At 63.9% G+C, this 57,671-nt stretch carries 47 protein-coding genes and 1 pseudogene (2 of these 48 cut by a window edge); 21 read left to right on the forward strand and 27 right to left on the reverse strand.

Annotated features, from left to right (window positions below; all coding sequences use genetic code 11):
* Together FQ746_RS27150 and FQ746_RS35645 are read right to left on the reverse strand one after the other, a co-directional pair.
* Positions 1-5,648, reverse strand: partial view of a YadA-like family protein gene (locus FQ746_RS27150; RefSeq protein WP_409932445.1) — the 5' portion only. It extends 3,172 nt beyond the left edge of the window; 5,648 of the gene's 8,820 nt are visible here — the first part of the coding sequence; it begins with the start codon at positions 5,646-5,648; its stop codon lies beyond the left edge, outside the window.
* Between the two features lie 150 nt (positions 5,649-5,798).
* Positions 5,799-5,891 (reverse strand): annotated as a pseudogene (locus FQ746_RS35645) (ESPR domain-containing protein); the annotation flags it as partial.
* 645 nt (positions 5,892-6,536) lie between these two features.
* Here FQ746_RS35645 and FQ746_RS27155 point away from each other — a divergent pair.
* From FQ746_RS27155 to FQ746_RS27215, 13 genes are all read left to right on the forward strand, one after another.
* Positions 6,537-6,815 carry a Flp family type IVb pilin gene (locus tag FQ746_RS27155; RefSeq protein WP_144112881.1) on the forward strand — a complete coding sequence of 93 codons (279 nt, stop codon included), beginning with the start codon at positions 6,537-6,539 and terminating at the stop codon, positions 6,813-6,815.
* Positions 6,816-6,840: 25 nt separating this feature from the next.
* Positions 6,841-8,373, forward strand: a complete 1,533-nt coding sequence (locus FQ746_RS27160) for a pilus assembly protein TadG-related protein (RefSeq protein WP_144112882.1) — start codon at positions 6,841-6,843, stop codon at positions 8,371-8,373.
* Positions 8,374-8,447: 74 nt separating this feature from the next.
* Positions 8,448-9,254: a hypothetical protein gene (locus tag FQ746_RS27165; RefSeq protein ID WP_260854175.1), complete on the forward strand. Its 807-nt coding sequence runs from the start codon at positions 8,448-8,450 to the stop codon at positions 9,252-9,254.
* Positions 9,251-9,994, forward strand: a complete 744-nt coding sequence (locus FQ746_RS27170; RefSeq protein WP_260854176.1) for a hypothetical protein — start codon at positions 9,251-9,253, stop codon at positions 9,992-9,994. Before FQ746_RS27165 ends, FQ746_RS27170 begins: the two co-directional genes overlap by 4 nt.
* Before the next feature lies 1 nt (position 9,995).
* Complete coding sequence (locus FQ746_RS27175) at positions 9,996-10,202, forward strand: hypothetical protein (protein ID WP_144112884.1); 207 nt, start codon at positions 9,996-9,998, stop codon at positions 10,200-10,202.
* Positions 10,203-10,223: 21 nt separating this feature from the next.
* On the forward strand, positions 10,224-11,354 hold the full coding sequence (gene cpaB, locus FQ746_RS27180) for a Flp pilus assembly protein CpaB (RefSeq protein ID WP_144112885.1): 1,131 nt from the start codon (positions 10,224-10,226) through the stop codon (positions 11,352-11,354).
* A 25-nt stretch (positions 11,355-11,379) separates the two neighbouring features.
* Positions 11,380-13,233 carry a type II and III secretion system protein family protein gene (locus FQ746_RS27185; RefSeq protein WP_144112886.1) on the forward strand — a complete coding sequence of 618 codons (1,854 nt, stop codon included), beginning with the start codon at positions 11,380-11,382 and terminating at the stop codon, positions 13,231-13,233.
* A gap of 22 nt (positions 13,234-13,255) precedes the next feature.
* A complete protein-coding gene (locus tag FQ746_RS27190) occupies positions 13,256-15,172 on the forward strand; it encodes an ATPase, T2SS/T4P/T4SS family (protein ID WP_144112887.1) in 1,917 nt (638 codons plus the stop codon).
* Between the two features lie 10 nt (positions 15,173-15,182).
* On the forward strand, positions 15,183-16,031 hold the full coding sequence (locus FQ746_RS27195) for a type II secretion system F family protein (RefSeq protein ID WP_144112888.1): 849 nt from the start codon (positions 15,183-15,185) through the stop codon (positions 16,029-16,031).
* 3 nt (positions 16,032-16,034) lie between these two features.
* Positions 16,035-16,916: a type II secretion system F family protein gene (locus tag FQ746_RS27200; RefSeq protein ID WP_144112889.1), complete on the forward strand. Its 882-nt coding sequence runs from the start codon at positions 16,035-16,037 to the stop codon at positions 16,914-16,916.
* The gene (locus tag FQ746_RS27205; RefSeq protein ID WP_144112890.1) at positions 16,913-17,263 is read left to right on the forward strand and encodes a DUF192 domain-containing protein; all 351 of its coding nucleotides are present in this window, start codon (positions 16,913-16,915) and stop codon (positions 17,261-17,263) included. The genes FQ746_RS27200 and FQ746_RS27205 overlap by 4 nt, the downstream gene beginning before the upstream one ends.
* Positions 17,264-17,334: 71 nt before the next feature.
* Positions 17,335-18,075, forward strand: coding sequence for a TadE family protein (locus FQ746_RS27210; protein WP_144113147.1), 741 nt, complete (start codon positions 17,335-17,337; stop codon positions 18,073-18,075).
* Between the two features lie 2 nt (positions 18,076-18,077).
* A complete protein-coding gene (locus FQ746_RS27215; protein WP_144112891.1) occupies positions 18,078-18,896 on the forward strand; it encodes a lytic transglycosylase domain-containing protein in 819 nt (272 codons plus the stop codon).
* Between the two features lie 35 nt (positions 18,897-18,931).
* Here the strand turns inward: FQ746_RS27215 and FQ746_RS27220 are convergent, their stop codons facing one another.
* The 5 genes from FQ746_RS27220 to FQ746_RS27245 all read right to left on the reverse strand — a co-directional run bounded on the left by FQ746_RS27220 (position 18,932) and on the right by FQ746_RS27245 (position 27,152).
* Positions 18,932-19,306: an Hpt domain-containing protein gene (locus FQ746_RS27220; protein WP_260854177.1), complete on the reverse strand. Its 375-nt coding sequence runs from the start codon at positions 19,304-19,306 to the stop codon at positions 18,932-18,934.
* Between the two features lie 17 nt (positions 19,307-19,323).
* Entirely contained in the window at positions 19,324-19,965 is a 642-nt protein-coding gene (locus FQ746_RS27225; protein WP_144112893.1) for a response regulator transcription factor, read from the reverse strand.
* A 226-nt stretch (positions 19,966-20,191) separates the two neighbouring features.
* A complete protein-coding gene (locus tag FQ746_RS27230) occupies positions 20,192-21,262 on the reverse strand; it encodes an OmpA family protein (RefSeq protein ID WP_144112894.1) in 1,071 nt (356 codons plus the stop codon).
* A gap of 149 nt (positions 21,263-21,411) precedes the next feature.
* Positions 21,412-25,209, reverse strand: a complete 3,798-nt coding sequence (locus FQ746_RS27235) for a DUF748 domain-containing protein (protein WP_144112895.1) — start codon at positions 25,207-25,209, stop codon at positions 21,412-21,414.
* A gap of 476 nt (positions 25,210-25,685) precedes the next feature.
* Positions 25,686-27,152 (reverse strand): DUF1254 domain-containing protein, encoded by a 1,467-nt coding sequence (locus FQ746_RS27245; RefSeq protein ID WP_144112897.1) that lies wholly within the window; start codon positions 27,150-27,152, stop codon positions 25,686-25,688.
* Positions 27,153-27,482: 330 nt separating this feature from the next.
* Between FQ746_RS27245 and FQ746_RS27250 the strand changes: the two genes are divergently transcribed.
* Entirely contained in the window at positions 27,483-30,221 is a 2,739-nt protein-coding gene (locus tag FQ746_RS27250) for a heavy metal translocating P-type ATPase (protein WP_144112898.1), read from the forward strand.
* Between the two features lie 77 nt (positions 30,222-30,298).
* Here the strand turns inward: FQ746_RS27250 and FQ746_RS27255 are convergent, their stop codons facing one another.
* Positions 30,299-30,952 (reverse strand): glutathione S-transferase family protein, encoded by a 654-nt coding sequence (locus FQ746_RS27255; protein WP_144112899.1) that lies wholly within the window; start codon positions 30,950-30,952, stop codon positions 30,299-30,301.
* Between the two features lie 277 nt (positions 30,953-31,229).
* On the opposite strand from FQ746_RS27255, the gene FQ746_RS27260 reads away from it, so the two are divergent.
* Positions 31,230-32,864, forward strand: coding sequence for a polyhydroxyalkanoate depolymerase (locus FQ746_RS27260; RefSeq protein WP_260854178.1), 1,635 nt, complete (start codon positions 31,230-31,232; stop codon positions 32,862-32,864).
* A 104-nt stretch (positions 32,865-32,968) separates the two neighbouring features.
* Here the strand turns inward: FQ746_RS27260 and FQ746_RS27265 are convergent, their stop codons facing one another.
* From FQ746_RS27265 to FQ746_RS27285, 6 genes are all read right to left on the reverse strand, one after another.
* On the reverse strand, positions 32,969-33,403 hold the full coding sequence (locus tag FQ746_RS27265; RefSeq protein ID WP_144112900.1) for a cupin domain-containing protein: 435 nt from the start codon (positions 33,401-33,403) through the stop codon (positions 32,969-32,971).
* Positions 33,404-33,513: 110 nt separating this feature from the next.
* Positions 33,514-34,125, reverse strand: coding sequence for a flavin reductase family protein (locus FQ746_RS27270; RefSeq protein WP_144112901.1), 612 nt, complete (start codon positions 34,123-34,125; stop codon positions 33,514-33,516).
* Between the two features lie 104 nt (positions 34,126-34,229).
* Positions 34,230-35,150: a 3-hydroxyacyl-CoA dehydrogenase family protein gene (locus FQ746_RS27275; RefSeq protein ID WP_186310852.1), complete on the reverse strand. Its 921-nt coding sequence runs from the start codon at positions 35,148-35,150 to the stop codon at positions 34,230-34,232.
* Positions 35,151-35,315: 165 nt separating this feature from the next.
* Positions 35,316-35,606, reverse strand: coding sequence for a hypothetical protein (locus tag FQ746_RS27280; RefSeq protein ID WP_144112903.1), 291 nt, complete (start codon positions 35,604-35,606; stop codon positions 35,316-35,318).
* A 460-nt stretch (positions 35,607-36,066) separates the two neighbouring features.
* The gene (locus FQ746_RS34910; protein WP_186310853.1) at positions 36,067-36,225 is read right to left on the reverse strand and encodes a hypothetical protein; all 159 of its coding nucleotides are present in this window, start codon (positions 36,223-36,225) and stop codon (positions 36,067-36,069) included.
* 169 nt (positions 36,226-36,394) lie between these two features.
* Positions 36,395-37,894: a hypothetical protein gene (locus FQ746_RS27285; RefSeq protein WP_144112904.1), complete on the reverse strand. Its 1,500-nt coding sequence runs from the start codon at positions 37,892-37,894 to the stop codon at positions 36,395-36,397.
* A gap of 367 nt (positions 37,895-38,261) precedes the next feature.
* Here FQ746_RS27285 and FQ746_RS27290 point away from each other — a divergent pair, with 367 nt between their 5' ends.
* Positions 38,262-39,401 carry an AGE family epimerase/isomerase gene (locus FQ746_RS27290; protein ID WP_144112905.1) on the forward strand — a complete coding sequence of 380 codons (1,140 nt, stop codon included), beginning with the start codon at positions 38,262-38,264 and terminating at the stop codon, positions 39,399-39,401.
* A 12-nt stretch (positions 39,402-39,413) separates the two neighbouring features.
* Here the strand turns inward: FQ746_RS27290 and FQ746_RS27295 are convergent, their stop codons facing one another.
* Positions 39,414-39,689: a hypothetical protein gene (locus FQ746_RS27295; RefSeq protein WP_144112906.1), complete on the reverse strand. Its 276-nt coding sequence runs from the start codon at positions 39,687-39,689 to the stop codon at positions 39,414-39,416.
* Positions 39,690-39,906: 217 nt separating this feature from the next.
* Between FQ746_RS27295 and FQ746_RS27300 the strand changes: the two genes are divergently transcribed.
* On the forward strand, positions 39,907-40,110 hold the full coding sequence (locus FQ746_RS27300; RefSeq protein ID WP_007178724.1) for a cold-shock protein: 204 nt from the start codon (positions 39,907-39,909) through the stop codon (positions 40,108-40,110).
* 314 nt (positions 40,111-40,424) lie between these two features.
* A complete protein-coding gene (locus FQ746_RS27305; protein ID WP_144112907.1) occupies positions 40,425-40,859 on the forward strand; it encodes a PaaI family thioesterase in 435 nt (144 codons plus the stop codon).
* Positions 40,860-41,019: 160 nt separating this feature from the next.
* On the opposite strand, the gene FQ746_RS27310 is transcribed toward FQ746_RS27305, so the two are convergent.
* The 9 genes from FQ746_RS27310 to FQ746_RS27350 all read right to left on the reverse strand — a co-directional run bounded on the left by FQ746_RS27310 (position 41,020) and on the right by FQ746_RS27350 (position 50,020).
* On the reverse strand, positions 41,020-41,868 hold the full coding sequence (locus FQ746_RS27310) for an ureidoglycolate lyase (RefSeq protein WP_144112908.1): 849 nt from the start codon (positions 41,866-41,868) through the stop codon (positions 41,020-41,022).
* Positions 41,869-41,916: 48 nt separating this feature from the next.
* Positions 41,917-42,660, reverse strand: coding sequence for an SDR family oxidoreductase (locus tag FQ746_RS27315; protein WP_144112909.1), 744 nt, complete (start codon positions 42,658-42,660; stop codon positions 41,917-41,919).
* Between the two features lie 36 nt (positions 42,661-42,696).
* On the reverse strand, positions 42,697-43,539 hold the full coding sequence (locus FQ746_RS27320; protein WP_144112910.1) for an amidohydrolase family protein: 843 nt from the start codon (positions 43,537-43,539) through the stop codon (positions 42,697-42,699).
* A gap of 1 nt (position 43,540) precedes the next feature.
* Positions 43,541-44,584: an aldo/keto reductase gene (locus FQ746_RS27325; RefSeq protein WP_144112911.1), complete on the reverse strand. Its 1,044-nt coding sequence runs from the start codon at positions 44,582-44,584 to the stop codon at positions 43,541-43,543.
* 86 nt (positions 44,585-44,670) lie between these two features.
* A complete protein-coding gene (locus FQ746_RS27330) occupies positions 44,671-45,984 on the reverse strand; it encodes a UxaA family hydrolase (RefSeq protein WP_144112912.1) in 1,314 nt (437 codons plus the stop codon).
* Positions 45,985-46,026: 42 nt separating this feature from the next.
* Positions 46,027-46,338, reverse strand: coding sequence for a UxaA family hydrolase (locus FQ746_RS27335; protein WP_144112913.1), 312 nt, complete (start codon positions 46,336-46,338; stop codon positions 46,027-46,029).
* Between the two features lie 40 nt (positions 46,339-46,378).
* Complete coding sequence (locus FQ746_RS27340; protein WP_144112914.1) at positions 46,379-47,449, reverse strand: ABC transporter permease; 1,071 nt, start codon at positions 47,447-47,449, stop codon at positions 46,379-46,381.
* Positions 47,439-48,968, reverse strand: coding sequence for a sugar ABC transporter ATP-binding protein (locus FQ746_RS27345; RefSeq protein ID WP_144112915.1), 1,530 nt, complete (start codon positions 48,966-48,968; stop codon positions 47,439-47,441). Before FQ746_RS27345 ends, FQ746_RS27340 begins: the two co-directional genes overlap by 11 nt.
* Positions 48,965-50,020, reverse strand: coding sequence for a sugar ABC transporter substrate-binding protein (locus FQ746_RS27350; protein ID WP_144112916.1), 1,056 nt, complete (start codon positions 50,018-50,020; stop codon positions 48,965-48,967). The genes FQ746_RS27345 and FQ746_RS27350 overlap by 4 nt, the downstream gene beginning before the upstream one ends.
* 301 nt (positions 50,021-50,321) lie before the next feature.
* Between FQ746_RS27350 and FQ746_RS27355 the strand changes: the two genes are divergently transcribed.
* A complete protein-coding gene (locus tag FQ746_RS27355; RefSeq protein ID WP_144112917.1) occupies positions 50,322-51,125 on the forward strand; it encodes an IclR family transcriptional regulator in 804 nt (267 codons plus the stop codon).
* A gap of 125 nt (positions 51,126-51,250) precedes the next feature.
* Complete coding sequence (locus FQ746_RS27360) at positions 51,251-51,796, forward strand: hypothetical protein (RefSeq protein ID WP_144112918.1); 546 nt, start codon at positions 51,251-51,253, stop codon at positions 51,794-51,796.
* Positions 51,797-51,869: 73 nt separating this feature from the next.
* On the opposite strand, the gene FQ746_RS27365 is transcribed toward FQ746_RS27360, so the two are convergent.
* Positions 51,870-54,245: a GNAT family N-acetyltransferase gene (locus tag FQ746_RS27365; RefSeq protein WP_144112919.1), complete on the reverse strand. Its 2,376-nt coding sequence runs from the start codon at positions 54,243-54,245 to the stop codon at positions 51,870-51,872.
* A 228-nt stretch (positions 54,246-54,473) separates the two neighbouring features.
* On the opposite strand from FQ746_RS27365, the gene FQ746_RS27370 reads away from it, so the two are divergent.
* Positions 54,474-55,457, forward strand: a complete 984-nt coding sequence (locus FQ746_RS27370) for a fimbrial protein (RefSeq protein ID WP_144112920.1) — start codon at positions 54,474-54,476, stop codon at positions 55,455-55,457.
* Positions 55,458-55,484: 27 nt separating this feature from the next.
* Here FQ746_RS27370 and FQ746_RS27375 read toward each other — a convergent pair whose 3' ends face one another.
* Entirely contained in the window at positions 55,485-57,086 is a 1,602-nt protein-coding gene (locus FQ746_RS27375) for a peptide chain release factor 3 (protein ID WP_144112921.1), read from the reverse strand.
* 263 nt (positions 57,087-57,349) lie between these two features.
* On the reverse strand, positions 57,350-57,671 hold the end of the coding sequence (locus tag FQ746_RS27380; RefSeq protein ID WP_144112922.1) for a fimbria/pilus outer membrane usher protein. Its footprint extends 2,339 nt past the window's final position; the window shows 322 of its 2,661 coding nt (coding positions 2,340-2,661); its start codon lies beyond the right edge, outside the window — the gene reads right to left on this strand; the stop codon is at positions 57,350-57,352.

The raw sequence follows: 57,671 nt of genomic DNA on the forward strand, positions 1-57,671 counted from the left end.
CCGCCGAGCGCTTCCGCGACGCTGCTGGCCGTCTTGTACAACTGCGAGCCGTTCACTGCATCGGTGCTCGATGCGTTGATCTTGGCGTCGGCGAGGTTAGTCAAGGTCACCGCGAGAGCCGATGAGCCGCCGCCCAACGTTACCTTGCCCTTGCTCGTATCGTCATAGGCCACGAAGCTGTTCGTCACGGCACCGCTCGTATCGACGCTTGCGCCCATCGCTTTCAGTTGCGAGAGATTCACTGCGTCCGTGCCGCTCGTACCGTTCGCGACGTTGATGATCTGACGCTCCGTTCCGGCCGCACCTACCGACACGGCGTTTGCGCGACCCGCAACCGAGTTCGCACCCAGTGCCACCGAGTTGACGCCCGAAGCGTTCGCCGCCCCCCCGATCGCCACGGAATTCGTGCCAGTTGCCGACGAATCGGCCAGCGTCGACTTCGCGTTGAAATACTTGATGCCGCCGCCGTTGGTGATGTTGTTGACCGTATTGGTCACGTTCGAAACATCGCCCGCGATGTTTGCGACGTTCGCATTGGTCTGGAACAACTGGCCACCGTTTACTGCGTCGAGACTTGCAGACGTCAATACGCCGGCCTTGACGTTCGTGAGCGTCGAGCCGCCCGTGCCTCGCAGCGAAACTTTACCGAGCGTCGTGTCGTCGTACGCGACGAAGCTGTTCGTCACATTACCGCTGGTGTCGACATTGACGCCCATTGCCTTGAGCTGGGCCATGTTCACGGCGTCCAGGTTCGACACGCCGGCGGCAACGTTCGTCAGCGTTACGGGTTTGGTCGAGCCCGTGCCGCCAAAGGTAACCTTGCCCTTGCTCGTATCGTCGTATGCAACGAAGCTATTCGTGACGACGCCGCTCGTGTCGACGCTTGCGCCCATCGCTTTCAGTTGCGAGAGGTTCACTGCATCGGTTGCGCTCGTACCATTGGCCACGTTGATGATCTGACGCTCGGTACCCACTGCGCCGACCGACACCGCATTGGCGCGGTTAGCCAGCGAGTTCGAACCCAGCGCGACCGAGTTGGTCGACGACGCGCTAGCTGCGCCACCGATCGCCACCGAATCCGTGCCGGTTGCCGACGAATCGGCCAGCGTCGACTTCGTGTGGAAATACTTGATGCCGCCACCGTTGGTGATGTTGTTCACCGTGTTGGTGACGTTCGATACGCTGCCTGCAACGTTCGTCACGTTCGCATTCGTCTGGAAGAGCTGGGTGCCGTTCACAGCGTCGGAGCTCGACGCCGACAGTGCGCCTGCCTTCACCTTCGTGATGGTCGTGCCACTCGCGCCCTTAAGCGAGATCGTGCCCGACGTCGTATCGTCGTACGCGACAAAGCTGTTGGTTACGTTACCGCTCGTGTCGACCGTGCCGCCCATGGCCTTCAGTTGCGCCATGTTGACCGCGTCGGCATTCGCCGCGCCGTTGGCCACGTTCGTCAGCGTTACTGCCTTCGTCGAACCTGCGCCGCCCAGCGTGACCTTACCCTTGGTCGTGTCGTCGTACGCCACGAATGCGTTGGTCACATTACCGCTCGTGTCGACCGTGCCGCCCATGGCCTTCAGTTGCGCCATGTTGACCGCGTCAGCGTTCGCCGCGCCGTTGGCCACGTTCGTCAGCGTTACTGTCTTCGTCGAACCCGAGCCGCCCAGCGTGACCTTACCCTTGGTCGTGTCGTCGTACGCCACGAATGCGTTGGTCACGTTGCCGCTCGTGTCGATCGTGCCGCCCATGGCCTTCAGTTGCGCCATGTTGACCGCGTCAGCGTTCGCCACGCCGTTCGCCACGTTTGTCAACGTCACTGCCTTCGTCGAGCCCACGCCGCCAAAAGTTACCTTGCCCTTGCTGGTGTCGTCGTACGCAACGAAGCTGTTCGTCACGACACCGCTCGTGTCGACGCTTGCACCCATCGCTTTTAGCTGCGAGAGGTTCACTGCATCGGTTGCGCTCGTACCGTTGGCCACGTTGATGATCTGACGCTCGGTACCCGCTGCGCCGACCGACACTGCATTGGCGCGGTTAGCCAGCGAGTTCGAACCCAGCGCGACCGAGTTGGTCGACGACGCGCTAGCTGCGCCACCGATCGCCACCGAATCCGTGCCGGTTGCCGACGAATCGGCCAGCGTCGACTTCGTGTGGAAATACTTGATGCCGCCGCCATTGGTGATGTTGTTCACCGTGTTGGTGACGTTCGATACGCTGCCTGCAACGTTCGTCACGTTCGCATTCGTCTGGAAGAGCTGGGTGCCGTTCACAGCGTCGGAGCTCGACGCCGACAGTGCGCCTGCCTTCACCTTCGTGATGGTCGTGCCACTCGCGCCCTTAAGCGAGATCGTGCCCGACGTCGTATCGTCGTACGCGACGAAACTGTTGGTCACTGCACCGCTGGTGCCGATGGTCGCGCCCATTGCCTGCAGTTGCGCTACGTTCACGGCATCATTGTTCGCAATGCCGTTCGAGACATTCGACAATGTCACCGGACTCGTCGAGCCTACGCCACCGAGGGTGACCTTGGTCTTGGACGTCGTGTCGTACACCACGCCATTAGCCGTACCGCCAGCCGCTACCGCCGAAATTGCCGCACCGACGTCGGTGAAGGTTTGACCGCCGACCGTGAAGTTCGGCTTCTTGATCGTGCCGTCCGAGTTCACGCCAGCGCCGCCGCCGATCATGGTCGTCACACCCGACAACTGGGTAACGTTGACCGCATCGGTACCGCTGGTACCGGCTGCCACATACGTGATCTGATTCTGCTTGCTGGAGCTACCGACCGACACAGCATTCACGCGGTCGGCGACCGAGTTGTAGCCAATCGCCACGCCATTGACCGCGCTGACAGACGCATTCAAACCGAGTGCCATGCCATTCGTGGCCGACGGGTTGATAAAGGCGTTATAGCCGATCACGACCGAACCCGTGCTCGTGGCGCTCGCATTGCCACCGAATGCCATGGAGTTCTTGGCTTGGGCGCGCGAGTTATAGCCAATCGCCACCGAGTTGTCTGAGTTGGCGCCGATCGAAGCGCTATAACCGATTGCAGTCGAACCCACCGACAGAGCGCCGGCACCCGTGCCGACCGCGGTAGATGCGTCGCTACCGGCGGACGAACCTGCGCCGACCGACAGTGCGCCGGCACCGGTTGCCGCTGCCACCGGACCGATTGCCATCGCGTTCAGGTCCGCCGACGCTGACGTGTTCGCACCGCTAGTGACCGTCGTGCTGACTGCAATGTAATTCGTGACCGGCACTGCCGCTGCCAGCAACAGGGATCTGACGCCGCCGCCCTGCTGCGAGGACTGCAGAAGTCGCGATTGCAATGCGTCGAGCTGCGCCACGGTTGCTGCATCCGTTTGATTCACGCCGTTCGCGACGTGGGTGATGCGCATTTCGGCGCCTCGACTACCGACAGATACCGTATTAGCTGCGTCCGTGGTCGCGTTCACGCCGATGGCGGTCGAGTTATCGTATCTGGCCATCGAACCTGCTCCGATAGCCAACGAGTTCGTGCCGGTCGCCATCGCGTTGCCACCGATTGCGACGGATTCGCTACCGCTTGCCGATGCCGCACCCGACACGGAAACGACCTTGACATACTTTGCTGCGCCAACGAGATCGCCTGCGGCCGAGTTGAGCGCATTGAGCGCGTCGCCGACGTTGCTGTAGGTCGCGCCGCTGATCGTGTAACCCGGTGCGGAAATCGTGCCGTCGGTATTGACCGTTGCGCCCGCACCAATGGCTGCCGCTACGCTGTTGACCGTGTTGTAGAACTGGCCGCCGTTCACGGCGGCCGTGCTACCCGAAGCGATTTCGCCAGCTGCCACGTTGGTCAGGGCGACCGGCGCTGCAGCGAGCAAGCCGCCGAGCGTCAGCGCATCGTGTGCCGACGAATCGTAGACGACCGAATTGGGTGAACCAGCACCGCCGCTGATCGACGCATTGGCGATAGCGGTATTCATCTGGCCCAGATTGACAGCGTCGCTGTTTGCGACACCGTTCGCCACGTTTGCCAGCGTCACTGCCTTCGTCGAGCCTACGCCGCCGAAGGTCACCTTGCCCTTGCTCGTGTCGTCGTACGCGACGAAGCTGTTCGTGACGACACCGCTGGTGTTGATGTTTGCGCCCATCGCCGTCAGTTGCGACAGGTTCACCGCATCGGTTGCGCTCGTGCCGTTGGCTACGTTGACGATCTGGCGCTCGGTGCCCGCTGCACCGACCGACACTGCGTTGGCACGGCTCGCTACCGAATTCGAACCCAGTGCCACCGAGTTGGTTGCCGATGCGTTTGCTGCGCCACCGATCGCAACCGAATCCGTGCCGGTTGCCGACGAATCGGCCAACGTCGACTTCGTGTGGAAGTATTTGATGCCACCACCGTTGGTGATGTTGTTCACCGTGTTAGTGACGATCGATATGTCGCGAGACAAGTTTGTCACGCCACCGGACAGGTCCACCAACCCACCGGTAACGTTCGCCACGTTCCGGTTAGTTTGATACAACTGAGCGCCGTTCACCGCATCAGTGCTGGAAGCGGACGAAATGTCGCCTGCGGCAACGTGTGTCAGCTTGACAGCAGACGTGCTATCGACGCCGCCGAGCGTCACACTGGTACGAGCCGACGAATCGTATGCGACCACGAGCGGATTTCCCGCAATGCCGTCGGTCACGATATTGTTGACCGTGTTGGTCACGTTGGCCAGGTTGCCGGCGATATTGGCAACATTACCTGCTACGTTCGCGACATTCTGGTTGGTCTGGAAAAGTTGCGAGCCGTTTACGGCATCTGTGCTCCAGGCCGAAGAGATATCACCCGCCGTCAGGTTGGTGATCTTCGTACCCGACGTTCCTTTGAGCGTAATCAATGCGCTGCCGGAATCGTCATAGGTGACCGCATTGGGCGTCGCCTCGCCACCGCCGCCGCCGTTAACGCTTGCGATTGCCGTGTTCAGCTGATCGAGGTTGACTGCGTCGGTGCCTGCGGAGCCCGCGGAGACGTTGGTGATTTGCCTTGTGTACTGGCTTTTGCCGTCTGCCGACAAGTAGCCAATCGATACGCTGTCGTTGCGGCTAGCGATCGAACTCGCACCCAATGCCACCGAGTTGGATACCAACGCAGCCGCTCCAGCGCCGTATGCGCTGGAATTCTTGCCGACTGCCATGGACGACGGGCCGGAAGCCACCGAATCGAGACCCGTTGCCCGCGCATCCGTCGACGCGTCGCTGGACGAGGATTTTGCGCTGAAGTAGCGCGTGCGTTGATACAGTTGCGCGCCGTTCACGCCGTCTGCACTCGCCGCTGAAACATCGCCGGCGCCAAGATTCTTGATCTGCTTTCCATACATCAACACATTGTCGAGCATGGAAATACCGTTCTTGCCATGAAGAACGAGATCGCCAGTTTTGGTGCCATACATGAACGCCGGCTGGCTCACTGCGCTAAAGCCATCGCCATAGCTCACGAACATACCGAAGCCATCTACCCCGGTATCGACATAAGGCGTCGTCGAGGTCTGCGCCTGCGTGATGGAGCCGGGAATACTGCACCCCGAAGTATTGGTGCCATACGCGACGCTGGAGGCGCAGAATTCGACACCAGCCTGGCCGGCCAGGGCGCTATAGGGGCCGGGGTTGACGGGCATCGCTGCAGCATGCGCAAGGCTGCTAAATGTAAGACCCGTTGCCGCAATGGCAAAGGCTCCGCCTGCCATGCCCGCGACCCTCAATGCGCCTGAACGGCTTTGCGATGCGTCATCACCCAGCGCGGTTTCCGTCAGCAATCGCTTGCCGCCGCGCGATTTTTTCCCGCTAGATTTGGTCGTTTCAGCTGCGGCCACATATGTACCGACATCCGCGTTCCAGACCGATTTGTATACCTTGTTCATTACCCTTGCATTCCTCTAAAACGGGCCAACCCCGCTTGCAGTTCAGTTGGTGAAATCGCAATCACACGACCTCCGCAGAAAACTGGTCGCGGACCATAAAGCTCGCTCCAGACTTTTCACGCCTCGCAAATCTAACTGCCCGCTCTATCCCTAAAAATCAGGAAAAGCGAAATCGACGTAGGAATTTTCTGAATGAACTCGGGAGAAATCGCGAATGGTCGAACAGCCGCATCCAGATGGGCTTTAACGTCTCACCAAGAAAGGCTTAAGGGCCCTCTCGAAATACTTCTCGTCGCGTTTTTACGACATGTTCGTATGCCGCAACACCGGAAGGTGATGCTGAAGATGACAGCGCTTGTAGTACTTCCGGGAGCTTGGGCCTGACTTGACAGTCGCAAACAGAGGTTCATCTTCAATCTGTCTTGCAGATCGCTGCATTTACCCACGCCAGTTTGAGAAATTTCGCAATCCTGTAAGACCTATCCCTTCCTATACTTTGCTTCGACACTGTTGCTCGAGCGCTTTGGACGGGACATTTCCCCAACCCTCGTCCCTATCCGATTCGAAAAGCCGCGCAAAGCCGTGTCCAGGCAACACTCACTCTTCGCATCAACTTTCGCATTAATCTTTTTTTAAATTGCACTCATGAAACTTTTAGCTATCCGTCGTAAAAACAAGCAACTCGGTCAGGGCATGACCGAATACATCATCATCGTCGCGCTCATCGCCGTGTCCGCCATCGGCGTGTACTCGCTGTTCGGTCAGACGCTGCGTAACCAGACCGCCGGTCTCGCCGTGGAAATGTCCGGCCAGAACGCCCAAACGAACATCTCGACGGCGCAGACCAACGCGAATACGGCTACCACGAACGCCAACAAGACCAAGAACATGGGCAAATATAACGACAGCAACAACACCAACTAATCTTCTTGAACTAGCGACATTCATCATGAAAAGCTCTGCCCGAAAGGGCAGGGCCAGGGTTGCCGGCGCCAGCGGGCAGGCGCTGGTCCCTGCTCTGATCTTCCTGCTCGCCGGTTGTATCGGCCTTTACGTGGCGTTCAACTCTTTCCAGTTGACGAGCGCGAGAATCAAACTTCAGAACACCGCCGACGCAGCCGCATACAGCGCCGCTGTATTGCAGGCGCGCGACTACAATTTTTCGGCCTACACGAACCGGGCGATGATCGCCAACCAGGTGAGCGCCGCGCAGGTCGTCGCCTTGAAATCCTGGATAGACGAACTCGACTCCACTTACTCGCAGTCCGACATCGACGAAATCGTCGGCCAACTCGCGGACCATCCGGCTCAGTGGAGCAGCCCGAAACAGATCGGCAAAAGCGCCATCGCGCCGGTACGCGCGACGCTGGACGCGTTGCTGCCCACAGTCGGCCGGAATATCGGCACGCTGAACCGTTCGCTGAGCACGGCGCAAGCCAACTATCACGCCGCCATCTTCAGCGCCGTACCCGATACGGCCGACGCCATCGCCCAGCAAAACCAGCCGGACACGCATGTCACGAGCGGCTATTTCGTCAGTCCGCGCAATGCTGCGCAGCTCGCGGCGTGGAAGTCCTATACGGCCACGATCACGCCCGCTGGCAAGATCGGCCCGGACGGTTTCGCGGACGTGGTTACGGACGCGAGCACTCTCGACGGCTTCGTCAAGAATCGCAGTTCCGTGCGCAGCGTCGCGCCCAATTTCCAGCAACTCAACGACACCGCCATCGGCATTTGCGGCAAAGCGAACAGCACCTTCACCATCAACGTCACCCACGATGGAGGCACCCAGTTACGCAGCGATAAGGCGGGCTGGCAGTCCATCGACGCGAGTACGGCTCACCTGCGGATCAGCTGCATTGGCGCGATCGAATCCGAAGCTGGGTTCGGTGGCAGCGCCAACGGCAATATCAAGAGCTTCATGACCAACCCACCGTTCGCCGCCTGGCAAGACTGGCAAGGTTATGGCGGCTATTTCAACTTCGGCTACACGGGCAGCACAACGCCCGGCTGGCAAGTGCCCGATGCAATGGCGGAGCAGTTCAGAACCGGACCCGGCACGTCCCTCGATCCGACCAACGGCGGCCTGCTTCCCTATCAGGACGTGAACGGTGTGGCGCTCGCCGGCCGGGCGCCCCGTATCACGATCGAAGTTTCCCGTAATAGCAGCACGCTCGTGAAGACCGTCGGTCTGCACGGCGGCGGACGCATGCAGGTCGACGACAACGCGGCGTCCGGTGCGCTGCACGCGCTTTCTAGTGCCAACGCGTATTTCGTGCGACCGGACGAGACAACGTCAGTTGGCTCGCTCATCGGCGGACTGACGAATGCCGATCAGTGGGCTCGCGCCGACAAAAAAACCGAGTACCCGAGTCTGTTCAGTCCGTATTGGCAAGCCGCGCTGGCCCCCGTCAGCGACAGCGAGCGCGCCGCGGCTCAGGCAAGCCAGATTTCAGCCGCCGCAAAGGTACCGAAGCCATGAAACGCATCCCTATTCGGCGCGCGCCGCAGGCTGGTCAGGCAATGGTGGAATTCATTCTGTCCATGACCATGGTCATGAGCGTGCTGCTGCTCGCCATCGCGATGCTCGGCAAGTTCAACGACGTCCGCAACCGGACCTTGATGAGCTCGCGCTACGTCGCATGGGAACGCACGGTGTGGACCGACAGTGATGCGAAGAAAAACCTCGTCGGGGATTCCGCCACCACGGAGGGCTGGTCCGGCACCTATGGCAGCCCGGCATTGGCTTCCAGCAAACTGGATACGGAGCTTAAAGCGGAAGTGATGCAGCGTCTCTTCGTGGGGAACAATGCGCCGGTTGCCGGCGCGGACCGTCAGCAGAACCGCCTGGCATCCTCGAAGCCGGCCATGTGGCAGGACTACGGTGGGAAGGCGTTCCTGGGTTCCGCCAACGCCGTGACCGTCGGCACCAATGTAAGTGCCGATCCAGCAACGAGCCGGACCGGCTCGGCGCTGGCGCATTGGCAGGTTCCCACCGCCGGCGGAGTGCCGTACGACGCCCAGTTGGCCCTCCCCACCCGAACACTGCAATCCGGCACGGTCAGCCTTTCCGTCGCGCAGGACAGCGACGTGCTCAAACGGCTCTGGCCGAAAAACGGACTGTTACCCGCGTTCACCGGTCTGACGTTTTCTGACACCAATGTCCTGATGACCAACACATGGGCGCCGAACGGCTCTGCGAGCAACAAGGCGCTGTTCAGCCGTGCCGTGCCGGCGGCGAATGTCGCGCTGGTGCCGTCCGCCGGATATCTGGGGCTGCAGAAGTACGCACCTGAAATCTCGTCGCTGCAATTCGGTCGCGTTCAGCAGGACGTCGTACCGTCGAATCGCCTGAGCCAATGAAGACCTCACATTCTTTCGCTGGCGCGCCTGACGTGGTTCGCGTGGCTCGCGTGGCAACCGTGTTGATCAGCATGCTGGCCAGTGCGCCCGCGCTGGCCAGCAACGCATGCAACAAAACCCCCGTGCCGCCGCAAAGCACGGAGGCCATCGGTCGCGACATGATCGTGAACGGCGTGCCCACGTCGGTCGTCGGTATGCAATTCGCCGGGAGCGTTCGTGATGTGTCCAGAGCGTTCCGCGAGTTCTGGGTCCGCGAGGACGTGCCCGCCAAAGGCCGCACCAGTCCCTCGGGCCTCCTTCTCAGCGCGCTGGACGATCAATGTCTGTACGTACTCAGCATTCCGCCGCAGCCGGACAGCACACGCACCCGCGGACTCATGAGCGTGATCCGGGTCGGCAGCGATCCGGTTCAGCATCGCATTCCCGACTCCGCGATTGCGCTACCGCAAGACAGCAAGGTCGTCTCGGACGTCGAAAGTCGCGATCCGGGACAGACCGGGCGTACGTGGCTGCTGGATCTGCCGGGCGAAGCGCGTTGGAACGCACAGCGCTATCGCAACGCGCTCGCCATGCAAGGGTGGGCGAGCGTGAGCCGTCAGGCGGATTACCCCTCCGCCGGCGTCCGGTCCGCCCAAGGTTCGGCCTTCGCCATGCAGCACGGTCCGGACAGCGTGGACGTGAGCTTTTCCGATCGCGACGGCCGCACCGTCGCAGTCGTCAACGTAATCAGGAGCCGTTGAAATGCAACATCCGCGACCTATCGAGTTTTCCGTTAAGCGGCGTCGCCGGCAGCGGGGACAAGCTTATGCGGAATACCTCGTCGTCACGACCGCGCTCGTGGGCATTCTGCTGCTGGCCGCGGGCGATACCGTTGCGCCTTTCACGGCGCTCATTTCAGGCTTCAAGTCGTTTTTTAGCGCTTATAGCTTCACCCTTTCGCTTCCCTGACCTGCCACGGTCGAATTCGTCATGCTTAAGAAAATCAAACTTCGCTCGCTTCTCGCGAACTCCTGGGTTCTGCTGTTCCTTGCCTTGCTGGTGGCAGGCGGACTCACGTTCCTCCTGTACAAATACCTGAACGATCGCGAGACCAAACTCAAAGCCGAGATGGACGCGCATAACGTGACCGCCAAGGTCGATGTCGTGGTGCCGGCGCGAGACGCCGATGTCGGAACGCCGTTGTCGAACGACGATTTCGTTTCGCGCGACATCGAAGCCGACCTGGTTTCCGACGACATGATTCGCGCCGATAACTTCGAGCAGTACCGCAAATCGCATCTGGTCAAGCCGGTGCGGCGCGGTCTGCCGCTGCGCGCCAGCGATATCGATGCGCTGCGCGGTCGCGACTTCTCCGACATCCTGCCGCCGGGACAGCGTGCGCTGACCGTGGAAATCGATACGGTCAACTCGACCGCGCTGATGTTGCGTCCGGGCAATCGCGTCGACGTGTATTGGGTCGGCACGGTCTTTCACGTGGACCACTCGTCGGACGACAAGAAGGTCGCGCAGTTGATGATGCCGGACGCACTGGTTCTGGCCACGGGCCAGGACGTGCGCCATCGCGACGCCGGCGAAGCGGACGACACCGCGCAGCAGGAGCAGGCAAACGCCAATAGCAGCGCCATGAGCCGGCAGCAGGGGATGGGGTACACCACGGTCACCCTCCAGGTCCCTATCGATCACGTTGCGCGAATCGCGCTGGCCCAAAAGATCGGCGGGCTGCGGCTCATCCTGCGTAACTCGGACGACAAGGGCCGTGACGGACCGTCGCTCGTGCAGGAAAGCGACGTCTTCATCGACCCCGCTCAGGGCACGGCCACCGTCGGCGGCGGCCCGGCTCGCCCGGTCGTGGAGTTGATCGCGGGTGGCGGCGCGGACAGCACGGCGCTCGTCCCGCAGGGCATGCCACCAGGCACGACCACGTCAACCTCAACGTCGGCGCCACGCCCGGGGAACGCAACGGCGCAAACCGCGCCCGCGCCCGCGTCATCGCAAACGCAATCGCAATCGCAGCGTCCGTCGAGCCTCTACGAGCAGGCCAACGCCATCGCCCAACAACTGCAGAAGGCCGTTGCTCCTGGCACGTCGAAGCAGAACTAAAAGTATCGAGCACAGGTTTCACACCATGAAAGTCAAACACAATGCGACGCGGTTGCGTCGCCGGGTTCTGCCGTCCGTCCTCATCGGCTTGCTGCTGTGCGAGGCTGCGCCGGCGGCGCTTGCCGACGTCGCCCATTCCGCGGCGAACGACAATGCTTCGGCCAGTACGCGCGTCCTCGAAATGTTTCGCGGCGAAGTGCGCATCCTTCATCTGCCGGGTGCGATCAAGCGCATCGCGATCGGCAACGGCAAGCTGCTCACCGCGAATGTGGTCGACGGCAGTCTGATGCTGCTGGGCGAACAGGACGGCATCACCTCGCTGGTGGTGTGGAACGAAAAGGGTATCGCGTTGCAAACCACCGTGCGCGTCGCCAAGGCAGAAGTGAATGCGTCGCTCGAACAGCTGCGCGAAGTGCTGAAATCGGTGAGCGGCCTGCGTATCGAAGCAATTGGTTCGAATATCGTCCTGTCCGGCGTGGTTCATCGCGACATGGCGGGTATCGTCAAAGCCGCCACGCAAGACATGACGAACGTGATCGACACCACCACCGTCGACGAAGGGGACGCGCTCAAGAAAACCGTGCACTTCAAGGTGCAGATCATGGAAGTCACCCGCAATGCGCAGCGCAATCTGGGTATTTCGTGGGACAGCGCATTCAAGGGCCCGCAGATCGGCGGCGCTGCGAGCGTGGCCACGGGTGCAGCCAAAGCGGTCACCGCGGGCACGAGCTACTTCCTGGCAGGGATTGCGTCGAACATCACCTCGCAGATCAACTTCGCGATCGACAACGGCGATGCCTTCATTCTGGCCGCGCCGGAACTGAACACGAAGAGCGGCGGCACGGCGAGCTTTCTCGCCGGTGGCGAAGTGCCGATTCCGCAGGCGGGCGCGCTCGGCACCACCAATGTCGAGTACAAGCAGTACGGCATCAAGCTCAGCATCATTCCGGTCGTGGATGCCAACAACATTATTTCGGCCCACCTGACCACGGAGATCAGCCAGATCGATCCGACCGTGACCTATGGCGGCATGCCGGGATTCTTGACCCGCAACACCAGCTCGGACATTTCGATGCGGGCAGGCGAGACGCTCGCCATCTCCGGTCTCGTCAGCGCGGATGCGGTGAACGATTCCAACGGCATGCCGTTCCTCGGCCAGTTGCCGATCATCGGGCAGTTGTTCCGCTCGGACAGCTTCCGCGCGAAGAAAAGCGATCTCGTCATTTTCGTGACGCCGGTTATCTCCGACCCGGAACTCGCGCCCAATACCGAATTACTCACGCGCGCGGACAAGATGGATCAGGGGTATCGCAATCGCTATGGCAACCCGGAACCTCTGCGCGACGACGAAGAGAAAGCCGCTCACAGCGTGCCGCCCCGTCAGCCGATCGAGCCGACACCGGCAGTCCTGCCCGCGCCGATTCGCAGCACGCCGGCGCGCTTTGTCGTCCCGGCGCCGATGCAGGCTCGCGCTCCGGCCCTGGCTTCCGTCCCGGCTGCGACTCAGCCTCCGGTCGCGATCGCTCCAGTCCAAGCCCCGGTCGTGATCGCTCCGGTCCAAGCCCCGGTCCAGCCTCCGGTCGCGCTCCAGGTGCCAGCCTCGGTCCCGGCCATCACGCCACCACAGGCAGACGCAGCACCTGCGCGACCGCCTGCACCATTGCCCGCGCAACAAACCGCGCAACAACCCGCCCAACGACCCGCGCCCCAATCCGCCCCCGCCAGCACTCCGCCGGCCGGCGTCGCCGACGCGCTTCGCATGCTGAGCGCAGCGCAGCAAGCGCCTGCCGCATCCCAGGCGCCGCAGGGTTCCCTACAACCGGCTTCGAACGGCAAGGTCGCTCCGCAAGTCGGCGCGCTCGGCGGCGCCGTCAACTAACCGGACTTCGGGACCAAGCCATATGCTCAACCTCCAGGTACACACGCGAAACGCGCCGGTGCGTGCGTTTCAGATCGAACACGGCTGCACGATCGGCAAGGACGCCAGTTGCGACCTGGTCGTCAAGGGAATGCTGATCGGCAAGCTGCAGGCGCGTATCGTCCGCGAACACAGCGCCTATTACATCGAAGATCAGGGCGGCATTGCGGCCACGCTCGTGAACGGCTCGCCGATCACCCGCTACGGCCCGCTGACCGAAGCGGACCAGATCGAGATCGGCATGACGACGATCAAGATCGTCCGTGGCGTCACCGTCGCGCAACCGCTGCAACCGCTGCAACACTCAGAACCGGCACCACAGGTTTTACACACGGCGCACGATTCACAGCAGCCGGCAGCGCCCGCAACGTCATGGCGAGAAAACCCGGCGCCGTCGGCGCAGAGAGAACCCACCGTCCCGGCGAGCGCGCCGCCGCTTTCCGGTTCCCCTGCCACGCTCACGCGAACCGGCGAGTCCAGCGAATCCTCGCTCACCCGCCCCGCGGCCGGTGCTCATCCACCCGGGGCGACCTCGGCTCGCACGCCGGCCGAGGCGCCGCTACGCATGCACACTGCCCACGCGCGGAACACCGCGGCGTCAGAACTGCCGGTAGCGCCGATCAACAGTGCAATCGGCATCGAACTGCGCAAGCAGGCGCACATGAAAGTGATTGCCGCACTCGACCTGCGGCGTCTGAACGTCGCGCGCATGGAAGAGGACGAGTTGCGCAAAACCGTCGGGGCGGCGCTGGACGATATTTTGAACAACGACCCCGCTTTTCGCACCGAGGACATCGCGCTCGATACGCTGAAAAAAAGCGTCTTCGACGAAATCATCGGTCTGGGTCCGCTCGAAGAGTTGATCGCCGACCCGACCGTGTCGGAAATCATGGTGAATTGCCACAACGAGATTTTCGTCGAGCAATCCGGCAAGCTGATGCGCTCGCCCGTTATTTTCACGGACGACCGTGCGGTGATCGGCGCGATCGAACGCATCGTCGCGCCAATCGGCCGCCGCATCGACGAAAGCTCGCCGATGGTCGACGCGCGCCTTGCCGACGGCTCGCGCGTGAACGCCGTGATTCCGCCGCTCGCGTTGAAGGGCCCCAGCATCACCATCCGTAAGTTTTCGAAACGCAAGCTGGTCGGCGAAGATCTGATCAAGTTCGGTTCGATGTCGCCGGACATGCTCGAGTTTCTCCATACCGCTGTCGAACAGGGCGCCAATATCATCATTTCCGGCGGCACCGGCTCGGGCAAAACCACCTTGCTGAACGTGCTGTCGAGCTACATTCCCGACGACGAACGCATCGTCACCGTGGAAGACGCCGCGGAACTGCAACTGTCGCAACCCAATCTCGTGTCGCTCGAAGCGCGCCCCGCGAACATGGAAGGCAAAGGCGCCGTCCACATTCGCGATCTGGTGAAAAACTGCTTGCGGATGCGTCCCGACCGCATCGTGATCGGCGAGTGCCGCGGCGGCGAAGCGCTGGACATGCTGCAGGCCATGAACACCGGCCACGACGGTTCGCTCACCACGGCGCACGCCAACACGCCGCGCGACTGCATCGCCCGCCTCGAAGTGATGACGCTGATGGCCGGTCTCGATCTGCCGATTCAGGCAATTCGCGAGCAGATCTGCTCGGCGGTCGACATCATCGTGCAGCAGTCGCGCTTCTCCTGCGGTTCGCGCCGTGTCACGCACGTGACCGAAGTGAGCGGCATGGAATCCGGCGTGATTACGCTGCAAGACGTGTTCGTGTTCCGCGAAGAAGGCTTTGGCGAGGACGGCAAGATCATGGGCAAGTTCGTCCCGACCGCCTACATTCCCGACTTCTATCAGGAATTGATCCGCCGGCGCATTCCGGTCAATACCGACATCTTCACCCAGCCCGAATGAGCGTCACGTCATGAGTCTTCCTCTCATTCTCGTGCTGGCGTTTGCCGGCATCGTGTTTCTGATCTTCACCGTGTCGCGCATGGGCACGTCCACGCTCAGGGCCGGATCGCGGCAGATGGCCGGCGAAATCGAGTCGTCGCTGGCCGATGCGTTCGTGTTCGTGAACCGGCAGAAAGCGGCCGCGTGGGGCATGGTCGTCATGATCGGCTTGCCGATCCTGGTGTTCCTGCTCAGCCACAGCCTGCTGATCGCGGCGGCGTCGCTGCCCATCGCGATGATGCTGCCGAAAAAGTACCTCAAGCGAATGCGCAAAAAGCGCATCGAGACGCTCGAAAAACAACTGCCCGACGCGCTGCTGATGATGTCCGGGGCGCTGCGCGCCGGCGCCAGTTTTCCGACCGCGCTCGAAGCCGTGGTGCACGAGACCGTTCCGCCGATTTCCCAGGAGTTCGATCTGTTGATGCGGGAAATCCGTTTGGGTATCGACCTCGACATCGCCATGCGCAACGTCGAGAAGCGCATTCCGATTCCCGACTTCATGATGATGACCGCCGCGGTCACCATCGCGCGCGAAGTGGGCGGCAATCTCGCCGAAGCGCTGGAGTCGGTCGCGCGCACGTTGCGCGAAAAACTCCAGATGGAAGGCAAGATCAAGGCCCTCACCTCGCAGGGCCGCATGCAGGGCATCGTGATGACCTGTCTGCCGCTTTTCCTGATGCTGGTGCTGCGTTTCATGGAGCCCAAGGCGATGGCGCCGCTATTCAACGAGCCGGTCGGATGGGCCACGCTGGCCGTGATCGGCGTGATGGAGTGTCTCGGCTACTTCTCCATCTCCAAGATTACCCATATCGACGTGTGACCTATGCTGCTACTCATTGCTCTTGGCGTCAGCGTCGGCGTGATCGCCGTCGTCGCGATCTTCTACAAATCGTTCAACGGTCTGGCCGGCGCGGTGCCGCCCGAAGACCGGGCGTTTCTCGACCCGCTGCCGAAATCGCTCAGGCCGTTATGGCCGATCGTCAACTTCGTCGTGCATCATTTCGGCGGCAAATTCAGTCCGAAGCTGGTCGCTAAAACCGATCTGCAACTGCGCCTCACGTCGCTCACGTTCCTGATGAACGCACGCCAGTTTATTGCGTTGTCGATCATTGCTTCGGTGCTGGCCTCGCTCGTCGCGCTGCTGCTGATGCTCGCGCTCGGCCTGTTCTCCATTCTCGTGCTGGCCGGCGTGGCCGTGCTCGGCTACTTCTATCCGCGCATCTGGACACGCGACGTGCGACGCCGGCGTATCGCGCAGATTCTCAAGCATCTGCCGATTTACCTCGACTTCCTGACGCTCGCCGTCGAAGCGGGCTTGAACATCAATGGCGCCATTCAGAAGGCCGTCGAAAAAGGGCCGCCGGGTCCGCTTCGCTGGGAGCTCGAACACGTATTGCGTGACCTGAAATCCGGGCTGAACCGCACGGAAGCACTGCGCCGTTTCGACGACCGTTTGCGGATCAAGGAAATCACGAATCTGGTGGGCACGGTGGTGCAAGCCGAGCGGATGGGTTCGGGGCTCGCTAAATCGCTGCGCTTCCAGTCCGAGCAACGCCGCTCGGAACGGTTCCAGCGCGCGGAAAAACAGGCGATGGAAGCGCCGGTCAAACTGGTTTTCCCACTGCTCATGTTCATTTTTCCCATCACGTTCATCGTGCTGGGATTCCCGATCGCGATGAAGTTCGTGCAGGAGGGTTTGCTGTGAAAAAAACCCGGCTTCATGTGGAGGGACGCGACCTCGGTATCGACGTCTTCGTCACGGAAACGGCGTGCGAACGCATGCGCGGTCTGCTCGGCCGCGACCGGCTGCCGCGCAACGAGGCACTGCTGCTGCAACGCTGCGGGTCGGTGCACACGTTCGGCATGCGCTTTTGCATCGACGTGTTGCTGCTCGACCGGGACGGCCGGATCGTGGCAATCCGTCACGATCTGCCCAGGCGACGCATGGCGTTCAGCCTGCGCGCGGTGCAGACGCTGGAAATGCCATCGGGTGCGGCGCGCGATCATGGGCTGAAACGCGGCGACACGCTGACCTTCGAGGCGACACCGTGAGCGCGCTCCAATCCTGGCGCTTCGGGCGCTTCTCGCGCCATGCACGCGTTGGCAAACAGGGCGGCCAGTCGATGACCGAGTTTCTCGTCATCGCGCCGCTGTTGCTGTTCGTCTGCTTCGGCACATTGCAATTCGTGTTGCTGTACCAGGCGAAATCCACGCTGGACGTCGCGGTGCTCGAGGCGGCCCGCGAAGGCGCGGTCAACAATGGTTCGATGCAAGCCATGCGCGCGGGACTCGCGCGCGGGCTCGCGCCGCTCTACGCGCGGCAGGCGAGCGCGGACGGGGTCTCCCAGGCGCTCGCGAAAGCCCGGACCGATGCGGCGCGTTTTAGCATCATCACGGTGCTCAACCCGACGCCCGCTGCAATCCAGGACTATGCACGGCCTCGCTACTATGCGGACCAGGCGGCAACCTATAGCGAAATTCCCAACGACTCGCTGATGTACCGCAGTTCGTCGACTGCCGGCGCCAGTTCCGGGATGAATATCCAGGACGCCAATCTGCTGAAAATTCACGTGCACTACTGCTACGACATGTACGTGCCGCTCGTGAACAAGGTCATCTATTACGCGACCAACGTGATCGGCACTATCGGCACGATGGGCATTCTGTCGCGCGAACCGGCCAACGTCGATCGGGACCCGTACGGCGCGCCGAAAAACGGCGACGTGCTCTGCAAAGTCAAACTGGCGGATGGGATGGCGACGGGTCGCTGGCCGATATCGCTGGATTCGGAAGCCATGGTGCGCATGCAGACGCCGCTGCGGGCGTCCGCGGTGAGCGATTCGCCCAACCCGTCGGGCAATTGACGATGACGCGAAAACAAAGCGGCGCGCTGCATCGCGCGTGGTCTCGCCGATTGCTGCTGCTCGGATTGGCAGCGAGCATGGCGACATTGTCGCTCGCCGTTCACGCCGCCGACGCAACCTTGACGCGCACGCATAGGAACGATGGCGTGATCATGATGATCGGCGGGATGGGGGGCGGTAAAGGTATCGCTGGCATGAGCGGCACGAATGTCACGACACCGGTTCGAAGCGTTTTCGCCGCCGCGGACACTTCGGACCGACGCTCCGTCGTGATCCAGCCGGGCGAACGACCACCCGCGTCTTCCGCAGCAGAAGCCTCCGGCACAGCCACGTCGCGAGTCATGGCACTGCTGCCCATCATTGCCGACGCCGCGCAAGCGGCAGAGGTCGACAGCGCGCTGCTGATGGCCGTGATCGATGTCGAATCCGGTGGCAACCCGCGCGCCATGTCGCCCAAAGGCGCAACGGGTCTGATGCAGCTGATGCCGGCCACTGGTGCACGGCAAGGCGCATCCGATTTACTGGATCCGCGCCAGAACATCGCGGCGGGGGCGCGTTATCTGAAAGCACTGATGCGCCAGTTCGGCGATTTGCCGCTGGCGCTAGCGGCTTATAACGCCGGTGAAGGTGCAGTACAGAAATATGGTGGGCAGATACCGCCGTACGCGGAGACGATGACCTACGTACCCAAGGTGATGGCGCGTTACAGCTGGTATCGTGACGCCACGGCTTCTACGGGAACGGGAACGATACGAACGGTATCGAGCAATGCGCGAAGTGAAGCCCGGGTATGGCGTATTGCGAGCGGGTCAGGAAACTGATGCGAGGGCAAAACCAACTTTCGCGCATGCACGACTCAAAGCCCGCCATCGAAGCCCAGAGTTTCCTCTATCGACCTGTCGAGATGCTCGATCGCATCGACCACGCGGGGCAGCACAATCGTCAGCAACGGAATGTCGCGCTGGCGCGCCGTCCCTTCCAGGTGGATCAGCGCGGCGAGCAAGCCGTAACGCCCGAGCATGCGCGCCGACCCGGCGATGTGATGCGCGGCGCTCCCCACTCCGGCCCAATCGTCGGCCGCGACACAGGCGCGCAAGGAATCGAGCGTGCTGCGATTGGTTTCGACGATCATGTGAAGCAGACGTCTTGCGAGCGCCTCGTCATCATTAGCGAGTTCGAGCGCCGTTTCGAAAAGAGGAGTGCAATCGGGGTTGCAAATGGACTCGAGCATCACGTCTTCCATCCGCATTATTGCGACGTCGCGATGCGGCAACGGCGCGCCAGATCGATCAGTTCGACCAGCGATTTCACACCTAGCTTCTGCATGATTCGCGTCTTGTGACTACTGACGGTTTTGTTGCTGATGAACAGCGCGTCCCCGACCGCCTTGTTCGACATCCCCTTGGAAAGCATCTGCAGAATGACGAGTTCCTTGTCCGATAACAACGTGATGCGATCCTCTTCCGCCGCCGTTCCGAAAGTCGGCGACATGCTCGTGCCATTCGCAGTCACCGGGAATACGGTGTAACCCGCCAGCACCGCCTCCACACCCCGCATGATCTCTTTCATTTCCTGCGACTTGCCGACGAAACCGTGCACCCCCGAGCGCATGGTCCGCGGCGCGAAGGTTGCCGGATCGTGTCCCGACAGCACCAGCACGCGAATGCCGGGATGCGCCAGCTTCAAACGCGGAATCACGTCGAGCCCGCTAATGCGCGGAATATCGAGGTCGAGAATCGCGAGCTTGGGACTGTGCAAGCGCGCCATTTCGACGGCGGTTTGCCCGTTGTCGGCCTCGATCACGTCTTCAACGCCGAGGAGTTGCATCAGTTGCATCTTGATGACCATACGAAACGCCGGATGATCGTCGATAACCAGAATAGTCGACATAATTTTCCTTCCACCTGAAACATCTGTTGCCAAACGCCTTCACGCTCGAACAACCGAAAAAACGCATGAAGCCGCGTGACGCACCGCGCCTTGTCGGCCCGGTCATACCCATGCGTCAGTGCCGCTGCCGGCACTCACACGCACGTAAGAAAGCAACCCCGCCTCGCGGCAGGACATTGCAGAGAATTGGATTGATTGCCAGCCTTCGAACGAAGAACAGTTTTGGCTAAGGTGCCGCCACGACCATTTCTATTTCGACGCGCCGGTTCGGTCCGAGGCATTGCCGTAGTGCTTCCCGCTGCGTTTGCCGGCACTCGACCAGCTGGTTCGCACTGCCCATGCCCCGCGCGGAGACCGGCACCGTCACGCCATGACTTCGCAGATAAAGTTCGACGGTGCGCGCCCGCTGTTGCGACAGCCGCAGGTTATAAGCCGCGGTGCCGAGCCGGTCGGTGTAGCCGGTGATCTTCAACTCATGCACGGCGGACGCTGTTTTCAGTCTGGCAGCGACGTCGTCGAGTTGACGCCTGCCGGCGGGCAAGATGGCGGCGACATCGCCGCCGTTGAAGCGGAACAGGGAGTCGGCCCGCAATGTAATCTTTCTCGGCAGTACAGTAGCTTGAGGTTCGATAACAGGCGCCGCCGTCGCCAGGTTCGCCTGACATTGCAGCGCGATTTGCGCGGACTGCCGCAGATCGTCCTGTATCTTCGGCAAGCGCCGTTCGGCGCGGGAGAAGCTGCGAATCCACGCATCGTGGCCGGCCTGCATTAACCCGACTTCGGCACAGGCGAGCAGCGGTTGCGCTTGATGACAACGGGCAATGACCGGGTCGGCCTTGATGGTATTGACGATCTTCCACAGGTCGGGCCTGACGGTCGAGACCGTGCGCAACGCAGGGTTCGCCGCGGATAAGACCGTGCCATTCTCGACGCCCAGGGTGAGTGCCGCGGCCTGGCCAATTGCTTCTTCGACGAAACCCCAGCGATCGTTATCGTCGCGTGCCTGCCGTGCGGTATCCAGCCAGCATTGCGCCTTCGCCTGAAAATAGCCGTGCCGGTCTGCCGGCAAGCGGTCGAGCCGCTGTTGAAGCGCCGCAATTGCCGTGCGGCTGTTGGAGATGGACGAATAGGTGTCGACCCACTGCGCGTTGACTGCGCCGGCCGCTTCGTCTTGCGAGGTTCCGATTCCCGACTTCAGCACGGTGGCATCTTCGATACCGAGCCGTGCACGCGCAGCGTGGTCCGCGCATCCTGCCAGAGCCAGCGCGCACACGAGCGCGAAAAGCTGAAGTTTCATTGACTGTCTGCGTCGAGCGCATCTTCCTAAAGAAGGCTCCGAGTATGAACAGACGCAGACTCAACGGGAATGGGAACAATCTTAGATTGGCGTCAGAAACGTGACCCCGATCGCCTGCGACAAATCGGCGCGGCGCGTCTCCTGTTCCGTTACTTGAGCCCGAAATCGACGCGTGTCGTCGCACCCTTGTCGTCGATGCCATCGGCATTCAACTTCGGCGCGACGATGAAAATCCGGCTGCTGTCGATCTTGCCATCAAGATATTGCTGCACGCTCTGCGCCCGCTGCTGCGCGAGCTGGCGCAGGCTACCGTCGTCGATCGGCGCATTGGCGGCGAGCGCGCTCTTCATCTCGTCGTCCGGCACGCTTTTGGTCAGGCCGACGAAGTTGCGCGGCTTCTTGAAGTCGGCTGATTTATACGCCCTGGTCAGATACCGGTCGTAATCCTTCGGGTCGACGGTGACCTCCGACAGATCGACGCTTGCGCCGTTACCCACGACGTCCTTGATCTTCTGCTGCTTGACGAGGTTATCGACGTAGTCCGTGCGCAGCGCCGGTTCGTCGACGGCCGGGTCGACCCGGCCGATCAGGTCGAGCCGGATCGACGCCTTGTCGGAGAGCGCCTTGACGATGGTGTCGAGCTTCTTGTTGTCGGCGTCCGTCAGTTTCGCCGAGCCCGGCGCGAATTCGACATAGCCGAGTTCCTCGCCATTGCCGCCAAACGCGTGCGCGATCAGCGAGAACGGCGCGGTCACGGCCTTCTGCAGCAGATTCAGCACCGCATGCCAGATCAATCCGCCGACGCTGAATTCCGGGTTCGACAACGACCCCGACACCGGCAGATTCACGTCGATTTCCCCGCGCGAATTTTTCAGCAACGAAATAGCGAGCCGGACTGGCAGTTTCGTCGCGGTCGTGTTGTCGACGTGATCGCCGAACGTAAGCTGGTCGATGAACAGGTGGTTGTCCGCATTCAGCTGATCGTTGTCGAGCCGGTAATGCAGATCGACGTTCAGCTTGCCCTTGGTGATCGGATAGCCCGCGTATTTCGCCGAATACGGCGTGAGATTGGTCAACTCGATGTCGTGCGCGCTCGCGGTCAGATCGAGCGCGGGTTTGGCGATGAGCGGATTCACCGTGCCGCGAATCGACAGCGGGCCGTTCGCGGCCACTTTCGCGGCGACGTCCACGGTCGCCGGGGTGGTGGATTGCGTACCGAACGCGCCGACCGTGCCCTGAATGTCGACCAGGTTCGCGCTGAAATTCGGCTTGATGAAGTTATCCGTGTAGGTCACGCGGCCCTGTTGCAGCACGAGCTGGCCGATGCGCAGTTTGAACGGACTCTGCGGCGGCGTCGCAGCGACGACCGTGGCAGGCGTGCCGGAGGCCGCGACCGCAGCCGAAGCCGGTGTCGACGCGGCGGCCACGGTCGAAGCCGACTGCGGCGTCAACTGGACGTGGTCGCCGCCGCTCTTGTCGCGCGTCAACGATTGCGGCGCGCCGCTTTCATGCGCCACCACATCCGACAGATTCAGCTTGCCCTGCGCGTCGAGCAACACGCGGCCATAAAACTTCGAGAACGTGACACGGCCCGCGTCCACCACCGTGCCGTGCTCGTCGTAGTCGGCCTTGAGGTTCGACAGCGCCAGCGAGCCCCATCCGGCGAAGGGGTCCGACGTCGCCTTGTCGAGCATGCGCACGTCGACGAGTGCGAGGTCGCCGCGATAACTTGCCTGCAAAGCCTTCGACTGCGTGAGCGCGAGATCGCCCTTCGCATCGAGCAGCGCGCTCGCGATCAACGCATTGAGCTTGCTGCCGAAGTACGGCTCGAACGCCGCCGCATCGAGGCGGTTGGCATCCACCTTGACGGCGAGCCTGAGCGGCGTCGCCGTGACCTGACCGGCGATGCCGAGCGTGCCTTTGCGATTCACGGTGGCCTGCAGTTCGACGGGCAACGGCCGGCTCAGGTCGTCGCTGATCTGCTGCACCTTCAGTTGCAGCGGCGTCACGCTCAGCTTGACCGGGCGTGGCGTGGTGTAGTCGGTGAAATCGGCGCTCGCGCCGTTCAGGCTCAGTTCGCCGATCGTGTAGTGCCAGGCAGGCCCGGCGGCCTGCGCCTCTTTCGCCGCATGGATCGCGGTGCGCTGCTGCTCGGCCTCATGCGGACCGGCGAGGGCGGCAAGGTTGATGCTGCCGTCTTTCAGGCGTTGCGCGTCGATCGCGAGCCCGGTCGTATCGACGGTGGCAATCGCGGCGGTGCGCGCCGCGAGGTCGATCTTTTTGACCATCACCTTGCCCTGCGCGAGCGCGATGACCGGGGCGTTGCCGCCGCGCAGCGCGACCTTCAACGATTGCAGGTCGAGTTGCGTATCGGCGAGCATCACTTCGACAGGCGTTTTGGCCCAGTTCGCGCCGAGGTTGACCGTTGCCGAGAGTATGCCGTCCGTCACTTGTGCAGCGGTGGCGGTGTCGAGGTACGGCTGCAGCAGCGGCAGCTTCAACGACTTCAGGTCGAGTTTTGCGCTGGCGGTCTTCGCCGCGAGTCCGAACGCGCCGGCCGCGCCGAGCGAGCCGCCGGCGTGATCGAAATCCGCGTTCAGCGTGTAGTGCGCGGGCGCGCTTGCCAGTGTGGAGAAGTCGGTCAGCGTGACGGCGAGTTTCTGCACGCCGATATCGACCGGGCGCGCGGCGGCTTCGTCGTGAACGGCAACGGCGCCGTCGGCGAGCACGAAACGTTTGATGGCCAGATCGAGCGGCGCGGGAGGCTTGGGTGGGGAGGCGGCCGATGCCGCCGAGCCAGCAGATGCAACCGAAGCGCCCGAAGCGACGACGGCGGCCGCAGGCGCGGCCGCCGCCACAGGCCCGGTCTTCGCCGGTGAAGCCGGCGCAAACATCCGCTCGACGCTCAGCACACCGTCCTTGTCGCGCGACAGAGCCGCGCTCGGCGCGTCGACGCGAATTTCATCGAAGCGATACAGGCTCTTCAACGGCTCGAGCGTCGCGGCCGCCACATGCACCGCGCGCGCCGCGAAGAACGGCGCCTTGGCCTGATCGCGCACGTCCACGTCGCTCAGATCGACGGTGCCGGCCACACGCAGCGACGGCGCGTCGTTGGAGATCACGAAGTTGAGCTTGAGGTCGGTCGACAGCTTGCCCGACTGCACGATCACCGGCAGTGGCGTCGGCACGTACGAGATAAGACGCGGCACGTCGAGCCCGTCGAATCGCAGCGACACTTCCGATTCGCGCGACGCCGCAAACGGCTTGGTCCTGCCGTCGATGGCGAGCGAACTGCCGTCGATGCGCGCGCGCAGCAGCGGCTCGACGAAGATATCGGTCTTCGACGGCAACGTGGCGATGAACGGAATGCCGAGCTTCCATTGGTCGATGACATGGGTCGCGCCGAGCAGCTTGTCGTCGAAGGTGATCTGGCCGTTCTCGACGCGAATGTTCGACACGGAGAACAGCGTCGGCTTGCTGTCGGGGCTGGCGGGCTGCTTTGAAAACTTCTCGATCAGGTCGGTGAAATTGAAGCGCTGCGCGTCGTAACGGACGATGTGAAAGCGCGGTGAATCGAGCTGCACTTCATCGACGATCGGCGCGCCGCGAAACAACGAACTCCACGAAGGCTGCACGATGATGCGCGAGATATCGACGAAATCGCCCGCGCCGCCGCGCTCTCCGATATGCACGCGGTCGGCTTCGAATCGGAGCGTGTAGGGATTGAGCGCGATGCGGCCGATCGTGGCGGGCCGCCCGAGTTGCTGACCGATCTGCTTTTCGGCGAGATGGCGAATGAGTGGCGGCGCTGCGAAGAACCCGAGCAGCCCGAACAGCACGATGAAGATCAGCAGGCCGATGAAGACATGCCGGGTACGGCGAGACTGCGCGACATCGCGCACAGTCTGCATGGAAGAGACGAATGATGCCTTGTTGATGCTTGCCATGCCCGGTCTTGAGTAGTGCGACGGCATGGCCGCCGCGAAAACGAAAATCCCGCAAGCGGCAGTATAAATTGGGAACCCGGCACCCGATCGAAATGTAAGCCGGCGATTACACAATCTTCCGCGCGACGGAGATCGCGCTTTGAGTAGGTTGGGTGTGGCGGGATGGTGGCGATGGTTGGCGAACGTGGCCGGCTTCGGCGTGTAGCGGCGTGTAGCGGCGTGCAACGGCGTGCCTGCGTGCGCGACACCGGCCGCCGGGATGCCGGCCACCGGGATGCCGGCCACCGGATCGCCGGCCACCGGATCGCCGGCCACCGGATTGCCGGCCACCGGATCGCCGGCCGCCGGATTGCCGGCCGCCGGATTGCCGGCCGCCGGATCGCCGGCCGCCGGATTGCCGGCCACCGGATCGCCGGCCACCGGATCGCCGGCCGCCGGATTGCCGGCCACCGGATCGCCGGCCGCCGGATCGCCGCTTACTGACGCACGACCGCCGGCGGTTGCCAGGTACCGTCGGTAGCTTGCGGTTTCGGTGCATACAGCCGCAGCACAAGCTGCAGATCGGCACGCGGGGCAGGCAACCAGTTACCGCTCGTCACCCCGCCCTTGCCGCTCTTCCCGCCCTTCGTGCGCACGGACGACACCGTCACGTCGAGCGAGCCGTCGCGATTGCGACGAGCGCCATTGCGATCGCCAACCGCCAGCCGCGCCGGCGCGCTTTCGCCCAGTGCGCCGTCTCTCGTGTACGCGGTGATCGACCAGAATCCGCGCACCGGCGGCAACTGGTTTGGCGCGAAATGGACGACATAGCGATTCGCGCCGTTCAGCGCGTGGCCGTCGCTGTCCTGCGTGACGACCGCGCGCACTTCGTCGTCCTTCGTGCCGATCCCCGGTTGCGCATAAGCGGCGTAGGCACGCAGCGCATAGTCGGGACCGTAGCTGCCGACGCCGTCGCCGAACCAGCTCCAGCCGTTGCCGTTCAGCAGATTCGACGGCGCCGTCACGACCCGCTCGTGGCCGTCGGCGAGACCCGCGGCAATCGCCTCGGGCGCATTCGGCAGCTTGACGGGAGCGTCGGACGTGACGCCGAGATCGGCGAGAAATTTCAGCGCATGCGGATCGGCGGGCGTCGGCGGATTCTCCGGCAACGCTTGCGCAAGGCGGTCGAAGAAACCGTTCGCATCGAGCGCGGCGACTTGCGAAGCCGGCGTGTTGGCGGCGCCGGTCGCGGCCGGGTCGGCGGCATTGGCGCGCGGCGGTGTGATGGAAGCAGTGCGTGAAGAAGCCGAACGAGCATCGGTCGTATAAGCGCTTAGCGGCGTCACACGAATGCCGCGCTGCAGCTTGCGAACCGCCGTCAGATCGCGCGCGGCGTTCGACTGGATGCGCACGCTCACCCATGCATTGCGGGTCGGCACGTCGATCCGCGTCATGCCTTGGGGCAACTCGCCCTGCCAGCCGGGGCCGACCAGCGCGATGGCCTGCGCCTTGATGCCCGCAGCCTTCACGGCGAATTGCGAAGCGGTCGACCAGACCACGTTGGTCCACATGTCGAGGACGCGCGCATCGACGTAATGGCCATGCGAATCGGGTAACGAGAGAATCACGGGTTCGGTGCCGACATCGAGCCAGCCGGTCGAATCGAGCGTGTCGAGACTGGGCCGCACCGGATACGCTGCGCCGATCGGCGGCAGCGCTTGCGCGTGGCGCAGCGTGTTGAGCGGCGCCTGGCCCGGGCCGGTACCGACCGCGGCGTCGCGCGCCACGCCCATCAGGACCAGCGGATAGCCAAACACATAAGAATCGGCGACTTCGTCCTTGATCCAGCCCGTGGTTTTTTGCGTGCTGGATGGCGTCGATGCGCAGCCCGCGAGGAAGGCAAGGCCTGCAATCGATGCGCAGGTCCAGTGAAACGAAAACGGTTCGTGGCGATTTTTTATCATTCGTGCGGAGGCGGATCGTGCGGTCCAGAGGGAGACATCGTCGATGCGGCGCGGCCTGGGTGGAGGATGTCCCGCCTGGTCTCCCAGCGCAGCTCTCCAGCTCTCCACGATTCGCGTTGCCGACAACATCGGGTTGTATCGTATCCTTTCCCGCCCGGCAAGCACAAAGGCCATGGCTGGGGCGAACAACGAGCCGGGAGCCGCCCGCTTGTCGAAGCGTTCAGCATGAGGTTTTTTCCCTGTCATTAGCCCGCTTCTTGACCTTCCCACAATGGGAAGGTCGATACTGGCTTCCTGACGCGGCCTCCAGCCGCACGAGCCTTGCCGACCATGACCGAACTTGCCCCCTCGCCACCCGCCACGGACGCAGCCGTGCACCCCCTGCAAACCGCCGAATTCGACGTCGGCGGGATGACTTGCGCCTCGTGCGCGTTGCGGGTCGAAAAAGCGCTTGCGAAAGTGCCGGGCGTCCAGACCGTGTCGGTGAATCTCGCGACCGAGCGCGCCCATGTCGAGAGTGAACCCGGCGTCGCGCCCGACACCCTTGCCGATGCCATTCGCAAAGCCGGCTACGACGCCACGCCGGCCAGCCTGCCGTTGGCTACTACCACGCTGCCGGAGACGGAACTGGCGATCGGCGGCATGACCTGCGCTTCCTGTGCGCTGCGGGTCGAGAAAGCGCTGACGAAGGTGCCGGGCGTCGCCCGCGCGTCGGTGAATCTGGCGACCGAAACCGCCAGCATCGACGTGAGCGACGCCGCGTTGGCCGCGGACACGCTTATCGCAGCGGTGACGAAGGCGGGCTACGAAGCGACCCTGCTCAAAGTCGATGCCACCGACAGCGCCGACCCCACCGACCCCGCCACCCCTTCCGCCGCAGACGAACGCGCCGCCCGCGACACCCGTCAGCGCGATCAGGCGCGCCACGAACTCACTGCTGTCCTCGTTTGCGCCGTGCTGGCGCTGCCGCTGGTCGCGCCGATGATCGGCGAATGGTTCGGCTTGCACGCGATGCTGCCGCCCTGGCTGCAACTCGGCCTCGCCACGATCGTGCAATTCGGCTTCGGCGCGCGCTTCTATCGCGCCGCGTTCCGCGCGGTGCGCGCGGGCGCCGGCAACATGGACCTGCTGGTGGCGCTCGGCACCTCCGCCGCGTATGGGATCAGCGTCTACGAACTCGTCAGTCATCCGGGCGACATGCAGCATCTGTATTTCGAAGCGTCGGCGGTGGTCATCACGCTGGTGCGCTTCGGCAAATGGCTCGAAGCGCGCGCTCGCCGTCACACCACCGACGCGATCCGCGCGCTCAACGCGCTGCGCCCCGAACGGGCGCGCGTGCGCGTCGGCGGCGAAGAGCGCGACGTGCCGCTCGCGCAGGTGCGGGTCGGGGCGGTCGTGATCGTGCTGCCCGGCGAACGTGTGCCGGTGGACGGCGCGGTGCTCGAAGGCCGCACGCATATCGACGAATCGCTGATCACCGGCGAAAGCCTGCCCGTCGCCAAGCAGCCCGCCGATCCGGTCACGGCCGGGTCGATCAACGGCGAAGGCGCGATTGCCGTGACGACGCTTGCCATCGGCGCGGAAACGACGCTCGCGCGCATCATCCGCCTCGTCGAAAGCGCGCAGGCCGGCAAGGCGCCGATCCAGCGTCTCGTGGATCGCGTCAGCGAGATTTTCGTCCCCGCGATACTGCTGCTCGCGGCCGTCACGCTGGCCGGCTGGCTGCTGGCCGGCGCGGGCGGCGAGACCGCGGTGCTGAATGCGGTGGCCGTGCTGGTGATCGCCTGTCCGTGTGCCCTCGGGCTCGCGACGCCCGCGGCCATCATGGCCGGCACCGGCGTAGCGGCGCGGCGCGGCGTGCTGATCAAGGACGCCGAGGCGCTCGAAACCGCGCATCGCGTGAGCATCGTCGCCTTCGACAAGACCGGCACGCTGACGCTCGGTCAGCCCTCGGTGACGGCGCTCGAACCGCTCGACGGACTCGACCGCCTCGCCGCACTCGAACTGGCCGCGACGATTCAGCGGCACAGCGATCATCCGTTGGCGCGCGCGGTGGTCAAGGCCTACGACGCGACGCGTGTCGGCGAGACGGCTGGCGGCGCTTCGGCTACCGCCTCGGCTACGACTACGACTACGACTACGGCTACGACTACAGCTGCGGCTACGACTACAGCTGCGGCTGCGGCTGCGGCTGCGGCTGCGGCTAAGGCTGCGGCTGCGACTACGGCTACGGCTACGGCTGCGGCCTCGCCCTCGCCCTCGCCTTCGCCCTCGACCGCGCGCGCGGTCGCGGGGCGCGGTGTGGAAGCGGAGATCGACGGCCGCAGGCTGGCGCTCGGCAGCACGCGCTGGCTAAGCGAACTCGGCCTCGCCGTGCCGCCCGCGCTAGCCGCGCGCGCTCGCGAACTCGAAAGCGCGGGCAATACGATCTCGTGGCTTATCCAGCGGACGCCGCAGCCGCTGGCGGTGCTCGCGTTGATCGCTTTCGGCGACACCGTCAAACCGGGCGCACGCGCCGCGATCGACCGGCTCAGGCAGATGGGTATCCGCAGCGTGCTGGTGACCGGGGACAACCGGGGCAGCGCGGCGCATGTCGCCGAAGCGCTCGGCATCGACGAGTTTCATGCCGAAGTGTTGCCCGACGACAAGGCACGTCTGATTCAAAGCCTGAAAACACGTGGCGCGGGCTCGAAGAAACACGACGACATCGTCGCGATGGTCGGCGACGGCATCAACGATGCGCCCGCGCTCGCCGCCGCCGACATCGGCATCGCGATGTCCACCGGCACCGACGTCGCGATGCAGGCCGCCGGCATCACGTTGATGCGCGGCGACCCGGCGCTGGTAGCCGACGCCATCGACATTTCGCGGCGCACCTGGCGCAAGATCCGGCAGAATCTGTTCTGGGCTTTCGTGTACAACCTGATCGGCATTCCGCTGGCCGCGTTCGGCTGGCTGAACCCGATGCTGGCCGGTGCGGCGATGGCTTTTTCGAGTGTCAGCGTCGTGACCAACGCGCTGCTGCTGCGCGGCTGGCGCGGCCGCGCGGCGGTGCGGGATCACGGCTGAAGGCTAATGGGTAACAGCTATTGGCCAAGGGCTAGCGGCTAGCGGCCAAGGGCTAGCGGCTAACGGCGCGGGCGGCGTCAGAACTCGACGTCCAGTTCGTCGATCTCCTCGACTTCCTGCTGCGCGCCCGCAATCCACTCCTGCATTTCCGGCAGCGCCATGATGCGCTGCCCATAGTCGACGATCTCGGGATCGAGCTTCACGTCGTAGGTGACGAAACGCGTCACGACCGGCGCGTACATCGCATCGGCCGCGGTGCGCTCGCCGAACAGAAACGGGCCGCCATACTGCTTCAGGCATTCGCCCCAGATCGCGACGATCCGGTCGATATCCGATTGCGCGCGCGCCCACACCTTGAAACCCGGAAAGTGCGCCTTGAGGTTCATCGGCAAGGCGGAGCGCAGCGAACTGAAGCCCGAATGCATCTCGCCGCAGATCGACCGGCAATGCGCACGCGCGCGCAGATCTTTCGGCAACAGACCCGCCGCGGGCTTGAGTTCGTTCAGATATTCCGCTATCGCCAGCGTGTCCCATACCTTGATGTCGTCGTGAACGAGGCGCGGCACCAGAATCGACGGCGACAGCAGCAGCAGTTCGGCGCGCGCCGCGGGGTCGTCGGTCGACATCAGGACTTCTTCGAACGGCAGGCCGCTGAACTTGACCAGCAGCCAGCCGCGTAGCGACCAGGACGAATAGTTCTTGCTGCTAATCGTAAGCGTGGTATTGGCCATACGTTTCTCCTCCAGATGAGACACTCGTCCGCCGCGTGACCTTGCGATGGGCGTCGGGCTCCGATGCATTGCTCGCCACTACGTGTGCACGCTGCCGTGCGCCGGCGCACCAAAGCGCGGCAATTCCGGGCCGTCCACGGGACTCGCGCAAATGCTATGCCAACGTACATCGGATGCGCATGCGCAGTTCAGCCTGCCGCTCGGGCTCGCATCGCCCGATTGGCACATGACTTGCCTCTATTCGGGCTCCTTCCCTTTCTGCATTCGTGCGAAGGTTATGAACCTGTTCGCATATCCCACATACCAGGCTTTCGCTGACATGATGTTGCCGATGCGGCACGGCGCGGCGCTGGTGAATCATTCGCTCGACGCATGGCCCGCCTTCGGCGACACGCCTCACGGCCGTTCGCTGCGCGCCGCCTGCGAACTGATGACGCTCGCCGGGCTCACTCCCGTGCGGCCGCCCTTCGGTATCGACAGCGTGGTGACGGAAGGCAAGCCGGTGGCGATCGTCGAAGAGGTGGTCGGCGGAACGCCATTCGGCTCGCTGCTGCACTTTCGCAAGGCGACGCCGCCGACGGTCGCGCAGCCGCGCGTGCTGGTGATCGCGCCGATGTCCGGCCACTTCGCGACGCTCCTGCGCGGCACCGTGCGCACCATGCTGGCCGAGCACGACGTCTACATCACGGATTGGCACAATCCACGCGATGTGCCGTTGAGCCAGGGCCGCTTCGGTTTCGACGAATACGTGCAGCACGTGATCGACTTCACCGCGACGATCGGGCCGGGCGCGCATCTGCTCGCGGTCTGCCAGCCGACCGTCGCCGCGCTGGCCGCCGTCTCGCTGATGGCCGCCGACGATCATCCCGCGCAGCCCGCCAGCATGACGCTGATGGCGGGACCGCTCGATACGCGCATCAACCCGACGCGCGTGAACGAGCTGGCGAAGAGCAAACCGATCGAGTGGTTCGAGAAAAACCTGATCAGCGCGGTGCCGGTCGGGTTCGCGGGCGCGCATCGCCGGGTGTACCCGGGATTCGTGCAGCTCACCGCATTCATGGCGATGAATCTGCAGCGCCACGTCGATTCATTCGAGACGATGTACTTCGAACGCGCAAAAGGCGATCCGGCGAAGGCGGACACGATTCACACGTTCTACGAAGAGTATTTCGCGACGATGGATCTGACCGCGGACTTTTATCTGGAAACGGTCGAGACGGTATTCCAGCAGCATGCGTTGCCGTTGCACGCGTTGCGGGTCGGCGGACGGCTGGTGCAGCCATCGAAGATCCGCCGGACTGCTTTGCTCACGGTGGAGGGCGAGAAGGACGATATCTGTGCGGTCGGCCAGACGCTCGCCGCGCAGGACATGTGCGACAAGCTCCGGCCGTATCTGAAGACGCATCACGTGCAGACCGGCGTCGGCCACTATGGCGTGTTCAACGGACGGCGCTGGGAGCGCCAGATTTATCCGCGGGTGCGAGCCGTGATTTACGACAACGAGCCGCGTGCGGTGCTGGTGGGAGCGAAGGCGCGCACGATCCAGCCGGTGCAGTTGCCGATGGCGGCCGCGAGCGCCGCGGAAGTGACCGCGGCGGCGCCGGCGATGGCGGCGGTGGTCGAGGCGGAGGTGAGTGTGGTGGAGGAAGTGGCTGAGGCCGAAGCCGGGGCCTCGTCCGGGTCCAAAGCCGACGCCGAGGCTCGAGTCGGATCCAAGGCCGATTCAAACGCCGAGGCCAAGCCCGATTCAAAGGCCGGTTCAAAGCCCGGTTCAAAGCCCGGGGCCAAAGTCGAAGCCGAGGTTACGGCGAGAAAAGTGTCGCCACGCAAGCGTGCGAGCGCTGCGCGAAGCAACGGCGCTGCGAAGCCGCAGGCGTCGCGGACGCCGCGACGGCGGCCGCCCGCGGCTTAGAGAGAAAGGCCGACGAGAAGTGCCGACCCGAAAGCAGGGTTTTGCGGGAGACGGCCGTGCTTACTGGCCTCTCCCGCACCGCGTGACGTGGACTCTCACGCGATTCACGCCGCCACGCCCTTCCACGGTTTCGCCGCCGGCACGGCGCACGGCCCATCGACTTCGATCGATTTGAAATCGGCCGGCGAGACGATCTCGATGTACTCCATGTCTTCCGAATAATCGAACAGATAGTGGACGATGCCCGGCGCCTGATGCACGCAGTCGCCGGCCGCGACGAGCGTCTCCTTGTCGCCGTACATGAAGCGCGCCCAGCCCTTCAGCATGATCACGATATGGAAATCGGCCTCATGACGGTGCCAACCCGTGCCTTCCTCTGGTGCCTGATTCGCCTTCACGAGTTGCGCAAGCACCTTCCCGCCGGTCGCCTGCGCAATGCCCAGATCGCGGTAGAGAAAAAAGTCGCGTAAGCCCTGATCCTCGTAGGACGTGTCTTGCGGACGGATATGACTGAATTGCGTGGCGAATTCGGTAGACATGATCGCGCTCCTGGAGAGTGAGCCGGCTTGGGGAAACGACGCGTGGAGCGTCGTTCGCAAGCATCAAGCGAGCCAGAGTGCGCGGAGACCGGGCGATCGTGCGCGGCGGATCAGGCGGTCGGGCGAAACATCTGGAACATCTCGCCGATTTCAGCGTAGTCGGCGCGATAACCGGCACGCATGATCGGCTGCGCGGCCTGCGTGTCGAACAGACCGTCTTTCAGATAAGCCTCGTTGATATGCACGCCCACGACCTGGCCAAGCGACAGATAGTTATCCATCGGCTCGCCGTCGATCGTATGCAGGCGAATCACCTGCAGCAGTTTGCATTCGAGCGCGGCCGGCGATTCGGCGACGTGCGGCACGTCGACGTTGCGTCCCGGCGCGGGAGTCAGCCCGGCCAGTTCGAATTCGTCGACGTGCGGGGGCACGGGCGCGGACGAGCGGTTCATCTGCTCGGCCAGCGTTCTGCTGGAGAGATTCCAGACGAATTCGCCGGTTGCTTCGATGTTGGAAACGCTGTCTTTGTGGCCTTCGCTGCTGAAACCGATGATCGGCGGAAAGGTTGCGAATGCGCCGAAGAAACTGTACGGCGCGAGGTTCAGCGTGCCGGCCTGATCGCGCGAGGAAATCCAGCCAATCAGCCGCGGCGCGACGATCGCCTTGAACGGGTCGTGCGGGAGACCGTGGCCGGCCTGGGGATCGTAGAAGTAGTGAGACATGGTGAGTGTGCCTGGGGAAGTGTGCGTTGCGGTTGGATGAGGCGCGGTTCGGTGCGCCTTGCTTAGTCCGGGTCTCATAGCAAAGGCAATGCCGCGACCGGCGTTCAGCCGCGGCTGATCACGCGCTTGCGGCCCGCCTTGACCTGCTCGAGGTGCGCGTCGTCCCAATCGTAAAAGCCGGCGCCGCTGCGCACGCCCACGCGTCCGGCCTCGACCTTTTCGCGCAGCAGGTCCAGCACGTCTTCGTCCTTGGCGAGTTCGGGCATCAGATGCGTCGAGATATCGAGGAACGTGTCGAGCCCGCCCATATCCGCGCCCTCCAACGGTCCGACGATCCCCCAGCGGCGTCCGAGCGACGCCTTCATCACGCGATCCACCACGTCGGGCGTCGCCGCACCGGAGCGCACGATGTTCAGCGCCTCGCGAAGCACCGCGAACTGCAGACGGTTGCCGACAAAACCCGGTATCGCCTTCGCAAGCACCACCGGTTCCATGCCGATGGCGCTCATCAGCGCAGCGGTTTGCTGCGTGACGTCGGGCGCGGTGGCCGTGCCAGGCACGACTTCGACGAGCGGAATCATGTGCGGCGGATTCCAGAAATGGGCGATTACGAATCGCTCAGGTGCACGCAGCGGAGAAACCAGTTGATCGGGCGGGAAACCGCTCGTGTTGCTGGCCAGAATGGCGTCGTCAGCCAGCAGCGGCGAGAGCGCGGCATACAGGCGATGCTTCAGCTCCAGTACCTCGGGGATGGCTTCGATCACGAATTGCGCGGCGGCCATCGCGTCGAGTTGCGCATGAGTTTCGATCCGGGCCAGCGCGGCCTGGGCCGCGGCCCGGTCGATACGGCCGGCGTCGATCAATTCGTCGAGCACCGCTTGCGCTTTGGGCGCGACGCTCGCGAGGCGGGCGGGATCGACATCGTGGACGATCGTCCTGTGTCCGTGCAACGCGCTCTGCGTCGCGATGCCAACGCCCATCAAACCCGTGCCCACTACGCCAATGACTGCCTTGTCCACGCTCATCTCCTGCTACTGTCGATCAAAGCACAGGAGCATAGCGCAGCGTGCCCGAGCGCCTGCCCAAACATGACAAAGCCGGTCTTCCGTGAGGAAAAGACCGGCTTCGAACCTGCGTTTGCAGGTTGCGACTTTAGCGGGCAGTAGCGCCGTCAGGCGCTAGTGCTGTGCTTAGCCGCGGTGATCCCAATGGTGATCGCGGTGCGGATCGTGGTCGTGCGGATGATTGCGCATCCACTCGTCGTGGCTCCAGTAGCGATGGCCGTCGTAGTAACGGTCGCCATGCCAGCCAAGGTTGATCGAGATGCCGACCGGCATCATGTGGGGCTGACCGTAGACGGCAGGACTGCCGTTTTCGACCAGCACCCGCTCCTGGGCGAAGGCGCTGCCGGCCGCGAGCAGCGCGCCACCAGCCAGAAGGGTTGCGATAAGCGAACGCGATGTCTTGTTAAAGGTTTTCATAGTGAGACCTCCCATCAAAGTGTGTGATCAAGCCAGCGTCCGTACTTAGTCGACCTGTAAGGAACTTCGGTTCGAACCAGACGCCGTACGCTTGAAATCACTCTAACTGCCGAAAGCGCTCCGGGAAGTGAACACTTGTAAGCACTCATTTCCGACAAAGGGCCGGATGAGTTCACGCAGGCCTGGCTGACGAGCCCCGTCTATAAAGGCATACGGGGCAACGCGCCGGATTCGGGCGTCGACGAAACGACAGGCCCGGTTACATTCATTTCCGCGCGGAAATATTCCGCTAGACCGGGGGAAACGATGAAAGGCGTCTAAAAAGGAAAGCCACGATTCGCTTTTCGCGGATCGTGGCTCTGGATGCAGCGGGTGTTGGCTGGGTGTTGCTGGGTGTTGCTGGGTGCTGAAAGCGGCTGAAGCGTGCGAGCCTGACGCTCTGGCTTCTGACGATGGCCGCTCAATCGCTCAGCTTGATGCCGAACAACGTGGACTGCGCGCGGCGGACGCGTTCTGCTTCGCGGCTGCGCGCTTCGTACGAGTAGTCCGCATCCAGCGGCAGATGGGGCGACGCGAAGGCATCGCTAACCTTTTGGAACAGTGCAAAGATGAAGCTCATGGCGACTCCCGGTTGGTGACTGCATTGACTAGGGTTTTCCCTTAGGTGCTGATTATAGGGGTTTTCCCTATATCAAATCTAGTGCAATGCAGCAATTTTTGGGTGGTGCGCCGTTTCGTCGCGGTGATTGTCGTGATGCGTCGCATCATGACAACGTCCCTTTTATCGATTAATGCTGATTGGCGGTTTTTGGTTTGCGAGCGTGATGGACGCGAGCCGGCCGTACGGCGCGCGTCGGCGACACGGCTGCCGGTTCAGAGGCGGCTGGCTCCACCGGTGCCTCCGCGTTCGCCATTGCAAGATGGGAATCGAGCAGACTGGTCATCGCGGCCTGCTGGTTCTGCATGAGTTGCTCGATGCGCTGCTGCTGGGCGGTCGTTTCGCGGGTGAGGCGCATCAGCAGAACGGTTTGCGTGAAACCGATCGCCACCGTCACCAGCAGCGCGACCACCACGATCGACAGCATCCACTTCATCCGGCGCGAATGGTCCGTGGCGGCGTGGCGCTGATCCGCGATGACGCCGTAGAGCGCATCCACCGTGTCGGAAAAGGCCGTCGCCCGCGCGCGGTCGAGCTCCGGCGCGGCGCGTAGTGCGGCCGCAGCGGCTGCAGCGGCTGCAGCGGCTTCGGCGCGCTGGGCTCCACGCGATGCGGCTTGGGCGTCGGAGGGAGCGGACGGTGAGCGAAGGTCGAGGGTTGGGTCCGTCTTGGGCGGCGTGGTCGGCGTGGTCGGCGTGGTCGGCGTGGGCGGCGTGGGCGGCGTGGTCGGCGTGGTCGGCGTGGTCGGCGTGGTCGGCGTGGTCGGCGTGGGCGCGGTCGGCGTCGCCAAAGCGCTTGGGGCAGTCGGTGTGGCCCGGAGCGGGGCCACCTGCGGTGCGTCCAGCGTGCCCTCGCTATCTGTAGACGCTTCGGTCGCCGTCGTTTTCTCGAAAGCCGTCGCGGTGCGGGATGCCGTCGCCGCCTTGGCAAAGGTGGCAGCAAAGCGCTGGGGCGGTTTGCCACTGCTTGCGCGTCCGCCTGCGCTTTCGGCAAGCTTCGACGCACCAGCCGGTTCGGCCGCCTGACGCAGCGCGGTCACGCTGCGCGCCACCGTCGCCGCCGCCATCGCTGGCGTGAGCGGCACAGCAGGTTGCACGGCAGCTGGTTCGGCTGGGGTGGTCGACGAATCGGCGGAAAATGGCGCCTCGCCCGCCTCGGATTTGTCCGCGAGCGAACCGGAATCGACAGTTGGCGCGGACGCATCCGCAGACCCGGACGCCGACACCGGCGCCTCTTCGAACCCACTCAACGGCGCGTTCACCCAACCCGTCTCGTCAGAGCGGCCGGCACGCGACGCCCGACGCGGCGAACGGCTATCCAGCGAGGCGGCGTCGGTCGCATCGACCGCGCCGACCGCCGCGAGCACCACATCGGGCAATTCGAAGCCATGCAGCGTGCCTTGCCGGAGGTCGATGTTCATCGCCTCCAGCGTGGCGCGAGTGGGATCGTCGGGGAACAGGTCGAGCGTGCTGTCGTCGCGCGAGGCATCGCTCAATTGCGCGAGCCGTTGGGCGGAGCGCGCGGCACGCGCCAGTTTGTTTTCGGTTTCGGTCGGGACGGGGGCCTGACGACGCTTCTTCGAAGCGGCGCGGCGAAGCTGGGACTGCGGGGATGCTGCGGAATCTGCCATAGAGAGAAGCGCGGTCGTCGCCGGAAAGCGGGCGCCGGTCACCGCTTGTCAATGCCGTTGGAATTTTTCGAGCCCGCATTGTCGCATGGCCGCCCACCGCCGCCGAAGCCATTCGCGAGCTTTTCAGGGCAGCGGCGATCCGCCCGGCGGACCGGTCGATCGACCTGCCGTCACCACTCCTGTTCATCCTCGTCTGAAAGGATTTGAAGTATTTTCCGCACCGTTGTTGCAGTGTCATTGGGCCTCGTTTGCTTTATGCTTGCCCGCACGCCGGAGGGGCCGTCCGGCGCACACCACCGTCTTCCTGCCCGGCCGCATCAACCGTATTCGCAACCCGCAATTGCAACCCGCATCCGATCGACTGACCATGCCGAGCCTCCACTCCCCCGCCACGACGACGACTTCCCTCGCCGCCGCGTTGCGCGACCATTTCAACGGAGTGGTGCTGCCCATATGGCGCGGCCCGGGCTTCGACACGACGCTGCGCTTGCCCTATGAAGCCGTCGATGCGAACGCGCACGGCCCGTTGCCCGTCGAGCGCTTTCGGGCAATGGCCTGCGCGCGGCAATTGTTCGTGTTCGCGCAAGCGGGGGATCTCGGTCATGCACGCGTGCTTTTCGAGTCGCTGACCCGCACGTTTCAGGATCCGCGCCATGGCGGCTGGTTCTACAGCGTGGATGCACGAGGCGCACCGCTGGACACCACGAAGGATCTCTACACGCACGCCTTCGTGATTTTCGCGTGCGCGCACTATGGGTTGCGCAGCGGCGACCCTGAGGCGCTGGACCACGTGCATCGCACGTCTGCGCTGATTCAGGCGCACTTCGTCGCAGATCACGATCTGTTCAACGCCGCGCTCAACGAAGATTTCACAAGCGTGACCGGCACCCCGATCCAGAATCCGCTGATGCATCTGATCGAGGCGTGGCTCGTCGCCCGCGAAGCTACCCGTGACAACGCATTCGATGCGGCCTTACGGCGCCTCGCCAATGCCATCGCGCGTACTTTCGTGCACGAGCCGACCGGCTGCATCGCCGAATTGCCGATTGGCGCCGCGGATAACCGGCTGGAGCCGGGTCATCAGTTCGAATGGTATTGGCTCATCAGGCAGGCGCCCGAGCTGTTCGCGGAGTCGGGCCTCGACGCGGCGCTGACCCGCGCGTTCGCGTTTGCCCAACAACGTGGGGTCGATCCGGTAACCGGTGGCGTGTACGCGTCGCTCGACGAAACAGGAGAGATAAAAGATCCGGCGCAGCGAATCTGGGCGCAAACCGAATATCTGCGGGCGCTCGCGAGCCACCCTAGCCCAACCGTGCGCGCCGCCTTGCTACAGCAGATGGCGCTTTTCCAGCAGCGTTTTCTGCGCCCACGAGGATGGTTCGAATGCAAAGCGGCCAGCGGGGACGTGATGCGACCGGAGATGCCGTCGACCACGCCCTACCACCTCGCGACCGCTTACGAAGCATTGCCGCGGGAGGGTGATTCCGAACCGCTGAGGCTTATTTGACCGACCGGTCGCCTAATACGCTTCGCGTTCCCACGGCCCCCAACTGCTGTCGGCCGATTTAAAACGCATATAAGTTGCACTCTGCCCCGTAGGGGTTTCCGAGAGGTCGCCGAGCGGCTTCGGATCGGTGGTGTGGAGGGCGAAAGCCTGGCGTTCCTCGGTATCGACGGTGATGCGGCCGACCGGGTCCAGGGTGCCTTCCTGAGACGATTTAGACTCCAATATCGCGAGATAGGGGGTCAAACGACTCCAGAACGACGTCAGTTCTTCTTGCAGATAATGTTTCAATGTTTTTCCTGAAAGAGTAACAAAGCCAGTTTACCCTACCGGTCGTCATGTCCTTCGAAAGGCTTTCGGGGCGGAAAAATGCCCGAACACGGGAATACCCGAATACTGGTTGATTGGCGTCAGCCATAAAGACGTGATACAACTCGTACTTCGCGCTCGATCTCGTGTTGAGAAATAGCGGTCGCGAATGCAACACACAACATTTACTGGATCAAAAATGGCAACAGGTACTGTGAAGTGGTTTAACGATGCAAAGGGCTTCGGCTTCATCACGCCGGACGACGGCGGCGAAGACCTTTTCGCGCACTTTTCGGAAGTTCAAGGTAGCGGCTTCAAGTCGTTGCAAGAAAACCAAAAAGTGACGTTCGAAGTCAAGCAAGGCCCGAAGGGCAAGCAAGCTGCGAACATCCAGCCGGCCTAAGTACCGACAGGTACGTTGAGGCACCCTTAGGCGCTTGCGTCTGATGCAAAATGGCCCGCTTATGCGGGCCATTTTCTATTCCGGTTTTAGCTCGTTTGCGTTCAGGTTGAACCTGCAGAGACTACAAACACCCGCTGCGTCTGTTCGTCGCGACGCCCCGCTGTTGCGTACATCACACACATTTCCGACATTTCTCGCTCTGCCCCGGAGATTTCCGCGTCGCATCGATATTCCGATTCACCTTGACGCCTCTCGGCGCCGCTTTCTAGAGTGGTTAGGGACTGCCACCGCGGGCCCCGCCCGAAGGAAAGACGATGACCGACCTCCTCGACCGGGCGCGCGGCGCGCTGCATGCCCAGCCGTTCAGCGTATTGCTGGGCGCCGAATTGATGCACACGGGCACCAGCGAACTCACCCTCTGCCTGCCGATCCGCGACGAGTTGCGGCAGCAGCACGGCTTCGTGCACGGCGGCGTCATCAGCTATCTGGCGGATAACGCGCTGACCTTTGCCGGCGCCCTGTCGCTCGGGCCGAAGGTCGTCACGGGGGAGTACAAGATCAACTATCTGCGCCCGGCGCTCAACGGGACGCTGATCGCGCGAGCCAAGGTGGTCTACGCGGGACGCTCGCAGGCGACCTGTCAGTGCAACGTCTACGTGATGGACGGCGATCGCGAGAAACTGGTGGCCGTCGCGCAAGGCACGATCAACCGGATTGGCGAGAACGGCGAACACGAGCCTGCCGCGTGACGGTTGGACCTACCACGACCGCCCACCCCGAACGACGCCTCACAGAAGCCCTCAGCGCGTCCCAAACGCCCCGTCATTCGCAAACTCATGAAAAACCCGGGCCTGCTCGAAAGCAGCCCGGGTTTTTTAACGCCGCGAGCGCCTGTTACAGCGCCCAAACTCACTCAGCCGCGTAAGTCTTCTGCGTCTGTTCGCCCAGCCCTTCGATGCCGAGGCGAATCGTCTGCCCCGGTTTCAGATACACCGCGTTCGGCTTTACGCCCATCCCGACCCCCGGCGGCGTGCCGGTCGAGATCACGTCGCCCGGTTGCAGGCTCATGCACTGCGACACGTACGACACCAGCTTCGCGACGCCGAACACCATCGTCTTCGTGCTGCCGTTCTGGTAGCGATGCCCATCCACCTCCAGCCACAAATTCAGATTCTGCGGATCGGCGACTTCGTCACGCGTCACGACCCACGGGCCGATCGGGCCAAACGTGTCGAAACCCTTGCCTTTGTCCCACGTGCCGCCGCGTTCGATCTGCCACTCGCGCTCCGACACGTCGTTGATCACGCAATAGCCGGCGACGTAATCGAGCGCATTGGCTTCGTCCACGTATTTCGCCGGCTTGCCGATCACCACGCCGAGTTCCACTTCCCAGTCGGTTTTCTTCGAGCCGCGCGGAATTTCGACGTCGTCGTTCGGACCGCAGATCGCGCTGGTCCACTTGTTGAAAATGACCGGCTCGGTCGGCACCGGCAGGTTCGATTCGGCCGCATGGTCGGCGTAGTTCAGACCGATGCAGATGAACTTGCCAATGCGGGCCACGCAAGGCCCGAGGCGCGGATTGCCTTCCACCACCGGCAGCGAAGCGGGGTCGAGCGCACGCAGTTTGGCGAGACCAGCCTCGGTCAGCGCCGCGCCGTCGAGATCGGCGAGCACGCCCGACAGATCGCGAATCTTGCCCTGTGCGTCGAGCAAGCCCGGCTTTTCCTGGCCCTTCGGCCCATAACGAAGCAGTTTCATCGTTGCACTTTCCTCTACGGTCAATAGTGTTCGTGTGAGTGTCGGGAATCAGTTCGACCAGCCGCCGTCGATCACGTGCGCGTGACCCGTGGTGAACGACGACTCGTCCGACGCGAGATATAGCGCCAGCGCGGCGATTTCCTGCGGCTTGCCGATGCGTCCCATCGGCTGACGCGCGACGAAGGCGGCCTGCACGGCGTCGAGTGTCGCGCCTTGCGCCTTTGCCTGATCGACGATGCGCTGTTCGAGCGACGGCGATGACACCGTGCCCGGGCAAATCGCGTTACAGCGTACACCACGCGTGATGAAGTCCGCCGCCACGGCCTTGGTCAAACCGATCACGGCCGCCTTCGACGCGCCGTAAGCAAAGCGGTTCGGCACGCCCTTCACGCTCGACGCCGCCGACGACATGTTGATGATCGAGCCGCCGCCCTTCTCGAGCATGCCAGGCAGGAACGCGCGAATGGTCCGGAACATCGCCTTCGCATTCAGGTTGAACGCGAAGTCCCAGTCTTCTTCGCTGCACTCCAGAATCGAACCGGCATGCACGAAGCCCGCACAATTGAACAACACATCGACCGGGCCGACTTCCGCGGCCAGCGCCTTGACCGCCGCATCGTCGAGCACGTCGAGCTTGCGCGCGTCGACCGGCTTGCCGGCCAGACCGTCGATGCGGATATCGGTGGCGATCACGCGCGCGCCTTCGCTGGCGAACAGTTCTGCAGTGGCGAGACCGATGCCTTGTCCCGCCGCGGTAATCAGGGCCGTTTTGCCGGCCAGTCTTTGTGTCATCTACGGCTCCAGTTGATTGGGCTTCAAAGTCGATGCTTAAAGTCGATAGAAACTAGCGGCATTGCCGCCGAAAACGGCATTTCGCCCGGCCTCGGTCAAAGAGGCAAGCAGGCGATGCGCCGTCGCATGCCATTGCTGATAATCGCCGTTCAGATCGAGCACGGGCCAGTCGCTGCCCCACATCAGGCGCGCGGGACCGAAGCTCTGCAACAGATGATCGGCGTAGGGCTGCAGGGTTGCGTCGGTCCAACCCGGCGCGGCTTCGGTGGCGAGGCCGGACAGCTTGCAATAGACCCGCGGCAGCGCGGCGAGCCGCGTGATGCCATCCGCCCAGGCCTGCCAGCCGGCGCCGCCACTGCCGCTACGAATCGGCGGCTTCGCCCCATGATCGATCACGATGCGCAACGCCGGAAACCGCGCCGCGAACGTTTCGATCGCGTCGACATGGCGCGTGAAGATCAACGCGTCGAAGGCCAGATCGTGCGCGATCAGCGCATCGATGGCGGGTGCCAGATCCGGGTTGGCGATCCACGCGTCGTCGGGCAGATCCTGCAACATCGGCCGCACGCCCTTGAACTTGGGCTCACGCGCCAGCGCGTCGATCAGCGCGGGCGCCGTGGGCAACAGCAAAGGCACCCAGCCGACCACGCCCGCGATCGACGGTTCGTCGCGCGCCATGTCCAGCAGATAGCGCGTTTCTTCGAGCGTCGGCGCGGCCTGCACCACCACCGTCCGCGCAATCCCGGCGCGCTCGCGCAGCGGCGCGAGATCGGCCGGACCGCGTGGCCGGTACAGCGCCGTCAGTTCCGGCGTGAGCCAGTCGTAATCGCCGCGCGCGGGGTCCCAGTAATGCTGATGAGCATCGATCGTCGGCGTCACGTCAAGACTCCGGCACGGGCGCGCGGCGGTCGAGCAGACCTTCGTCGCGCAACGCGGACCACAACGCGGCGGGAATCGGCCGCGAGAACGACCCGACGTTCCCGCGCACTTCGTCGGCACTGCGTGCGCCGGTCAAAACCGTGGACACCGCCGGATGCGCATACGGAAACTGCAACGCGGCGGCAGTGAGCGGCACGTCGTACGACGCGCACACCGCTTCGAGCCGCGCGACGCGCTCGACCACTTCGCGAGGCGCCGTCCCGTAGTTGAATTTCAGATCGCCGCCGACGCCCCGCGCGAGAATGCCCGAGTTGAACGCACCGCCGAGCAGAATGCCGACGCCGCGCTTTTCGCAGGCGGGCAGCAGGTCGCCGAGCGTCGCCTGTTCCAGCAGCGTGTAGCGGCCGGCCAGCAGCGCGCAATCCAGATCGAATTCGGCCATCGCATCGAGAATCACGGCGCCTTCGTTGACGCCGAGGCCAACCGCCTTGATCGCGCCACTCGAGCGCAGGCCGTCCAACGCGCGGAACCCGCCGCCTTCAGTCAATTGCCGCCAGTAATGCGGATGCCGGTCGCCGTGCGTGACGCGGCCGATGTCGTGCACCAGCAGAATATCGATATCGACGATGCCCAGACGCTGCTGGCTGTCTTCGAACGAGCGCAGGATGCCGTCGTGCGTGTAGTCGTAGATCGCCTCGAACGGCAACGGATTCTGCCAGCCGTCGTTCGGATCGTAAGGCGTGACGCGCGGCACGAAGCGACGCCCCACTTTGGTGGACAGCACGTAATCGCCACGCGGATAAGCGCGCAGCGCATCGCCCAGTCGGTGTTCCGCTTTGGTGTTGCCGTAATGCGGCGCGGTGTCGAAGTAACGCACGCCGGCGTCCCACGCGGCGGCCACGGTGGCATGCGCTTCGGCATCCGACAGATCGCGGTACAGGCCGCCGAGCGGCGCCGTGCCGAGCCCCAGGCCGCTCACCTTCAGCGCCCCGCGGCCGATGCCGCGACGCTGCGCGATCTTCGAGTCGATGATCGTTGCCGTCATTGAGCGCGTCTCCTTTTTGGGTAGTGTTTTAGCACAAGCGGACGCGTTACTGCGCGATCGAATAACGTTCGATGCGCAAGCGCCCTTCAATGCGGCTCGATGGCGACCACACGATGCGCTGGTGCGGCACCCGCCGGCAAGCAGGCCGGCCCGACCGGTTCGAAAGTCTTGTAAGTCAGAATGAATTCCTGATGCCCGAGCGTCTCGGACTTCGACGGCGCGCCCAGCGACACCGCCACGGTCTGCTCGAACACCTCGCGGCCGACTTCGTCGAGCGTGCCGCGGCCTTCGAGGATCCGGCCGGCATCCACGTCCATGTCGCCGGCGAGATTGCGATACGTCGCGGGATTCGCGCACACCTTGATGACCGGCGAGATCGCCGAGCCGACCACCGAGCCGCGTCCGGTCGTGAACAGGATCACATGCGCGCCGCACGCAATCAGTTCGCCGATCTCGGCGTTGTCGCTGATGTTCGGAAAGCCGAAGCGCGGCTCGCCGTCCGGCACTACGTCGAGCAGATACAGCCCGCCAGTCGGCGGAATATCGCCAGGCTTGATGATGCCGACGATCGGCGACGCACCGCTTTTCGCATACGCGCCGAGCGACTTTTCTTCCTGCGTGGTGAGCCCGCCATCCGCATTGCCGACCGCGAAACTGCCGTGGCCGAGAATCGAGTAATAGCGGGCCGCCTTCGCCACGCACGCGACGATTTCATCGCCGAGTTCGGGTCGCGCCGCGCGAGTTTTCATATGAAACTCGCAGCCCACCAGCTCACCGGTTTCTTCGAAGATGCACGAGGCGCCCGCGTCGATCAGGTGATCGAACGCACGCCCGACAGCCGGGTTCGCGGTGATGCCGCTGGTGCCGTCCGAGCCGCCGCAAATCGTGCCGACCACCAGTTCGCTCAGCGCCATCGGCACCTTGCGTTGCGTCGCGAGTTGTGCGCGCGCGCCGCGAATCCAGTCGACGCCGTATTGAATCGTGCTGCGCGTCCCGCCTTTTTCCTGAATGGTCAGCACTTCGACCGGGCGGCCGCTGGCGCGCACCGCGTCGACCAGATAGTGCTTGTTCATGCTCTCGCAACCGAGCGATACGAACAGCACCGCCCCCACGTTTGGATGCGTAGTCAGGCGTTCGAGCATCGTCTCCGCGTAGCTGTTCGGATAGCAGCCGGGAAAGCCGATCAGATGCACGGGCGGCTCGCGTTCGGCCAACGGATCGTCGAACGCGTCGAGCGGCTCGCGGAACTGCGTGACGATCTCGCGCGCCACGTGATGCGCGCACTCGACCAGATACGCGACGGCCACCACGTTGCGAATGCCCTTGCGGCCATCGCTACGCAAATAGCCCTGCAGCATGGGCTGCTGCGCGTCGGCGGATATTACGGAGATGTCGGTCATGATCGTTCCAGCGCGGCCAGCGGCCACGTCATCGTGTAGACGTCAGTGGTGCACGAACTCGTGCCCCGAGTCGTGCGTATAAGTCGGCAGGTAGTCGCTCGCGAGGTTGTGCGTATGCAGATGCGCACCGCGCGCGACCGCCTCCGTCACATGTCCGATCACTGCGCCGTAGCGCAGCACCTTGTCGTCCTGCGCGAGGTCGCGACGCGCCACCTTGTGGCCGAGTTCGATGGTCTTGCCGAGCGTCAGCCGCTCGCCTTCGATGTCGAGCGTCGTCCCCGCTTCGAGACGCGCGCCGGCGATCAGGCAGTTGTCGTCCGGGCTCAGCAGGATCAGACGCGAGTCGGTATTCATGGGGCGGGCGGTCAAAAGCGTTCTCCGTCGATGAGGGACATCAGTTCTGGCCTTCGCCGCTGGCAAGACGCGCCACCATCAGCGAGCCGAGAATGATCGCGCCGTAGATTGCCTGAATCCAGAACGAGGGCACCTGCGCGAGCGTCAGCAGGTTCTGCACGACGCCGAGCAGCAGCACGCCGGACAGTGCGCCGAGCATCGTGCCCTTGCCGCCGTCCAGCGAAATTCCGCCGATCACCGCCGCCGCGAACACCGTGAAGATCATCCCGTTGCCCTGATTCGCGTTGATCGCGCCGACATAGCCGGTCACGATCAGGCCGCCCACTGCCGCGAGCATGCTGCCGAGCACGAATACGCCCCACGTAATGCGCTCGACGCGAATGCCGGCGGCACGCGCCGCTTCCGGATTGCCGCCGATCGCGTACAACGCGCGGCCCAACCGGTGATAGCGCAACACGAAGGCGGCAATCGCGAACGCCGCCGCCGCGAGCCACACCGACAACGGCAAGCCCAGCACGATGGTGGTGGCGAGCGAGAAGAACGACGGCGGCATGTCGAACAGCGTGCCGCCCTTGGTCGCCCCCACCAGCATGCCGCGCAGCACGATCAGCATGGCCAGCGTGACGATGAACGCGTTCAGCCGCAAACGCACCACCAGGAAGCCGTTGATAAAGCCGATCACCGCGCCCACCGCGAGAATCGCAAGCAGACCGGCGGCCGCCGGCCACTGCGTGCCGAATCCCGCGGATGCCGCCGGCATCACCAGCATGGCGCCGACGGCCGGCGCGATGCCGACGGTGGATTCCAGCGAGAGATCGAACTTGCCCGTCAACACGATCAGCGATTCGGCGAGCACGACCAGCGCCAACGCGGCGGACGCGCCGAGCACGCTGATGAGATTGGCCCGCGTCAGGAAGCTCGGACTCACGAACGCGCCGATGATGATCAGCAGAATCAGCGCGGGCACAAGAGCGAGTTCGCGCAGGCGTGCGAGTTCGGATCGCGCGCGTTTGCCGCGTTTGCCCTGTGGCGTCGGAGCCACCGGCTGCGGCGGCGTGGCGCCCGTGGGCGCGTTGCCGAATGCTGCGGCGCTGGGCGCACTATTCTTCATGGAGACTGACTCCTTCAACGGATGCGATGAGATCGTGGTCCTGCCAGCCGGCAGGGAATTCGGCTACGACACGACCGCGGAACATGACCAGCACGCGGTCACAGGTGCGTAGATCGTCGAGTTCGCCGGATACCACGAGCACGGCCTTGCCGTCTTCGCGTACCCGGTCCACGACGGACAGCAACGCCTCTTTCGATTTCACGTCGACACCCGCGGTGGGATCGATCAGCACGAGCACCTTGGGATTGGTCGCGAGCGCGCGCGCCATGACGACCTTCTGCTGATTGCCGCCCGACAGACCCGACACGACATGTTCGGGACCTTGCGCGACGATGCCGAGCGCGTCGATCATCTTCTGGCCGAACGCGTTCTTCTTCGCGGGCGGCGCAATGCCGAATTTGCCGAGCAGACGCGCAATCGTCATCGACGCGTTTTCCGCGACCGATTGCGACAGCACCAGGCCTTCGTGATGGCGGTCTTTCGGCACGCAGCCAATGCCATGCGCGAGCGCGGCCGGCACGTCGCCGCGCGGCAGCGTCGCACCGTCCACGCGGATCGTGCCGCTTTTTGCGGCGCGCAATCCGGCGATGGCTTCGGCCACGCTGGTGCGCCCGCTGCTGGTCGCACCGGTCAGGCCGACGACTTCGCCGCGCCGCAGTGCGAACGACACCCCTTCGTAATCCGTGCCGACGAGATCGTCGACTTGCAGCGCTACCGGCGTATCCGCCGGCAATGCGTCGCGCGCGGCGGCGTCCGCTACGGCGAGGCCGCCGCGTTCGCCGGTCATCGCTTCAATCAGCTGCTCGCGCGGCAAACTCGACACCGGCGCGCTGACGATATGCCGCGCATCGCGCAACACCGTCACCGCCTGGCAGATCTCGTAGACCTCCTGCAGATGATGCGAGATGAACAGAAACGTCACGCCTTCGCGCTGCAATTCGGTGATACGGCGAAACAGCCGCTTGATCTCGTCGCCGTCGAGTTGCGCCGTGGGTTCGTCGAGAATGATGAAGCGCGCACCATACGACAGCGCCCGCGCAATCTCCACGAGTTGCCGCGCTTCCACGCTGAGGTCGCCGGCGCGCGCATCTTCGCGCACGTCGATTTTCCAGTGGTCGAGCAACGCGCGCGCGTCGCGCCGCATCGCTGTCCAGTCGATCATGCCGCCACGCGACGGCTGCCGGTTGATGAACAGATTTTCCGCGACGCTCAGGTCGCGAATGATGGTCGAGTGCTGATACACGCACGCGACGCGTTCGCGCCACGCGTCGCGATCGGCGATGGACGGCGCGAGCGTGCCGTTGAAACGCACCTCGCCGGTATCGGGCTTGCGCAGCCCCGTGAGAATCGACACGAGCGTGGATTTGCCCGCCCCGTTGCGCCCGACCAGCGCATGCGACTCGCCGGGCAACACGCGCAAGCTCACTTCGTGCAACGCGGCCGTCGAGCCGAAGCGTTTGGTGACGGCCATCGCTTCGACGACCGACGGCATGGGCGCAAGGGGCAAAGGCGCGTTCATTTGACGGTGTTGCCCCACAAAGCCTTGTCGTCGACGTTCGCCTTCGTCACGAGCGGCGCGGGCAACTGGTCTTCGAGCACACCCGGCGAGAGCTGGATGATGTTGCTGCCGTGATCGGTCGGACCCGGCTTGAAGGTTTGTCCCGCCAACGCGGCCTTGATATAGAACAGGCCGTATTTCGCGTAGGAATCGGCGGGCTGCGAAATCGTCGCGTCGATATCGCCGCGGCGAATCGCTTCGAATTCCTGTGGAATGCCGTCGTTGCTGACGATAACCACATGCTTCGCATCGCCGGCCGGGAACAGCATCTGTTTGCGGCGCAAGGTCTGCAGCGTGGGCGACAGGTAGACGCCGCCGGCCTGCATGTAGATACCTTTGACGTCGGGGTTCGCGGTCAGCAGGCTGTCGAGCGCAGTGGCCGCGACGTCGCCCTTCCAGGCCGCCGGGATTTCCAGCACGGACAAGCCCGGGAAACCCTTCATGCACGAACGGAATGCTTCGGAGCGGTCACGGCCGTTCACCGAAGCCAGGTCGCCCATGATCTGCACGACCTTGCCCGACTTCACGTGTTCGCCGATGTACTTGCAGGCTTTCTCGCCGTACGCATGATTGTCGGCGCGCACGACCATCGCGACTTTGCCTTGCGTCGGCGCGACGTCCACGGCGACGACCGGGACGTTCTTCGCCGCTGCCGCATCGAGCGCACGGCTGATCGCCGCCGAATCCAGCGGCCCGACCACGATGCCCTTGGCGCCGAGGTTCAGCAGGTTGTTCATGTCGGTGATCTGCTGGACGGGATCGCCGTTCGAATTGACCGGCGCGAGAATATCGAGGCCCATGTCCTTCGCGTATTTCGGCAGGTAGTTGTTGTACGACTGCCAGAACGGCGAAGTGAGCAGCGGCAGATCGAGGCCGATCTTGCCTGCGTCGGCGGCTTGCGCATGGCCGCTCAGCGCGATGGCGCCCACACAGGTCGCGGCGGCGACGGCAAATAGCGAACGGCGGAACGAACTGATACGACGAGCCTTTTGCGGCCCTTTCCTGAACGACATGGTTGTCTCCTGCTTATGCGTTGTTGAACTGCGTGAGCCCGTTATAGGAATCGGGCACTGCGTCCTGCGCTTTCTTGTCGTGTATTGCGGTGACTGCGGATGCTGGGGTGCTCTAAAAATATTGGTGTAAGCTCATTCACCAATGAACGTATTATTCATATACGGACTTTTCGAAGTCAAGCGAAGTGCACTGCACAAGCGTCCGTGTTTTCCCTGGACGAGCTAAATCGCCTGAGGTAAATGCCTCGATCCGAGACTCACGCACCAGATAATGAGAACAACACACCGACACGCACTCGCCATGGACGCAGACGACAAGGACGACGCCGACCGCTATCGCGCGCCGGCACTCGACAAGGGACTCGACATTCTCGAGTTGCTCGCCGAGCAAAAGGAAGGACTCACACGGGCCGAAATCACCAAGCTGCTGGGACGCAACGCGAGCGAGATGTATCGCATGCTCGAACGTCTGGTCGCGCGGCAATATGTCGTGCGTTCGGCGGCCGGCGATCGTTACTCGTTGAGCCTCAAGCTGTACGCGCTGGCGCATCGTCATCCGCCGATGAACCGCCTGATCTCCGAAGCCTTGCCGATCATGCAGCGTTTCGCCGATACCGCCGAGCAATCGTGTCACCTGGCCGTGTACGACCGCGGCAATCTGCTCGTCATCGCGCAAGTGGACGGCCCCGGCACCTGGGGCATGTCGGTGCGGCTAGGCTCGCGGGTCGGTCTGATCGATACGGGTTCGGGGCGCGTGATCCTGGCGTTTCAGAGCGCCGAACAGCGCGAGCAGATGTTCACCGAACATACGAAAGTGAAAGGCGAAGTGACGATCGACCGCGAAGCACTCGATCGCGCGTGCGAGCAGATTCGCACGGCGGGTTTTTCGCAGAAAGACAGCCAGCAGACCTTCGGCGTCACCGACGTCACGTTCCCGATTCTCGGCCCGTCGGGCCAGGCGATCGCCGCGCTGACCTGCCCGTATCTGCGACGTATCGACGAGTACGTCGCGCCCACGCTGGAAGCGGCGACGGCGCTCCTGCGCGAGACCGTCGAAGCGCTGTCGATGTATCGCGAGATGCCGGCGGAGCCTGCCGCGCAATGAGAGCGAGCGCCCGCGGTAGAGCGCTGCGGCGACGAAACCCGGGCGTGCGCGCACATGGTTTAGAATGGCGGCCCTTTCAAAAACCACGCCGCCTGGTTCACCCCATGCGCGCCCATCGATAAGCCATGGCGAAACTTCTGACCGATTCCGAATTCCAGCGTTTTTCCGAACTCCAGCAGAAGCAGTCGAGCTTCACGATCACGCCCGAAGAAGCCGACGAACTGCGCGACATCGTCGCTCACGCGCAGAAGCGCCGCGACGACCGCGCGGCCGCAATGCAAAGCATCGAAACCTTCATCGCGCAATTCGACATCGGCCCGGACGAGCTGTTTTCCGCCGAGCAGATCGGCGACGCGGCGCGCACGTTCGGCCTGATTCCGGCCGCGAAGAAAGAGCGCGTGCTGCCGCCGCAATTCACCTACAACGGCAAGCCGTATCAATGGACCGCGCGTGCGTTGCCGGACGATATCCGCGTGCCGCTGTTCGACGCGTTCAAGGGCGGCGAGTCGGTGAAGACGTTCATTGCCACGCCGAAGGACGCGAACCGTTGCGCGGCGACCATCGCGCGTCTGGAACGCGAGACCGGCGCGGTGTACGCCGACGCGTGGCTGGAAGAGCTGGCCCTGACGCGCACGCAGGTCGACGAGGCGGCGGCGAAGCTGGCGGCTTAAAGAGAACCTGTGTGATTTCGTGCGAGGCCCACGCTGGCCTCGCCAGCCTTGCAAAAAGAAGCGGCGCCGCTCACTACTTTCCAATGGCCCGCGCTTCGTCCAGCGCCATTCTGAATCCCACCACGCTACGGTCCTCCGTCGGCGTCACGGTGAAACCGGTCGATCGCGCCAGTGCGATCATCGGGCCGTTTTCGCGCAACGCCTCGCCCACCAGCCAGTGAATGCCGCGCACCCGCGCGTATTTGACGATGCGGTCCATCAATAGCTGCCCGAGCTTGCGACCTTTCTGATCCGAGCGCACCGCCACCGCGAACTCCGCGGTCTCGTTGTCCGGATCCGCCACCGCGCGCACCACGCCCAGCGTGCGCGTAAAGCCTTCGTCGCTCGTGACCGTGGCGATCAGCGCCATCTCGCGGTCATAGTCGATCTGCGTCATGCGCGCCAGTTGCGAATGGTCGAAGCTCCCCACCGCCCCGAAGAAGCGCAGACGCAGATCGTCGGGCGTCATCGCTTCGACGAAATCGTGATGCGCCGCTTCGTCTTCCGGACGGATCGGCCGCACGGTCACGCGCAGGCCTTGCCAGTCGAGCGTCTCCTCGAAGCGTCGCGGATACGGCACGATCGCGAGCCGGCTGCGCGTCGCCGCGAGGCTCAGCGTCGGCGCCAGAATCGCGACGCGCTCCTCGAACACCCGCATGGTCAGATCGAGACCGACGATCTCCTTCACGTCGCACACCGCGTGCGACAGCGACGTGAGCGCGGCGAGCACCGGTTCCGGTTGGACACGCCGCGCATACGGCGAACGCGTCACGATGTCGCGCGCGAGGATCGGATTGAGCGGCGGCAGCCCGTACACGCGCAACGGTTCGGAGACGCCATCCGCCGACGGCGCGGTGAAGCGGAACACCGGGCCGAAGTTGTCGTCGTCGTGCAACTCGACCGCGATATCGACGATTCCATCGGGCGGCGAATCCCCGCCGGGCGCGATAACGGCCAGCCCGAAACTCTCGAGGAACCGTATTGCCGCCGTGCCGGTCAGCAGGCGCTCACCTTCGGCGAGAACCGCCCGCGCCTGCGCTTGCGCTGCGTCGATCGCCGCCGGAATGCGCGCGGGCAGACCCTCCGGCGTCTGCATCAGCAACTCGCGCCCGAGCCGGTAATCCACCAGCCGCGCGAACGCGCGCGCAAGCCGCTGCGGCGTGGTGTGAACCGGAATCCCTTGTGCGTGGAGCGCGTCGCGCGTCGCCGCATCCACGCCGCCGAAGAAACACGCCAGCAAGCCGCGATACGCAAAGCGTTGATTCGCGATCAACGCCTGGGCGACCTCGTCGACCGGCGCGCTATGCGTCGAGGCATGGACCACGAAGGCCGTGCCGGTGCTGCGATGGTCGGCGAGCAGTTCGAGCGCCAGGCCGAAGTGCTCGGGCCGGGCGTCGTCGCCGAGTTGCAGCGGGTTGCCCGGCACCGCGTGCGGCAGCGCTTCGGCGAGCGCGGCCGCGGCCTCGGCAGGCCACGGCGCGAGCGTGTCGCCGGCGCCAGCGAAGGCGTCGCAGGCGAGCGTCGCGAGACCACGATCGCTGGTAATCAACGTCGCCGTCGCGCCCGCGGCGACCCTGCCGACTCCGAGCGTTTCGATTTCGTCGAGCAGATCGTCTAGCGCATCCACGCGCACCATGCCCGCGCGCCGGAACGCGGCGGTGTAGAGCGCGTCGGCAGGATCGGCGCGACCCGAGCGCAGCGCCAGCACCGGCTTGTTGCGAGCGGCCGCGCGCGCCGCGGACATGAATTTGCGGGCCGCCCGCACGGTGTCGAGTTCGAGCAGAATCGCGCGCGTGCCCGGGTCGCTCGCGAGATAGTCGAGCACGTCGCCGGCATCCACATCGGCTTCACCGCCCAGCGCGATGGCATGCGAAAACCCGAGGCCGCGCGCGTGCGCCCAGCCGAGCACGGCGTTGGTCAGCGCATTCGACTGCGAAACCCAGGCAACCCCGCCCGCCTGCACCGTGCACGACGGCGCGCCGAGATGCGCGCGCAGCGCCGGCGACACCACGCCGAGACTGCCCGGCCCGACGATACGCAGCAGATGCGGCCGCGCCGCCGACAGCGCATGCCGCACGTGCAGGCGGTCGGCTTCGCTGCGCGCCTCGCCGACGATGATCGCCGCGCGCGTGCCGAGTCCGCCGAGTTTGTGAACGATGCCGGGCCAGCTATCGGGTGGCGTGCAGATGACGGCGACGCTCGGCGCTTCGGGCAGATCGCCCGCATCGCGGATCACGGCATGGCCGCCGAGCGTCGCGTATTTGGGATTGACCGGCCACAGCGGGCCGCCGAAGCCGCCTTCGAGCAGGCGCGCCCACACCATCGCGCCGGTGCTGCCCGGCCGTTCGGAAGCGCCGATCACGGCGACGGATTTCGGTCGGAACAGGGCATCGAGGTTGCGAACGGTCACGGGAACTCCGGCGGAACGGGACGAGGTGAACGCGCGGAACAGCGGGCGCGGGTTTCCGTGAGGATAGGCCGAATGCGAGAAGCACGGTGACCCTGTAAATCGGAGTGGTCCGATATTCGGCGGGAGCGAAGCCGGTCATTCTCTGCAAGGCGCCAAGGCGCGCCAGCCAGGCTGGTGAGCCGCAACGGCCCACCGCGACCGAACCTGCCTTCTCCCAGGGAGTCGTCGTTGAATCAACCGACAGATAGCATTGCAGTTCACTGGTACGGTGTCATAGCGATGCTCGGCATGACAGCCGGCATCCCCTCCGCGCAGGCGGATTGCACCTGGCTCAACGGGCAATCCACCCACGACTACACGTTTGCCCTTCGCTCGATGACCGTTCCGCTCGGCGCCACGGTCGGCACGATCCTTTACTCGCCGCCCACGCAGGCACCCATTCCGCCCTCCACCTCCTACGCCACCTGTAGCTCGGGCGGCACGGTGAACCGCAGCGTCACCGGCGGCGAACAGGTGTCGAGCAATCCCTATACGTTCGCGACCAACGTACCGGGCATCGGTATGCGCTTCTACGACTCGACCAACGGCGCGAACTTTCGCTACTGGGGAGCAGGCAACGGCGAAACGTGGAACGGCGAATGGGGTTGGGGGTCCGCGGGCGTCGCCGCATTGGGCGTTCAGGTGGTCGTGACGGGACCGGTGAGTGCCGGCACCATCGACGGCTCGCTAGTCGCCACCATGAGGCTGGGCAACCTGACGATCGCAAACTTGCGCGTCACCACGGCCAACGTGGTCATTGCGACCTGCCAGATCGACGCGGTGCCGACGGTCCAGATGCCTCGAATCACGGCGAAAGATCTGGCGACGGTGGGCGCTTCGGCGGGAAAGACGGCGTTCACGATCAGGCTGAACAACTGTCCGGCGGGCATGAAGTCCATCACCTACCAGCTCGATGCGCCGGCAGGCGTGATCAACGCAACCAATGGGACGTTCCTGGCAAGCGACGGATCGACGTCGAAAGGCGTGGGTTTCGCGTTGAAGAATCAGGCCGGCGCGGCGTTCGCGCTCGGCAAGGCGACCAAGCTGACCGCCTACAACGCCACCACCGGCGGCAACTATCCGCTTCAGTTCAGCGTTCTGTACTACCGCTCCGGCGCCATCACGCTCGGTACGGTGAACGGCTCGCTGACCTACACGATGACTTACCAGTAACGGCCGCCTCGCGCAGGTTCTCCTCGCTCACATCGTCTTCTTGAACGGCGCGCCCGAATGCTCGCGCAATTCGTTGAATACGATCTTCGGCCAGGCCTTCTGCGCGACCTCGATCTCCGACACGTGCGAAGCCAGATAGGTCGGCGCATCGGACGCATCGAGCGCGATCCGCGCGGCGTACGAATCCGTGAAACGACGTAGCTCCGCCGGATCGCTACAGGTCACCCAGCGCGACATGCGATACCGCGCCGGCGCCATCCGCACGTCGACCTTGTATTCCGTCGACAGCCGGTGCGACACCACTTCGAACTGCAGTTGCCCGACCGCGCCCAGAATCGTCAGGCCGCCCACTTCCGGCCGGAACACCTGAATCGCGCCTTCCTCGCCGAGTTGCCTGAGCGCCTCACCGAGTTGTTTGGCGCGCATCGGATCGACCACTTCGACGGTCTGGAAAATTTCCGGCGCGAAGAACGGCAGACCGACGAACTGCAACTGCTCGCCTTCGGTCAGCGTATCGCCGAGACTCAGCGTGCCGTGATTCGGAATACCGATGATGTCGCCGGGATACGCCTCGCTCACCGTTTCGCGGCGCTGCGACAGGAACGTCACCACGTTGTTCGCACGGAAGGTCTTGTTGGTGCGCGTCACCTTCACGGCCATACCGCGCTCGAAATGCCCCGAACACACGCGGATGAACGCCACGCGGTCACGGTGCGCCAGGTCCATGTTCGCCTGCACCTTGAACACGACGCCGGTGAACTTCGGCTCGTCGGGCATGACCGGGCGCTGCACGGTCATGCGCATCGACGGCGGCGGCGCCAGGTCGACCAGCGCGTCGAGAATTTCCTTCACGCCGAAGTTGTTGATGGCCGAGCCGAACAGCACCGGCGATTGCTGACCGGCGAGAAACTGCTCGCGGTCGAAGTCGGGCGACGCACCGGTAATCAGATCGATCTCTTCCTTCGCCTTCACCCAGCTTTGACCGAAGCGGCGAATGCCTTCTTCGTCGTCGGGCGCGTGCAAGGTTTCGACCTCGCCGCCCGCTTTATCCTGTCCCGCGCGGAACAGTCGAACCTGGTCGCGCTGGATGTCGTACACACCCTGGAATTCCTTGCCCATGCCGATCGGCCACGTAAACGGCACCGCGGCCACGCCCAGATTCTGTTCGATCTCGTCGAGCAATTCGAGCGGCTCGCGCACTTCGCGGTCGAGCTTGTTGATGAACGTGACGATCGGCGTCTTGCGACTGCGGCAGACTTCGAGCAGCTTGAGCGTTTGCGCTTCGACACCGTTCGCGCCGTCGATCACCATGACCGCCGCGTCGACCGCGGTCAGCACGCGATAGGTATCTTCGGAGAAGTCCTCATGGCCCGGCGTGTCGAGCAGATTGATGACGGCGTCGCCGTACTCGAACTGCATGACCGAACTGGCCACCGAAATGCCGCGTTGCTTTTCGATCTCCATCCAGTCGGACGTCGCGTAGCGATTGCTCTTGCGGCCCTTCACGGTCCCGGCAATCTGGATCGCGCCCGAAAACAGCAGCAGCTTTTCGGTGAGCGTGGTCTTACCCGCGTCCGGGTGGGAAATAACCGCAAAAGTGCGGCGGCGTTTGAGTTCGGAGACTGACATCGGGCTGGCGGTCACGGATAGGGGTTCGGGCGGTGCGCGGCCGCTTGAGCGGCGCGACCGACGGGCGGCCTGTATGACGAGGCGAATCGACCGTGTCTGAACCGGGTCACGAACAAGCGTTCGACAAGACGGAAATTACCGGCGCTGAACAGCGCAGGGAACGAATGATACACGTCATGCGGAAGGCCGGAGCGAAATGCGACGCCGCTCCGCAGGCGGCGGCAGGCGCTTGGGAGCACGACTCACCACCGCGGCCGCCCGTGCTACTGGACCGACTGCGCCGACGCCACGCCGCGCGAGTGCTCCGCGACCGTCTGACGGACCATGCCGTGCACGCAATGGCCTTCCAGCAGTTGATACGCCACCGTGCCGTGCGCCGTCGGCTTCGGCAGCACGTAATCGATCCGGCACTCGTCCGCCGCGGCCGGACCCCAGCGCACGAAGAGCGACCCTTCGTCCGCCAGTCCGCGCGCGAAAATCCGGCTGTCCTGCGCCACCACGCCCACGGTCCGGTCCTGGCCGTCGAGCACGTCCGCGCCGAACGGCAGGGCCTTGTCGCCGGGTTGCGGCGCGCGGATCAGCGCC

This window comes from Paraburkholderia sp. BCC1886 (genome assembly GCF_900996245.1).
Classification (GTDB): domain Bacteria; phylum Pseudomonadota; class Gammaproteobacteria; order Burkholderiales; family Burkholderiaceae; genus Paraburkholderia.

Bases quoted from the DNA above. Each gene is read 5' to 3' on its own strand.
- FQ746_RS27155 (WP_144112881.1), top strand. From the start codon at position 6,537: ATGAAACTTTTAGCTATCCGTCGTAAAAACAAGCAACTCGGTCAGGGC.
- FQ746_RS27160 (WP_144112882.1), top strand. From the start codon at position 6,841: ATGAAAAGCTCTGCCCGAAAGGGCAGGGCCAGGGTTGCCGGCGCCAGC.
- FQ746_RS27165 (WP_260854175.1), top strand. From the start codon at position 8,448: ATGAGCGTGCTGCTGCTCGCCATCGCGATGCTCGGCAAGTTCAACGAC.
- FQ746_RS27170 (WP_260854176.1), top strand. From the start codon at position 9,251: ATGAAGACCTCACATTCTTTCGCTGGCGCGCCTGACGTGGTTCGCGTG.
- FQ746_RS27175 (WP_144112884.1), top strand. From the start codon at position 9,996: ATGCAACATCCGCGACCTATCGAGTTTTCCGTTAAGCGGCGTCGCCGG.
- cpaB (WP_144112885.1), top strand. From the start codon at position 10,224: ATGCTTAAGAAAATCAAACTTCGCTCGCTTCTCGCGAACTCCTGGGTT.
- FQ746_RS27185 (WP_144112886.1), top strand. From the start codon at position 11,380: ATGAAAGTCAAACACAATGCGACGCGGTTGCGTCGCCGGGTTCTGCCG.
- FQ746_RS27190 (WP_144112887.1), top strand. From the start codon at position 13,256: ATGCTCAACCTCCAGGTACACACGCGAAACGCGCCGGTGCGTGCGTTT.
- FQ746_RS27195 (WP_144112888.1), top strand. From the start codon at position 15,183: ATGAGTCTTCCTCTCATTCTCGTGCTGGCGTTTGCCGGCATCGTGTTT.
- FQ746_RS27200 (WP_144112889.1), top strand. From the start codon at position 16,035: ATGCTGCTACTCATTGCTCTTGGCGTCAGCGTCGGCGTGATCGCCGTC.
- FQ746_RS27210 (WP_144113147.1), top strand. From the start codon at position 17,335: ATGACCGAGTTTCTCGTCATCGCGCCGCTGTTGCTGTTCGTCTGCTTC.
- FQ746_RS27215 (WP_144112891.1), top strand. From the start codon at position 18,078: ATGACGCGAAAACAAAGCGGCGCGCTGCATCGCGCGTGGTCTCGCCGA.
- FQ746_RS27220 (WP_260854177.1), bottom strand. From the start codon at position 19,306: ATGCTCGAGTCCATTTGCAACCCCGATTGCACTCCTCTTTTCGAAACG.
- FQ746_RS27225 (WP_144112893.1), bottom strand. From the start codon at position 19,965: ATGTCGACTATTCTGGTTATCGACGATCATCCGGCGTTTCGTATGGTC.
- FQ746_RS27230 (WP_144112894.1), bottom strand. From the start codon at position 21,262: ATGAAACTTCAGCTTTTCGCGCTCGTGTGCGCGCTGGCTCTGGCAGGA.
- FQ746_RS27235 (WP_144112895.1), bottom strand. From the start codon at position 25,209: ATGGCAAGCATCAACAAGGCATCATTCGTCTCTTCCATGCAGACTGTG.
- FQ746_RS27245 (WP_144112897.1), bottom strand. From the start codon at position 27,152: ATGATAAAAAATCGCCACGAACCGTTTTCGTTTCACTGGACCTGCGCA.
- FQ746_RS27250 (WP_144112898.1), top strand. From the start codon at position 27,483: ATGACCGAACTTGCCCCCTCGCCACCCGCCACGGACGCAGCCGTGCAC.
- FQ746_RS27255 (WP_144112899.1), bottom strand. From the start codon at position 30,952: ATGGCCAATACCACGCTTACGATTAGCAGCAAGAACTATTCGTCCTGG.
- FQ746_RS27260 (WP_260854178.1), top strand. From the start codon at position 31,230: ATGAACCTGTTCGCATATCCCACATACCAGGCTTTCGCTGACATGATG.
- FQ746_RS27265 (WP_144112900.1), bottom strand. From the start codon at position 33,403: ATGTCTACCGAATTCGCCACGCAATTCAGTCATATCCGTCCGCAAGAC.
- FQ746_RS27270 (WP_144112901.1), bottom strand. From the start codon at position 34,125: ATGTCTCACTACTTCTACGATCCCCAGGCCGGCCACGGTCTCCCGCAC.
- FQ746_RS27275 (WP_186310852.1), bottom strand. From the start codon at position 35,150: ATGAGCGTGGACAAGGCAGTCATTGGCGTAGTGGGCACGGGTTTGATG.
- FQ746_RS27280 (WP_144112903.1), bottom strand. From the start codon at position 35,606: ATGAAAACCTTTAACAAGACATCGCGTTCGCTTATCGCAACCCTTCTG.
- FQ746_RS34910 (WP_186310853.1), bottom strand. From the start codon at position 36,225: ATGAGCTTCATCTTTGCACTGTTCCAAAAGGTTAGCGATGCCTTCGCG.
- FQ746_RS27285 (WP_144112904.1), bottom strand. From the start codon at position 37,894: ATGGCAGATTCCGCAGCATCCCCGCAGTCCCAGCTTCGCCGCGCCGCT.
- FQ746_RS27290 (WP_144112905.1), top strand. From the start codon at position 38,262: ATGCCGAGCCTCCACTCCCCCGCCACGACGACGACTTCCCTCGCCGCC.
- FQ746_RS27300 (WP_007178724.1), top strand. From the start codon at position 39,907: ATGGCAACAGGTACTGTGAAGTGGTTTAACGATGCAAAGGGCTTCGGC.
- FQ746_RS27305 (WP_144112907.1), top strand. From the start codon at position 40,425: ATGACCGACCTCCTCGACCGGGCGCGCGGCGCGCTGCATGCCCAGCCG.
- FQ746_RS27310 (WP_144112908.1), bottom strand. From the start codon at position 41,868: ATGAAACTGCTTCGTTATGGGCCGAAGGGCCAGGAAAAGCCGGGCTTG.
- FQ746_RS27315 (WP_144112909.1), bottom strand. From the start codon at position 42,660: ATGACACAAAGACTGGCCGGCAAAACGGCCCTGATTACCGCGGCGGGA.
- FQ746_RS27325 (WP_144112911.1), bottom strand. From the start codon at position 44,584: ATGACGGCAACGATCATCGACTCGAAGATCGCGCAGCGTCGCGGCATC.
- FQ746_RS27330 (WP_144112912.1), bottom strand. From the start codon at position 45,984: ATGACCGACATCTCCGTAATATCCGCCGACGCGCAGCAGCCCATGCTG.
- FQ746_RS27335 (WP_144112913.1), bottom strand. From the start codon at position 46,338: ATGAATACCGACTCGCGTCTGATCCTGCTGAGCCCGGACGACAACTGC.
- FQ746_RS27340 (WP_144112914.1), bottom strand. From the start codon at position 47,449: ATGAAGAATAGTGCGCCCAGCGCCGCAGCATTCGGCAACGCGCCCACG.
- FQ746_RS27345 (WP_144112915.1), bottom strand. From the start codon at position 48,968: ATGAACGCGCCTTTGCCCCTTGCGCCCATGCCGTCGGTCGTCGAAGCG.
- FQ746_RS27350 (WP_144112916.1), bottom strand. From the start codon at position 50,020: ATGTCGTTCAGGAAAGGGCCGCAAAAGGCTCGTCGTATCAGTTCGTTC.
- FQ746_RS27355 (WP_144112917.1), top strand. From the start codon at position 50,322: ATGGACGCAGACGACAAGGACGACGCCGACCGCTATCGCGCGCCGGCA.
- FQ746_RS27360 (WP_144112918.1), top strand. From the start codon at position 51,251: ATGGCGAAACTTCTGACCGATTCCGAATTCCAGCGTTTTTCCGAACTC.
- FQ746_RS27375 (WP_144112921.1), bottom strand. From the start codon at position 57,086: ATGTCAGTCTCCGAACTCAAACGCCGCCGCACTTTTGCGGTTATTTCC.